This is a genomic window from Thiocapsa bogorovii (assembly GCF_021228795.1).
Taxonomy (GTDB): domain Bacteria; phylum Pseudomonadota; class Gammaproteobacteria; order Chromatiales; family Chromatiaceae; genus Thiocapsa; species Thiocapsa bogorovii.
The window spans coordinates 2983262-3040932 of sequence record NZ_CP089309.1; the positions used below are offsets into that span (position 1 = coordinate 2983262).

The 57671-nt window shown below is 64.9% G+C and carries 45 protein-coding genes (2 of these 45 running past the window's edge); 28 read left to right on the forward strand and 17 right to left on the reverse strand.

What is annotated here, in order from left to right; translation table 11 throughout:
* Positions 1 to 5145 carry the 5' portion of a RecQ family ATP-dependent DNA helicase gene (locus tag LT988_RS13540; RefSeq protein ID WP_232406096.1) on the reverse strand. 321 nt of this gene lie to the left of the window's left edge, so 5145 of the gene's 5466 nt are visible here — the first part of the coding sequence; its start codon is at positions 5143 to 5145; its stop codon lies beyond the left edge, outside the window.
* A 163-nt stretch (positions 5146 to 5308) separates the two neighbouring features.
* Between LT988_RS13540 and LT988_RS13545 the strand changes: the two genes are divergently transcribed.
* From LT988_RS13545 to LT988_RS13565, 5 genes are read left to right on the forward strand one after another with little or no spacing between them, the layout of a single operon-like run.
* Positions 5309 to 6484 carry a Glu/Leu/Phe/Val family dehydrogenase gene (locus LT988_RS13545; protein WP_232406097.1) on the forward strand — a complete coding sequence of 392 codons (1176 nt, stop codon included), beginning with the start codon at positions 5309 to 5311 and terminating at the stop codon, positions 6482 to 6484.
* A 17-nt stretch (positions 6485 to 6501) separates the two neighbouring features.
* On the forward strand, positions 6502 to 7428 hold the full coding sequence (locus LT988_RS13550; protein WP_269752044.1) for a 2-oxoacid:acceptor oxidoreductase family protein: 927 nt from the start codon (positions 6502 to 6504) through the stop codon (positions 7426 to 7428).
* Complete coding sequence (locus LT988_RS13555) at positions 7425 to 8669, forward strand: transketolase C-terminal domain-containing protein (RefSeq protein WP_232406099.1); 1245 nt, start codon at positions 7425 to 7427, stop codon at positions 8667 to 8669. The genes LT988_RS13550 and LT988_RS13555 overlap by 4 nt, the downstream gene beginning before the upstream one ends.
* Positions 8666 to 9583 carry a thiamine pyrophosphate-dependent enzyme gene (locus tag LT988_RS13560; protein ID WP_232406100.1) on the forward strand — a complete coding sequence of 306 codons (918 nt, stop codon included), beginning with the start codon at positions 8666 to 8668 and terminating at the stop codon, positions 9581 to 9583. Before LT988_RS13555 ends, LT988_RS13560 begins: the two co-directional genes overlap by 4 nt.
* Entirely contained in the window at positions 9580 to 12282 is a 2703-nt protein-coding gene (locus tag LT988_RS13565; protein WP_232406101.1) for a bifunctional acetate--CoA ligase family protein/GNAT family N-acetyltransferase, read from the forward strand. Before LT988_RS13560 ends, LT988_RS13565 begins: the two co-directional genes overlap by 4 nt.
* 103 nt (positions 12283 to 12385) lie before the next feature.
* Here LT988_RS13565 and LT988_RS13570 read toward each other — a convergent pair whose 3' ends face one another.
* Positions 12386 to 13543, reverse strand: coding sequence for a GGDEF domain-containing protein (locus LT988_RS13570; RefSeq protein WP_232406102.1), 1158 nt, complete (start codon positions 13541 to 13543; stop codon positions 12386 to 12388).
* A gap of 318 nt (positions 13544 to 13861) precedes the next feature.
* Between LT988_RS13570 and LT988_RS13575 the strand changes: the two genes are divergently transcribed.
* Complete coding sequence (locus tag LT988_RS13575) at positions 13862 to 14785, forward strand: hypothetical protein (RefSeq protein WP_232406103.1); 924 nt, start codon at positions 13862 to 13864, stop codon at positions 14783 to 14785.
* Here LT988_RS13575 and LT988_RS13580 read toward each other — a convergent pair.
* The 5 genes from LT988_RS13580 to LT988_RS13600 form a co-directional block, all read right to left on the reverse strand.
* Entirely contained in the window at positions 14685 to 15329 is a 645-nt protein-coding gene (locus LT988_RS13580; RefSeq protein WP_232406104.1) for a LutC/YkgG family protein, read from the reverse strand. The two genes, LT988_RS13575 and LT988_RS13580, sit on opposite strands and share 101 nt — an antisense overlap.
* Complete coding sequence (locus tag LT988_RS13585) at positions 15326 to 16735, reverse strand: LutB/LldF family L-lactate oxidation iron-sulfur protein (protein ID WP_232406105.1); 1410 nt, start codon at positions 16733 to 16735, stop codon at positions 15326 to 15328. The genes LT988_RS13580 and LT988_RS13585 overlap by 4 nt, the downstream gene beginning before the upstream one ends.
* A 184-nt stretch (positions 16736 to 16919) precedes the next feature.
* On the reverse strand, positions 16920 to 17357 hold the full coding sequence (locus LT988_RS13590; protein WP_232406106.1) for a type II toxin-antitoxin system VapC family toxin: 438 nt from the start codon (positions 17355 to 17357) through the stop codon (positions 16920 to 16922).
* On the reverse strand, positions 17344 to 17604 hold the full coding sequence (locus LT988_RS13595; RefSeq protein WP_232406107.1) for an AbrB/MazE/SpoVT family DNA-binding domain-containing protein: 261 nt from the start codon (positions 17602 to 17604) through the stop codon (positions 17344 to 17346). Before LT988_RS13595 ends, LT988_RS13590 begins: the two co-directional genes overlap by 14 nt.
* 158 nt (positions 17605 to 17762) lie before the next feature.
* Positions 17763 to 18539, reverse strand: coding sequence for a (Fe-S)-binding protein (locus tag LT988_RS13600; RefSeq protein ID WP_232406108.1), 777 nt, complete (start codon positions 18537 to 18539; stop codon positions 17763 to 17765).
* 170 nt (positions 18540 to 18709) lie between these two features.
* Between LT988_RS13600 and LT988_RS13605 the strand changes: the two genes are divergently transcribed.
* The 4 genes from LT988_RS13605 (at position 18710) to LT988_RS13620 (ending at position 24314) form a co-directional block, all read left to right on the forward strand.
* Positions 18710 to 19747 (forward strand): type IV pilus twitching motility protein PilT, encoded by a 1038-nt coding sequence (locus LT988_RS13605; RefSeq protein WP_232406109.1) that lies wholly within the window; start codon positions 18710 to 18712, stop codon positions 19745 to 19747.
* Positions 19748 to 19903: 156 nt separating this feature from the next.
* On the forward strand, positions 19904 to 21061 hold the full coding sequence (locus tag LT988_RS13610) for a PilT/PilU family type 4a pilus ATPase (protein WP_232406110.1): 1158 nt from the start codon (positions 19904 to 19906) through the stop codon (positions 21059 to 21061).
* A 63-nt stretch (positions 21062 to 21124) separates the two neighbouring features.
* Complete coding sequence (locus LT988_RS13615) at positions 21125 to 22030, forward strand: LOG family protein (protein ID WP_232406111.1); 906 nt, start codon at positions 21125 to 21127, stop codon at positions 22028 to 22030.
* A 13-nt stretch (positions 22031 to 22043) separates the two neighbouring features.
* Positions 22044 to 24314, forward strand: coding sequence for a TonB-dependent receptor family protein (locus tag LT988_RS13620; RefSeq protein ID WP_232406112.1), 2271 nt, complete (start codon positions 22044 to 22046; stop codon positions 24312 to 24314).
* Between the two features lie 24 nt (positions 24315 to 24338).
* On the opposite strand, the gene LT988_RS13625 is transcribed toward LT988_RS13620, so the two are convergent.
* The 3 genes from LT988_RS13625 to LT988_RS13635 all read right to left on the reverse strand — a co-directional run bounded on the left by LT988_RS13625 (position 24339) and on the right by LT988_RS13635 (position 27081).
* Positions 24339 to 25091, reverse strand: coding sequence for a Fic family protein (locus LT988_RS13625; protein WP_232406113.1), 753 nt, complete (start codon positions 25089 to 25091; stop codon positions 24339 to 24341).
* Positions 25092 to 25109: 18 nt separating this feature from the next.
* Positions 25110 to 25958: a polyphosphate kinase 2 gene (ppk2, locus tag LT988_RS13630; protein ID WP_232406114.1), complete on the reverse strand. Its 849-nt coding sequence runs from the start codon at positions 25956 to 25958 to the stop codon at positions 25110 to 25112.
* 313 nt (positions 25959 to 26271) lie between these two features.
* Complete coding sequence (locus LT988_RS13635) at positions 26272 to 27081, reverse strand: 20S proteasome subunit A/B (protein WP_232406115.1); 810 nt, start codon at positions 27079 to 27081, stop codon at positions 26272 to 26274.
* Positions 27082 to 27331: 250 nt separating this feature from the next.
* On the opposite strand from LT988_RS13635, the gene LT988_RS13640 reads away from it, so the two are divergent.
* From LT988_RS13640 to gltS, 5 genes are all read left to right on the forward strand, one after another.
* A complete protein-coding gene (locus LT988_RS13640; protein ID WP_232406116.1) occupies positions 27332 to 28756 on the forward strand; it encodes a dihydrolipoyl dehydrogenase in 1425 nt (474 codons plus the stop codon).
* Positions 28757 to 29027: 271 nt separating this feature from the next.
* A complete protein-coding gene (locus LT988_RS13645) occupies positions 29028 to 31181 on the forward strand; it encodes an adenylate/guanylate cyclase domain-containing protein (protein ID WP_232406117.1) in 2154 nt (717 codons plus the stop codon).
* Positions 31178 to 31723 carry a hypothetical protein gene (locus tag LT988_RS13650; RefSeq protein ID WP_232406118.1) on the forward strand — a complete coding sequence of 182 codons (546 nt, stop codon included), beginning with the start codon at positions 31178 to 31180 and terminating at the stop codon, positions 31721 to 31723. The genes LT988_RS13645 and LT988_RS13650 overlap by 4 nt, the downstream gene beginning before the upstream one ends.
* Before the next feature lie 9 nt (positions 31724 to 31732).
* Positions 31733 to 32269, forward strand: coding sequence for a hypothetical protein (locus tag LT988_RS13655; protein WP_232406119.1), 537 nt, complete (start codon positions 31733 to 31735; stop codon positions 32267 to 32269).
* 266 nt (positions 32270 to 32535) lie between these two features.
* The gene (gene gltS / locus LT988_RS13660) at positions 32536 to 33768 is read left to right on the forward strand and encodes a sodium/glutamate symporter (protein ID WP_232406120.1); all 1233 of its coding nucleotides are present in this window, start codon (positions 32536 to 32538) and stop codon (positions 33766 to 33768) included.
* Positions 33769 to 33838: 70 nt separating this feature from the next.
* Here gltS and LT988_RS13665 read toward each other — a convergent pair whose 3' ends face one another.
* Together LT988_RS13665 and LT988_RS13670 are read right to left on the reverse strand one after the other, a co-directional pair.
* A complete protein-coding gene (locus tag LT988_RS13665; protein WP_232406121.1) occupies positions 33839 to 34201 on the reverse strand; it encodes a hypothetical protein in 363 nt (120 codons plus the stop codon).
* 173 nt (positions 34202 to 34374) lie between these two features.
* The gene (locus LT988_RS13670) at positions 34375 to 36213 is read right to left on the reverse strand and encodes an SLC13 family permease (RefSeq protein ID WP_232406122.1); all 1839 of its coding nucleotides are present in this window, start codon (positions 36211 to 36213) and stop codon (positions 34375 to 34377) included.
* A 187-nt stretch (positions 36214 to 36400) separates the two neighbouring features.
* On the opposite strand from LT988_RS13670, the gene LT988_RS13675 reads away from it, so the two are divergent.
* Positions 36401 to 37015 carry a Uma2 family endonuclease gene (locus LT988_RS13675; RefSeq protein WP_232406123.1) on the forward strand — a complete coding sequence of 205 codons (615 nt, stop codon included), beginning with the start codon at positions 36401 to 36403 and terminating at the stop codon, positions 37013 to 37015.
* A gap of 46 nt (positions 37016 to 37061) precedes the next feature.
* Here LT988_RS13675 and LT988_RS13680 read toward each other — a convergent pair whose 3' ends face one another.
* Entirely contained in the window at positions 37062 to 37964 is a 903-nt protein-coding gene (locus LT988_RS13680) for a DUF6268 family outer membrane beta-barrel protein (RefSeq protein WP_232406124.1), read from the reverse strand.
* 359 nt (positions 37965 to 38323) lie between these two features.
* On the opposite strand from LT988_RS13680, the gene LT988_RS13685 reads away from it, so the two are divergent.
* The 6 genes from LT988_RS13685 to LT988_RS13705 all read left to right on the forward strand — a co-directional run bounded on the left by LT988_RS13685 (position 38324) and on the right by LT988_RS13705 (position 45865).
* Positions 38324 to 38551: a phospholipase A gene (locus tag LT988_RS13685; RefSeq protein WP_232406125.1), complete on the forward strand. Its 228-nt coding sequence runs from the start codon at positions 38324 to 38326 to the stop codon at positions 38549 to 38551.
* Positions 38552 to 38603: 52 nt separating this feature from the next.
* The gene (locus tag LT988_RS25575; RefSeq protein ID WP_408648078.1) at positions 38604 to 38798 is read left to right on the forward strand and encodes a mannitol dehydrogenase family protein; all 195 of its coding nucleotides are present in this window, start codon (positions 38604 to 38606) and stop codon (positions 38796 to 38798) included.
* A gap of 133 nt (positions 38799 to 38931) precedes the next feature.
* Positions 38932 to 40266, forward strand: a complete 1335-nt coding sequence (locus tag LT988_RS13690) for a carbohydrate porin (protein WP_232406126.1) — start codon at positions 38932 to 38934, stop codon at positions 40264 to 40266.
* A 184-nt stretch (positions 40267 to 40450) separates the two neighbouring features.
* Complete coding sequence (gene ptsP, locus LT988_RS13695) at positions 40451 to 42994, forward strand: phosphoenolpyruvate--protein phosphotransferase (protein WP_232406127.1); 2544 nt, start codon at positions 40451 to 40453, stop codon at positions 42992 to 42994.
* Between the two features lie 16 nt (positions 42995 to 43010).
* Positions 43011 to 45116 carry a PTS transporter subunit EIIC gene (locus LT988_RS13700; protein ID WP_232406128.1) on the forward strand — a complete coding sequence of 702 codons (2106 nt, stop codon included), beginning with the start codon at positions 43011 to 43013 and terminating at the stop codon, positions 45114 to 45116.
* A gap of 164 nt (positions 45117 to 45280) precedes the next feature.
* The gene (locus LT988_RS13705; protein ID WP_232406129.1) at positions 45281 to 45865 is read left to right on the forward strand and encodes a Uma2 family endonuclease; all 585 of its coding nucleotides are present in this window, start codon (positions 45281 to 45283) and stop codon (positions 45863 to 45865) included.
* A 104-nt stretch (positions 45866 to 45969) separates the two neighbouring features.
* Here the strand turns inward: LT988_RS13705 and LT988_RS13710 are convergent, their stop codons facing one another.
* From LT988_RS13710 to trxA, 3 genes are all read right to left on the reverse strand, one after another.
* A complete protein-coding gene (locus LT988_RS13710; RefSeq protein ID WP_232406130.1) occupies positions 45970 to 47046 on the reverse strand; it encodes a hypothetical protein in 1077 nt (358 codons plus the stop codon).
* A 193-nt stretch (positions 47047 to 47239) separates the two neighbouring features.
* Positions 47240 to 48496, reverse strand: coding sequence for a transcription termination factor Rho (rho, locus tag LT988_RS13715; protein ID WP_232406131.1), 1257 nt, complete (start codon positions 48494 to 48496; stop codon positions 47240 to 47242).
* A gap of 220 nt (positions 48497 to 48716) precedes the next feature.
* Positions 48717 to 49043, reverse strand: coding sequence for a thioredoxin TrxA (trxA, locus tag LT988_RS13720; protein ID WP_007192251.1), 327 nt, complete (start codon positions 49041 to 49043; stop codon positions 48717 to 48719).
* A gap of 231 nt (positions 49044 to 49274) precedes the next feature.
* On the opposite strand from trxA, the gene LT988_RS13725 reads away from it, so the two are divergent.
* Entirely contained in the window at positions 49275 to 50855 is a 1581-nt protein-coding gene (locus LT988_RS13725; RefSeq protein WP_232406132.1) for a DEAD/DEAH box helicase, read from the forward strand.
* Positions 50856 to 51014: 159 nt separating this feature from the next.
* Here the strand turns inward: LT988_RS13725 and yrfG are convergent, their stop codons facing one another.
* Positions 51015 to 51680 carry a GMP/IMP nucleotidase gene (gene yrfG, locus LT988_RS13730; protein WP_232406133.1) on the reverse strand — a complete coding sequence of 222 codons (666 nt, stop codon included), beginning with the start codon at positions 51678 to 51680 and terminating at the stop codon, positions 51015 to 51017.
* Between the two features lie 69 nt (positions 51681 to 51749).
* On the opposite strand from yrfG, the gene nudE reads away from it, so the two are divergent.
* The 5 genes from nudE to LT988_RS13755 all read left to right on the forward strand — a co-directional run.
* Positions 51750 to 52295 carry an ADP compounds hydrolase NudE gene (gene nudE, locus LT988_RS13735; RefSeq protein ID WP_232406134.1) on the forward strand — a complete coding sequence of 182 codons (546 nt, stop codon included), beginning with the start codon at positions 51750 to 51752 and terminating at the stop codon, positions 52293 to 52295.
* Positions 52296 to 52528: 233 nt separating this feature from the next.
* Positions 52529 to 53575 (forward strand): thioredoxin family protein, encoded by a 1047-nt coding sequence (locus LT988_RS13740; RefSeq protein WP_232406135.1) that lies wholly within the window; start codon positions 52529 to 52531, stop codon positions 53573 to 53575.
* A gap of 341 nt (positions 53576 to 53916) precedes the next feature.
* The gene (gene pta, locus LT988_RS13745) at positions 53917 to 56055 is read left to right on the forward strand and encodes a phosphate acetyltransferase (RefSeq protein WP_232406136.1); all 2139 of its coding nucleotides are present in this window, start codon (positions 53917 to 53919) and stop codon (positions 56053 to 56055) included.
* Positions 56056 to 56068: 13 nt separating this feature from the next.
* Positions 56069 to 57289, forward strand: a complete 1221-nt coding sequence (locus tag LT988_RS13750; protein WP_232406137.1) for an acetate/propionate family kinase — start codon at positions 56069 to 56071, stop codon at positions 57287 to 57289.
* A 258-nt stretch (positions 57290 to 57547) separates the two neighbouring features.
* On the forward strand, positions 57548 to 57671 hold the beginning of the coding sequence (locus LT988_RS13755; protein WP_232406138.1) for an OmpA family protein. 1730 nt of this gene lie beyond the right edge of the window; the window shows 124 of its 1854 coding nt (coding positions 1-124); the start codon lies at positions 57548 to 57550; the stop codon falls past the right edge of the window.

The following is a 57671-nucleotide window of genomic DNA, read 5'->3' on the forward strand; positions in this document are numbered from 1 at the left end:
GTCCGCCGGTGACAGGCGCGTGTAGCGACGCCCGATGACCTCCGCGGGCGGGGGATCCACGAAAGGCTCGACCTTGACCAGCCAATCGCCCTCGATCTCGGCCAGGTACGGGTGGCGGCTGCCGGCGATCGCCATCAGCGTCAGGGTCTCCTTTGCCCGTGTCATGCCGACATAGAAGAGGCGGCGCTCCTCCTCGTTGTGCGGATCCGGATCCCATGCGCCGTCGGCGACGAGGACATGAGGAAACTCGAGCCCCTTTGCGCCGTGCAGCGTGGTCAGCAGCAGACCCTCGCCGAGCCGGCGCTCGCGGCGCTGCTCGGCGAGGGTCTCGTAGCAAAACTCGGCGATCTCGACGGCGGGAACCTCGGTCGTACCCGCCTCGGCCTGCCAATCCCCGATCAGGCGTTGCAGGACGGAGCGCCAAGGGCTCGGGCGCTCCGGGAGCCAGTCCGAGAGTGCCCGGGCGCTCAGGGGCTCGCGTGCATGGCGTGCCAGATTGCTCAGGAAGGTGTCGATCTCGCGGACCCGGTGCAGGGGCGGTAGGTCGCCGGGCCAGTCGACCGGGATGTCTCTGTGCTCGCAGAGCGCACGGACCGGCTCCAAGATGGAATGGCGACGAGCGAGGACGGCGAAGTCCGACCAGTCGTGACCGCCGAGGCGCCGAAGCTCCTCGATGCGTGCGACCAGCGCGGCGGCCTGGCGCGCCGGATCGGCCACTTGGAGCACCAGCACACGTCCCTTTGCATGGCCGTCGAGGTCCTGCCAACGCCCGCCGGCGGCCCGCGTGGCGCGACCCCGATCGACCCGGATCGGATGGTCGCGCTTCATCCGTTCGCGGTTGTGCACGATCAATGCGTTCGCGGCGGCGACGATGTGGCCGGTCGAGCGGTAATTCTCGACCAGATGATGCAGCTCGGCGGCGTAGTCCTCTTTGAAACGGCGGATGCAGTCGAGGTTCGCGCCGCGGAAGGCGTAGATGCTCTGATCGTCGTCCCCGACGGCGATCAGGGTCAGTTTCTCCTCGTCTTGGTTCCGTCCGGCGATGGCCGCCACCAGCCGGTACTGATCCGTGTCGATGTCCTGATATTCGTCGACCAGGATGTGCCGATAACCGGCGAGGAGGCGTTCGCGCGCCGTGTCGGGCCCGATGCCGGGCAGGTCCACGCGGCCCTCGAGTAGGTCCACGGCCTCGGCGATGAGACCGTCGAAGTCGGGCGCGGCATCGGTGGCCGCCGCGAGACGCTCGGCGTAGGAGCGCCCCGTCAGGCGCATCGCAAAGCCGTGGTAGGTCTGTACCGTGACGCCGCGGGCGTCGTCCCCGACCAGCTGCGCGAGCCGGCGGCGCAGCTCCAGCGCCGCGCCGCGGTTGAAGCAGAGGACCAGGATGCGATGCGCCGGCACCCGCAGCACCCGCAGCAGATAGGCGCACCGGTGGACGATGACGCGGGTCTTGCCCGAGCCGGGTCCGGCCAGCACCAGACGGTTGCCGTCCTCGGGGGCGGCGACGATCTCGATCTGCTCGGGGTTGCCCAGATCATCGACGATCCGACAGAAGGACTCGGCGGTCGTCGCCCGCAGGAGCTGCTCGCGGCGGTCGGCGAGCCAGCGCTTGACGAAGGCCTCCTTGCCGAGCGTGAAATAGCCGGTGACCAGGCTCAGGGCCTGGCGGATCTTCTCCGCGCCCAGCCTGGCGTATTCGTTCATGACATGGATCTGGAACACCCGCTCGCGATAATGCTGAGCCAGCGGCTGATATTGGGCCTCGCTGTAGCGTCGTCCCTTGGCCTGCGGGAGCAGGCGCAGTGTCATGGCCGAGCGGAATACCGCGAATCCGCCTTGCAGGATGATGACGCCGTGCTCGTGTAGGAACAGCAGGCCGCGCTCTGCGGCCGCGAGCGGGTCGCGCAGCTCGGCGGACAAGGCCAGATCGCCGTGCAGCGCGCGGGTGAGCTCGTCGGTGCCGAAGGCCACCAGCAGCTCGCCGGAGGCGGGAGCGTCGTCCGGGAGCTTGGCCAGCAGGGTCTTGAGGATTCGGTCGGCCACGGCGCGACGGCGCTCGGCGGTGCGGTACAGGGTCCGCCAATCGCGATGCAGGCGCAGGCGGTAATGGTCACGGTCGGTCTGGTGCAGATCCAGGCTGCCGCGGGCGCCGGCCAGGCCGCGACCGTCCAGGGTCAGGCCCTTGAGCAGGTTGCGCAGGGTCTCGGGGTTGCTGTCGTGGCCCTGATCGAGGAGATGCTGGTTGAGACGCCGTAGCGAGAGCGGCAGCCAGACGCCGGTCTGCGCGTCAGGGTCCTGCTCGCGCAAGGCATCCAGCATCGCGCGCTCCAGACGTGCCACACGCGTGAGGACCAAGGCCGAATGGTTCTTGACCTTGTGGCTGACGAAGGCGGTGAGCTGAGGACCGTCGCGCAGGAGGCCGGCGCCTGCCATGTCGTGAAGCGTCCGCAGAACGCGCTGCGACGGGGTGTCGCCACGATCCCAGGACGGGACCGGCGCCGAGACTGAATCTGGCGCACCGGCCTGACCGTCCGCGGCGCGGACGAAGGCCGGCAGGCGAGCCAGCTCATCGGCGGTGAAGGCCTCGTCCGGCTCGGTGTTGAGCATCGCCTCCAGGATCGCCAGCCAGCGCCGACCCTGGGCGGCCGAGAGGCCCAGTCCGCGGATCTTCCGCTCGGCATCCTCCAGGCTCGCCACCGCGGGGCGGCCTTGGAAGACGAAGGTGCGGTTCTCGTTGCGTTCGACCAGGCCGGCACGTTCCAGCCAGGCGATGGCGATGCGTACCCGGGTGTCGGCGTCGCTCGTCTCGGGATCGAAGCCCAGCCGGAGATCCTCGTCGCGCAACAGCTCGCCGCTGGTGACCACTACGATGCCGTCGCGGTCGCGCTTGGCCCGGCGCACACCGCGCAGGATCTCGGCGATGTCGCGGCGCGACAGCTCGGAGAAGGATTCCATGCGAAACTGCCGCTCGATGTCCTGTTCGTCGTAGAGCAGAACACAGGCCGCGGGTTTGCGATCGCGCCCGGCGCGCCCGGCCTCTTGGATGTAGCTCTCGAGCGAGCCGGGGATGTCGGCGTGCACGACCAGGCGCACGTCCTCCTTGTCCACGCCCATCCCGAAGGCATTGGTGGCGCAGATCACCTGCAGCTCGCCGGTCACGAAGGCCTCCTGGATGCGCTTCTTCTCCGGCTTGTCGACGCCGGCGTGGAAGGCCTCGACCGCCCAGCCTTGGCGGCTCAGGCGCTCGGCCAGGGTCTCGGTCCCTTTGCGCGTCGAGGCGTAGACCACCGCCGCACCGCCGGTCGGGTCTGGATCCTCGCTGGATCTCGGCGCGCCGAGGTGCTCGGTCAGGATGGCGTGGATCCGGGCGTCCTTCTCGTGCTTACCGACGACCTGGACCACGAATTCGAGGTTGTCACGCTCGACGCCGCCCGCGTAATCGACCAGATCGAGACCCAGCTCCTCGCGAAAATAGGCCAGGATCTCGGTTTTCACGTCCCGCTTGGCCGTGGCCGTGAAGCAGGCCACGGGCGGGATCGGCACGTCTTGGCGCTCGGCCAGCGTGCGAATGAAACGCCCGGCATAGAGATAATCGGGGCGGAAGTCGTGGCCCCATTTCGACAGACAGTGGGCCTCGTCGAAGATCCAGCAGCCGATCTCGCGGCTGGCCAGCATGTCCGCCACCGATCGGTTGCGCAGCTGCTCCGGTGAGATGTAGAGCAAGGCAATATCGCCGAGGCGAACACGCTCCATCACGTCGCCGCGCTCCGGCGGGGTCAAGAGGCCGTAGATGGCCGCCGCACTGGTTGCGCCGGTCTTCGTTACCAGATTGTCGACTTGGTCCTTCATCAATGCCTGCAAGGGCGAGACGACGACGCTCAGCGTGCCGCGTCGATGCGCGCGTACCAGGGCCGGCAACTGAAAACACAGCGATTTGCCGCCGCCGGTCGGGAGGATCGCGAGCAGCGAGCGATCCGCGATGCCGTCCCGGACGACGCGCTCCTGCAGGCTCCCGCCGTCCTGCGCCTGCGGCTCGGCGCGGAAGGCGTCGAAGCCGAACCAGCGTTCGAGCTGCGCCCGCGGGTCGTGCACCTCGCGGCACCAGGGGCAGCCCGGGTCCTCGCAGGGGGTGTCCCGCAGGGCCTTGAGCAGCGTGACCGTCGCCGGGAAGCGATGCCGCACCCAGCGCGGAAGCACCGAGCTACCGCCGGCCACCTGAAGCCAGGCCGCGGCATAGGCGAGGACCGGGCGGCGGTCGGGATTCGCCAGATGATCCAGGATCAGGCACGGGGCGGCGCTCGAGCAGGCACGGTCCCGCCAGCGGGTCAGCAGGGTCTCGCGCACCTCGGTGACGCTCGGCAGGTCGCCCGAGAGCAACCGAAAGATTGCGGCCAGTCCGTCCCCGCCCGTGGCGTTGGCTTCCAGCAGGGTCGCGCCGCGGAAACAGAACTGGAAGACCCGGATCAGGTCGCGCTCGCCTTTTCCGCCCTCGCCCGCGGAGGTATTCGTGACGCTGGCCGGTAGGGTGGACGAGCGCGAGCGAAGTCCACCGAGGTCTTCACCGGCGCTGGCGTTGGTGGACTGCGCTGCGCTTGTCCACCCGGCGCTTGTCCGCGCTACAGCCTCGGCCGGCGACGTGCCCGAGTTGATGGGCGAGGTCTCGTCGGCAATCCCGATGGTGCAGCGCCGGGCCAGCTCTTCGAACTGTTCGCGTAAGACTTGCTCGGCCAGGCGGCAGTCCTGAACCGGGTCGGCGATGCTGTCGCGCACCAGCTTGTAGTCTTTGACCAGCCGGTGATAGGGGTGCGCCGGAAAGGCCAATGGGGACAGATAGAGTGTGTCGATGATGCGCCGTCCGAGCAGGTCCAGGCTCGGCGCTCGGGCCCGCAGTGTCGGCAGATCGTGTCCGAGCAGGTTGTGACCGATCACGAAGCTCGCATCGCCTGCGAACTGCACCAGGTCATCGAGTGCACGTGCCGGATCGAATCTCCCTTGGCGACGGAATTCGCGCCCCTGTCTGATCGCCCCGATCTTGTGGATGGCGCCGTCCGGCCCGGTCTCCAGGTCGAGCAGGAGCGAGCGCTCGATGAGCGAATCGATGCCGGATGTCGGTGGCGGCTCGGTTGTCGGGGCGTGATGGGGCACGGGTCTAGTGCGAGTCTGCTTCCATGAATCGTCCGCAGATTAACCCGAAACGCGTGCGACGTATCGGCCGAAAGACCGGAATCGGACCTCCAATCGCCGCGCCGTGCTTCAACGACCGACCTCGAGATGCACTCCCCCGATCGCCCCGCCTGGCCTATGCTTTGTGTATGAGCAGCAGGTGTTGCGTCGATTCTTCGGGGGTACCGTGGAAAACTGCTTCGTTTTTGCCGACACGCTCGGCCCCGCGAAAATCCTGCATGTCTACGAGCCGTCGATCGGGCTGCGCGGCATCCTGGTCGTGGACAACGTCGCTTGCGGTCCGTCGATCGGCGGGCTTCGGATGGCCGAGGACGTGAGCGTCGAGGAGTGCTTTCGACTTGCCCGCGCCATGACGCTGAAGAACGCGGCCGCCGGTTTACCGCACGGTGGCGGCAAGTCCGTACTGTTCGGCGATCCTCGGATGGAGAAGGCGCGCAAGGAGACGCTGATCCGTGCCTTCGCCAAGGCATTGCGTACCGAAGAGGACTATATCTTCGGCCCCGACATGGGCACGGACGAGGAATGCATGGCCTGGGTCAGGGACGAGATCGGCCGCTCGGTGGGTCTGCCAGAAGAGATCGGCGGCATCCCGCTCGACAAGATCGGCGTCACCGGCTGGGGCCTGCTCAAGGCCACCGAGGTCGCTCTGGAGCATGGCGGTTTTCCGCTGAAGGGCGCACGCGTCGTGGTCCAGGGCTTCGGCGCCGTCGGACGCAATGCGGCGCGCTTTCTGACCGATGCCGGCGCTGTCCTGGTCGGCGCTGCCGACTCGCAGGGCGCGATCCATGACCCCGAAGGCATCGAGGTCTCGGCATTGATCCAGCTGAAGGAGGAGGGCCGCAGCGTCTCCGACCATCCGCGGGGAGAACGACTCGATCGCGACGCGGTGATCGGTCTGCCCTGCGATGTCTGGATCCCGGCGGCGCGCCCGGACGTGGTGGACGCCTCGAACGTGGACCGGCTCCGGGCGCGGCTGGTGGTGCAGGGGGCCAATATCCCCTTCACCGCGGAGGCCGAGCGGGCGCTCCATGCGCGCAACGTCTTGGTGGTCCCCGACTTCATCGCCAACGCCGGCGGGGTGATCTGCGCGGCCATGGAGCTGCGCGGTGCGACCGAAACCGCGGCACTCCAGGCGATCGAGGAGAAGGTCCGGCGCAACACCCGCATCGTGCTCGAGACGGCGAGGGCGCGGGCGATCACGCCGCGCCAAGCCGCGGTGGAGCTGGCCGAGGCGCGGGTGCGAAAGGCAATGGGGTTGCGCCGCTACTCGCTCTTCTCCTGCGCGCCGGGATACCTCTGATCGGCGAGGGGCGAGCCATGGTCCGCATCCGATTTCACGGTCGAGGCGGTCAAGGGATGAAGACCGCGAGCCGCATCCTGGGCAGCGCCTGCTTCCTCTCCGGGTACCAGGTGCAGGATGCGCCACGCTACGGTGCAGAGCGACGGGGTGCTCCCATCTTCGCCTATGTCCGGGTGGACGACCGGCCGATTCGCGAGCGTGGCATCATCGTCTGTCCGGATTTGGCGGTGGTCGCCGACCCCTCGCTGATCTCGGTTCCGGCTGCGGGGGTCCTGGCCGGACTGGATGCCCACAGCGTCCTGCTCGTGAACAGCCCCGAGGCGCCCGAGGTCTGGCGGGACCGCTTGGGACTGGCAGCGACCCCGATCTGTTTTCAGCCCGCCGATATCCTTGCCGGCTCGCTCGCGGATCGTGCTGATCTGCCCGTCATCGGCGCGGCCTGCGCCGCGGCGGCTGCACGTGTATTGGGCTTCGTGTCGCTCGAGCGCTTGGAGCAGGCGATCCGGGACGAGTTGGCCGGATTGGGTACGTCCGTCCTGGAGCGCAACCTGGCGCAGGCGCGGGCCGCCTTCGAGCAGCTCGCCTCCCGGTCCGGCTGCGTCACGCCCGCACCAGCGGCGGATGCCGACCTCGCGCCGGACTGGGTCGATCTGCCCTTCGAGGACGCGCGCATCAGCGCCCCGGTCATCCACGCCGCACTCACCAGCGAGGCGGTCCCGACGGGGCTCTGGCGGACGCTGCGTCCGGTCATCGACGAGGGCCGCTGCAACGGGTGCTGGTGGGTCTGCTCGGCCTTCTGTCCGGACGGAGCCATCCGGGTCGAGGACGGCAGGCCGAAGATCGACTACGACCACTGCAAGGGTTGCCTCGTGTGCGTGGCCCAGTGCCCGCCGCATGCCATCGACACGATCCCCGAGGCAGACATCGGGAGTGCGCAGCCATGACCGGAATGCTCTTGACCGGCAACGCGGCCGTCGCCCGGGGCGCACGCCTCGCGCGGGTCGACTATGTGCCTGCCTTCCCCATCACGCCCCAGACGGAGATCATCGAGGCCCTCGCGGGTTGGATCGAGAGCGGTGACATGCTCGGCCGATGGGTCACCCTCGAGTCCGAGCATGCCATGCTGACCGCTGCGGGCGCGGCGGCTGCGACCGGCGTTCGGGTCTTCACGGCCACCTCCAGCCAAGGGCTCCTCTATGCGATGGAGATGCTCTACACGGTTGCCGGCTGGCGTGCCCCATTTGTTCTCGCGAACGTCTCACGCGGGCTCGCCACACCGATCACGCTGGAGCCGGACCACAACGACATCCTCGCTGCGCGCGATTGCGGCTTCCTGCAGATCCATTGTGCGACCTGTCAGGAGGTCCTGGACAACCTGCCGATCGCCTATCGGGTCGCCGAGGATCCGCGGGTCAGACTGCCGGTGATCGTCAATCTGGACGGCTTTTATCTCTCCTTCACTCGAGAGCCCGTCGTGCTGCCGGAGCCGCAGGAGGTCGACGCCTTCCTGCCGCCCTTCGAGGCCCGCGACATCCGGTTCCGCGCCAGTCAGCCGGAGAGCCAGGCGGTGGCGGTGCTGGGCGGCGGTCCTTACTCCTACTTCCGATACGAGACCCACCTGGCCGCCCGAAACGGCCTGCAGGTCTACGCGGAGGCGGGCGCCGAATGGGGCGAACGATTCGGTCGTGTCTACGATGTGCTGGATCTCTATCGCAGCGAGGACGCAGAGATCTGCTTTGTCATGATCGGCTCGTTCGCAACCAAGGCGATGGCCGCCGTGGACGCCCTGCGTGCGGCCGGGCGACGGGTCGGACTGGTTCGACCGCGCCTGCTGCGACCCTTCCCGGCAGAGGCGCTGCGGCAGGCCCTGGTCGGAAAACGCGGGGTTGCGGTCGTCGATCAAAACCTGTCGTTCGGTTTCGGCGGGGTGCTCCACGGCGAGCTGTGCTCGGCGCTGTATGGGCTTGCCGATGCACCGATTCTGCTGAGCTTCATCGGTGGTTTGGGCGGTCGGGACATCGCGCAGTCCGAGCTCTTCGAGATGGCGCGTCTCGCCGCCGCCGCGGACCGGGGCGAGGCGCCGCCGCCGCGCCTTCTCTACACCCAGGAGGAGCTGCGCGAGGTGCGCAAGCTCCAGACCCTTGCGCATGCAGAGCGCAACCGTCTGGAGGATCCAGGATCATGAGCGAAACCCGCTTTCACAGTGTCAAAGACCTGCCTTCCGCCCGCCTGCTCGGCACCGGCACGCCCATGTGCGCCGGCTGCGGCGGGCTCCAAGCCCTGCACCAGATCTACAATCTGCTCGGAGGACGATCGGTCTTCGTCAACGCCGCCGGCTGCATGACGCTGCTCTCCGTTTATCCCTTCACGCCGTTTCGGGGATCCTGGCTCTACACCGCCATGGCCTCGGCGCCGGCCGGGGCGCAGGGTGTGCGCGATGCGCTCGACATCCTGATCGCACAGGGTCGCATGCCGCCCGAGGAGGATCTTCAGGTCGTGGCGCTGACCGGCGACGGCTCCGCCTACGGCATGGGCCTGTCGGCCACCTCCGGGGCGATCGAGCGCGAACTGGACTTTCTCTACATCGTCTACGACAACGAGGGCTACGGGAACACCGGTCAGCAGACCTCGCCGGCCACACCTCACGGCGCTCGCACCGCCACATGCCGAGGCCCCGGCGGCTTCGCCGGCGAGAAGAAGGACCTCTTCGCGATCTGGTGCGCCCACAAACCCGCCTACGCGGCCACGCTCGTCGGGGCGGAGCCGCTGGACCTGGCGCGCAAGGTCGAAACCGCCCTCTCCATCAAGGGACCGCGACTGCTGCTTGCCCTCGCGCCTTGCCCGACCGGGTGGGACTTCGATCCGCGCCACACCGTCGAGATCGGCAAGCTCGCGGTCAAGACCGGCCTCTGGCCGCTCAAGGAGTATCGCGAGGGCCGGGTCGTGCACACGAAGCCGCCGATGCGACGTGTACCTGTGGAGCGCTATCTGGAAACCCAGGGACGCTTCCGTCATCTCTTCGAGCCGACACGCCGCGACGATCGGATCGCCGAGATTCAGGCTCGCGTGGATGCCTATTGGGAGGCCGTTGCGCCATGACCGCAAGGCATCTGGATGCCCTCTTCAATCCCCGCTCGATCGCCTTGGTCGGGGCCAGCGACACACCGGGGTCGATCGGGGCCGTGCTCGCCGCGAATCTGCTCGACGGGGCCTTCAAGCAACCCGTGATGCCGGTCAACCCACGACACGCCAGGATCGCGGGAAGGCGCTGCTTTTCCGACCTGGAACATCTCCCGCACACCGCCGACCTCGGCGTGGTCTGCACCCCGCCCGACGCGGTGCCGGAGATCGTCGCGGCCTTGGGTCGACAGGGTGCGCGGGCGGCGGTCATCGTGACGGCCGGGTTCGGCGAGGTCCGCGAGGCCCGCGGCAGTGCGCTCCAGCAGGCGCTGACCGAGGCCGCGCGTCCTTACGGGCTGCGCATCCTGGGCCCGAACTGTGTCGGTCTCCTGGTCCCGCCCATCGGGCTGAACGCGAGCTTCGCGCACCGCTCCGCGCGGCCCGGCAACATCGCCTTCGTCGCCCAATCCGGCGCCGTCATCACCTCCGTCATCGACTGGGCGGACGCCCGCGGGATCGGCTTCTCCTGTCTGGTCTCGCTGGGCGACATGGCGGATCTCGACTTCGGCGATCTGCTGGATGCCTTGGCCGGAGACCCGGGCACCCGCGCCATCCTGCTCTACATCGAATCGGTCGGCGATGCACGCAGCTTCATGTCCGCCGCGCGTGCCGCGGCGCGGATCAAGCCGGTGGTGGCGGTCAAGGCCGGGCGGCACGCGGAGGGCGCACGGGCCGTCACCTCCCACACCGGGGCGCTCGCCGGCAGCGACGCGGTTTACCAGGCCGCCTTTGAGCGGGCCGGCATCCTGCGGGTCTTCACCTTGGCCGAGCTGTTCGACGCGGTGGAGATCCTGGCCTTGGCCCGGCCGGCACCGGGCGATCGGCTGGCCATCTTGACCAACGGGGGCGGCGTCGGCGTGCTCGCAACCGACGCCCTGATCGACGAGGGCGGACGGCTCGCGACCCTCTCGGAGGCGACCCTCGCCGCGCTCGACCGCTTCCTTCCGCCGACCTGGTCTCACGGTAATCCGGTGGACATCATCGGAGACGCGGACGGGACACGCTATCGCGAGACGCTTGCGGTGCTGCGCAGGGATCCGGGCGCGGATGCGATCCTCGCGATGCACTGTCCCACCGCGGTCGTCTCGGCGCGCGAGGCGGCCGAAGCGGTGGCCGAATCCCCGTCCGAGTCAGGCGGTCCGCTCCTTCTGACGAGCTGGGTCGGCGACGGGGCCATGAGCGAGGCGCGCAGGCTCTTCGCGGATCGGCACATCCCGACCTACCCGACCCCGGAGCAGGCGGTCCGCTCCTTCATGTACCTGGTCCGCTACCGCCGCAGCCAAGCGCTCTTGACCGAGACCCCGCCGTCGCTCCCCGACATTTTCTTGCCCGATACCGCCGCGGTCGCCGCTCTGGTCGCCGCGGCCTTAGCCGAGGGGCGGAGCGGGCTGACCGAACCCGAGGCGAAACGGGTGCTCGCCGCCTACGGCGTCGCCGTGGTGACGACGCGCTCGGCCGGATCACCCGAGGAGGCGGCGCGGATTGCCGCCGAGCTGGGCGGGCCGGTGGTGCTCAAGATCCTATCGCCGGACATCGGCCACAAGAGCGACGTCGGCGGCGTCGTGCTCGACCTGATCGGCCCAGGCGCCGTGCTCGAGGCCGCGCGTGGCATGTCGGCGCGAATCCGCGAGAGCCATCCGCAAGCCCGCATCCAGGGCTTTGCGGTGCAGCCCATGGTGCGACGTCCCGGCGCCCACGAGCTGATCGTCGGAGCCGCCGAGGACGCCCAGTTCGGCCCCATGATCCTGGTCGGTCAGGGCGGGACCGCGGTCGAGGTACTCGCGGACCGCGCGATCGGATTGCCGCCGCTGAACCTGCGGCTCGCCCGAGAGCTGGTCTCGCGCACCCGCATCTGCAGGGTGCTGAAGGGCGTGCGCGGTCAGCCGCCTGCCGACCTGGACGCCTTGGCCCTCACGTTGGTGCGGGTCTCCCAGCTCGTCATCGACATCCCCGAGATCCGGGAGCTGGACATCAATCCACTCTTGATCGACCCCTTCGGTGTCGTCGCCCTCGACGCCCGGATCACGCTGGCCACGTCTGCCGGTCCAGCGGCGCGGCGCCTCGCCATCCGCCCCTATCCGAAAGAGCTGGAAGAAGAGATCCGGCTTCCCGACGGGCGCCGCCTGCTCCTCAGACCGATCCGCCCCGAGGATCAACCGGCCCTTCACGCTGCCTTCGCCAAGCTCAGACCGGAGGAGGTGCGACTGCGCTTCTTCGCGCACCTGCGAGAGCTCGATCCTGCTGCCGCCGCGCGTCTGACCCAGATCGACTACGAGCGCGAGATGGCCCTGGTCCTCAGCGAACCCCGCGATGCCGGGACGCAGGAGATCTACGGCGTTGTGCGCTTGATCGCAGACGCGGACGGCGGACGCGCCGAGTTCGCGATCATCGTCGGCCGACCCATGACCGGACGTGGCCTGGGCAAGACGATGATGCGTCGGATCCTGGACTACGCCCGAACGCGCGGCATCTGCGAGGTCTGCGGCGACGTACTCCGCGACAACCGCGTCATGCTCGGCCTCTGTAGCGCGTTGGGATTCGAGCAGTGGCGTGACCCCGACGACCCGAGTACGGTGAAGGTGTGTCGCGTGTTGGAGCAGCCATCTCCCGGCCCGTGAGCCTTCGGATGATCGATGGTGCGCGATTCAACCTGAGAAGGCGTGGGGGAACCTCGAACGGTTCCGCAAGGCGCTGCACAATGCCGAAGGGGTGGGGCTGGATTCAAGGCGCGACGGTCGCGACCTGATTTCGCCCTTTGCGTTTTGCCTCGTAGAGCGCCGCATCCGAAGCACGTATCAGATCCGCCGGAGACGCGACGGACGCATGATCCGACGATGCGACACCCAAGCTGACGGTCACGCGCTCGGCGATCGGCGAGGACTCATGCGGCAGGTTTAGGTCCCAGACGGCCTTGCGGATCCGCTCTGCGACCTTTTCCGCGCCGAGCACGGTCGTTTGCGGGAGAACAAAGGCGAACTCCTCTCCGCCGATTCGCGCGGCGGCGTCACCCGGTCGCTGCAGGGCGGACGCCATCGCCTGTGCGACGCCGACCAGGCAACGGTCTCCCGCCGGGTGTCCGTAACGGTCGTTGTAGGCTTTGAAATAGTCGACGTCGGCTGAAATGACGGCAAGGGTACCGCGGTTGCGATCGGCTCGTTTCCATTCGCTCCCGAGCTGCTCTTCGAAACAGCGCCGATTGCCGATCCGCGTGAGCTCGTCGAGACGCAACATCTCCTGAAGAGCCGAGCCCTCCGCAAGCGACGACGCGAGCCTCAGGCGCATGTCTGTAGCCTCGCGAAACAATCGCTGTACCCGGGCGTACGAAGACAGCATGGCGATGCCGAACACCAGGATCATCAGCCCCATGATCACATGCACACGGTCGCCGAGAACGAGCATACTGAAGGTGATGGGCAGCACGATCGGGATCGCAAAACAGGGGTATGCACGATTCAGTGGCGAGAGCAGCGGGACACCCCCCGCGACCATTCCGCCGAGTACGAAGGCAAGAAACACCTGATGCGTGAAGGATGTCGGATGAAACAGGGCGATCCCGGCTCCTCCCCAAACGATCCCCGCCGCGCACGCCCCCGCCACGAAATTTCGCCTCCAGACCGCGTCCTCGACGCGCCCCCGACGCTGCGGGTTCGAAAATGCGCGCAGGTTCAGGAACCGAAACGCGGTTACCGAAACAAGACAGGCCAGCCAGATGAGTAAAGTCGTCTTCCGAATGCCTCCCCAAAGAACGCCGGTGAGGATGAGAGCGTTGATCAGGCTCACCACCAAGGCGATCGGGAGCTGTCGATAGGCTTGTTCGATCAGCGCGGAGAGAATTGCGGACTCTCTCGGGCCGGCGAGGTCACGGCGTGCAGGTTCCAAATGAGAACCTCCTACGGCAGGATTCGGTGGTTTGAGACGCCTCTCGGCCGCCGTGCTTTCTCTTATGTCGAGCCGCCGTCGCCTTCTCCGGCGGCCCGAGGCATCAGACCGGCCACCCAAACCTTCAGATGCTCAGCGCCAGGTCGCGCGAACGTCGGAATTGCGAACAAGGTATCACCGGTGGCGGCAGTGACCAGCAGCGTGCCGGAAATGCGGTTCCTCCACCTTTTGGCGTAGAGTCTACTGCGTTTTCTAAGGTCTCGCTGATTTGAGCTGACACCCGAAGCATCGTCGTCGTGTCGGCGCTATCATCAAGCCATGAGCACATTGCGCGCGTCCATGGCCGAGCACGGTTTCGAGTCCAACGACGACTACGACTTTCAGGTGCGTTGTCTCCTGAAAGGGGCGCCGAATCGGATTCGTACCTTAAGCATCCAAGGCGACGGCGAGCGCCGGAAGACGGCCTTTGCGACCGCGCTCGCCCATGCCCTCGATACCCCGCACATCCTCTATCACGACTTCTCGGACGAAGAGCCCCCCAGACCGGAGGTGATCTTGCCGCCGGGTACCGACGAGTACGGACGCAAGGCGTCTCCGGTCGACCCGCTCGACGACATCGTGAGCCAGGCCTGTGCGCTGAGCGAGGCCGAGTCCACCGTGTTGATCCTCGACCAGTTGCAGGCAGCCGATTTCCGCGAGCACATCCGGGTACACCGCTTGATTCGCGACCGGCGCTGGCTGGTGCGCGACGCGCCCTACTACGCCAACCCGCGCAACCTGCTCTTGTTCCTGATCAGCGAGGCGCCGCTCTACCACTCGCTGCAACGCGAAAGCTTCCGGGTTTGGGTCGGTCGGGTGTCCGAGCGTCGGGTGACCTTGAGTCCCGAGGAGTTGGGGCTCGGTGTCGACGCGGCGCCCTTGCTTGATGCCCTTAACGACCTCTTTTGCGCCGTTGACGCTTCACCGACACGCAGCGAAGTCGCTCGGCTACTCGAGGATCTCATCTCAGAAACTCAGGTCCGTTCCGCTTTGCCATGCGTTGTGTGGCTTCCTTTTGTTATCGGCGATCGCAGGTGTCGGCTATCTGCATCTGACATCGGATGCTCGATCGGTCGAGGGGTCAAGCGGCTGCGGGACATCATCAATCCACCAGCACCACATGCAACCGTCGCGGCCCATGCGCGCCGAGCTGGATGGTCTGCTCGATGTCGGCCGTGCGCGAGGGGCCCGAGACGAGGTTGACGGCCCGCGGCATGCCGTCAGTGCGCTCGCGCAACGCTGCCCAAGCGTCCTCGAAGTGCCGGAGGATCCGCGTGGTCTCCAGAATGACGACCTGGTTGTCCGGGACGAAGTTGTGGGTGGTCGGGCTATCGGGCGACGCGAGCAGCATCAGGGTCCCGGTCTCGGCGATCCCCGCGAAGGCGGGGCTCACCGACAGGGTCTCTTCAATACCGGCGCGGTCGTGATGGATGATCCAGTCCGCGGGCCAGACGAGGTCACTCAACCCTGCGCCGACAGCGGCGCGTGCCGCGATATCATGTGCCGAGCGGAATGTCTCCACAGCGTCCGGGACCTGCGCTCGGCCGGTCACGCGAGCGACTGTGCCCGAGCGGCTTTCGAGCTTGCGGATGAAGCGAGCGGTCAGATCTTCATCGAAGAGAGGGCGGAGATGCCGGACCGGTGTGGCGATAAGCGCATCCAGGGTTGCGCGCGTGGGCGAGGCGAGTGGTCCGCGCCCCCGTGCGCGACGCACGGCATCCAGAATGTCCTCTCGAGCGCTGCTCATGACTGCCCTCGCTCGGTTTGCCAGCGTTCCAGGAAGGTTCGGCCCGGCGGGGCGGGGAGGTCGCGGCCTTCCGTCCATCCGCGGGCTCCCGGCAGGCTGAGGATGCGACCTGCACGACCGCCGATCCGGGCGAGCAGACGCGCCGCCAGCCGCTCCAACACATGGTAGAGCTTCGGTCGCGTCGCCAAGAGACGCCAGGCGGCGAGTGCGTGGCGTTGGCGACGGGGCGTGATCGCCTGCTTGAATTGTTCGTGGCGCAGCCGGCGCAGGAGATCGGGCAACGGGATCTTGACCGGGCACACCGAGGCGCATCGGCCGTTCAGTGTACAGGCGTTGGGCAGGTCGTAGGCGGCGTCCAGGCCCTTGATCAGCGGGGTCAGCACCGAGCCCATCGGGCCAGGATAAACCCAGCCGTAGGCATGACCGCCGATGGCGCCGTAGACCGGGCAGTGATTCATGCAGGCGCCGCAACGGATACACCGCAGCATCTCCCGAAAGGGTCCGGCGAGCATGCGGGAGCGGCCGTTGTCGACCAGAACGACATGGTACTCCTCCGGCCCGTCGAGATCCTCCGCCCGTTTCGGGCCGGTGGAGATCGTCGTATAGGTCTCGGTCTCCTGCCCGGTAGCGCTGCGCGCGAGCAGACGCAGGAAGAGCGTGGCGTCGTCGAGTGTGGGGACGACGCGCTCGATGCCGGCGGTGACGATGTGCACTCGCGCCAGCGTCTGGGTGAGATCGCCGTTGCCCTCGTTGGTGACGATCAGACTGGAGCCGGTCTCGGCGATCAAAAAATTACCGCCGGTGATGCCGACATCGGCCTGAAAATAGCGCTCGCGCAGCGCCAGGCGGGCCGCATCGACCAGATCCGCGATCTCGGTCAGACGCGGTCCGCCATGGGCCTTCTCGAACAGATCCGAGACCTGCTCGCGGGTCTTGTGCACGGCCGGGGCGATGATGTGCGAGGGCGCCTCGCCCGCGAGCTGGATGATGTACTCGCCCAGATCGGTCTCGACCACGGCGAGGCCGGCATCGATCAGGGCCGTGTTGAGACCGATCTCCTCCGACACCATCGATTTGCCCTTGGTGACGGTGCGCGCATCCACGCGTTTGCAGATGTCGAGGATGATCCGGCGGGCCTCGGCATCGTCGCGTGCCCAGTGGACCTGTCCGCCGGCCGCGACGACGGCCGCCTCGTAACGCTCCAGGTAGTGATCGAGATGGTCGAGGACGTGGTCCTTGAGCGTCGTGGCCGCCTCGCGCAGGACCTCGAACTCGGACAGCTCGGCGACCTGGACCGCGCGTTTGGCGACGAAGCCATCTCGTGCCTTATCCAGCGCCTGCTGGAGGCTGGCGTCGTGGAGCGCTGCGACCGCACGCGGCTGAAATTCGTGTGAGCGAATGTCCAATGACCGTGCCCTCGAAGGCTATCGTTGAATAGATGTCGGATCAGTGCAGGTTCATCCGACGGATGAGTCGTCGTTTCGTCCTCGCTCCTCCTACCCATTTGGTCATCGCATCGGTCAAGCAGTCCGGCTTCGACTGATCCATGCCGACGCATCTCTGCCTATTAGTCTTCAGGTCGCGGCTGGATCAAAGCGGGTGACCGGGTTTGCCGACTGGCACGACAACGGCCGGGGTCGTGCCGAGACGCTGCGCACGCCGGGCAAACCGACGCTCGTCGAAGGTATAGAGCGCTTCACAGTGGCTGCAACCGGACAGATGCAAGGAATCGGCGAAGTCTATGCTCCGCTTGAGCAGAGAGAGGGCATTGGCGACTCGCTCTGACTCCTCGACGTTGACGTTCGCCAAGCCCAACAGATGCTCCATGACTTGGACGACCTTCACGGCGTCAAACCGATAGAAGGCGCGGAGCACCCATTCCAGCTCCAGAATCACGGTGAGCGGGACGAACAGGCTGGAGTGACTGGTCAGAATCTCGTAGGCGATGGGTCGCTGTTTGGCGGCTTCCGGATCACCGGGATCATCCACATAGAAGCGGGCCAGGATATTGGTATCAAGGGCAATCATCGCCGATCTCGCGCATGGATTCAGCGATATCGAAGTCGGTCAGGCGCCGCGTCCCCGGCTGATCGCATTGCAGTAATCCATAGCCGTCTTCGGGGCGCGTCCGCTGGATCGTACGAAGGGGCCTGATACGGATACTGTCGCCCTCCAGTTCGAAGTCGAGCTTCGTCCCCGGCTCGATTCCAAGCCGATGCCGGATCGCCGCCGGGATGACGACTTGCCCCTTGTCCGAGACGGTGACTGTCGACATTGCTATGGCCTCTTGTCTTACACGGTAAGAGCTGCAGTCTAACGAATCGGCGGCGGTCCGCAAGTCCAGCGATCCAGTGTGGCACCGAACGCATCCGGTCGACGGGATCGATGTCGAATCGCGGCATCGGGAATGTCCTCCCACCGCGCTGCAAAGGCTCAACTCCGCCCATCGCCGATGCCCGGACCCTCCGCCATCCCGGCCAGCACCTCTGCCGTATGAAAGACCCGGATCGGCGAGCCGTTCCGGCTCAGTCGCCCGGCGATATTCATGAGACACCCGAGATCACCGCCGATCAGGGTATCGGCGCCGGTCTCGCGGATGTTCCGGATCTTATCGTCGACCATCTTGACTGAAATCTCCGGATACTTGACGCAGAAGGTCCCGCCGAAACCGCAGCAGACCTCGCTGTCGGTCATTTCGTGCAGGGTGAGTCCTTCGACACCGGCGAGCAGCTGCCTGGGTTGGCCCTTGATGCCGAGCCCGCGCAGACCGGAGCAGGAGTCGTGGTAGGTCACGATACCGTCGAGCCTGGCTTGGACGCTTGTGATGCCGAGGACGTCGACGAGGAACGACGTCAGCTCCCAACTCTTTGCCGCAACAGCCGTGGCGCGGTCTCGCCACTCATGATCTTCGGCAAGAAGGACGGGGTAGTCGTGCCGGATGGTCGCCATGCAGGAGCCCGAGGGACCGACGACATAATCGTAGTCCTCGAAGGTGGCGATCACCTGCTTGGCGAGTGCTCGTGCGGAGCCGTTGTCGCCCGAGTTGTAGCCCGGTTGTCCGCAACAGGTTTGGCCTTGCGGCACGCAGAGGATGCAGCCTGCGTCCTCGAGAAGTTTCGCAGCGGCAAAGCCGATCGTCGGCCGGAAGAGGTTCATGAGGCAGGTTGCGAACAGGCCGATACGCAGGGGGGGCTTCGGGGTATCGCTCATCGGACGGGGCTCCGGTAGGTCTTGGACGTGATCCGTAGTCGAAATCGATCCGGTACTCTAAACCGTATGAAGGCGAAACGCGCCGCCGATGGATCGGTCGAGACCAAGGCCGGCTCTTCGGGCTATGCTAGACCATGTGATGACGGACGCGGTTTAATCGGGAGTGATTTGTGGATATCGCCGAGCTACTGGCTTTCAGCGTCAAGAACAACGCCTCGGACCTGCACCTTTCGGCTGGCTTGCCGCCGATGATCCGTGTCGACGGCGACATGCGCCGCATCAATGTCCCACCGCTCGAGCATCGCTCGGTGCACTCGCTTGTCTACGACATCATGAACGACAAGCAGCGCAAGGACTACGAGGAGTTCCTGGAAACGGACTTCTCGTTCGAAATCCCGGGTCTGGCCCGCTTCCGCGTCAACGCCTTCAACCAGAAGCGCGGCGCCGGTGCGGTTTTTCGGACCATCCCCTCGAAGGTCTTGTCGCTCGAAGAGCTGAACGCGCCCGAGAGCTTCAAAGACATCGTCAATGTCCCGCGCGGCCTCATCCTGGTGACCGGGCCGACCGGCTCGGGAAAGTCCACGACCCTTGCGGCGATGGTCGACTATCTCAACGAGACCGAGTACGCGCACATCCTCACCATCGAGGACCCGATCGAGTTCGTGCATACCAGCAAGAAATGTCTCGTCAATCAGCGCGAGGTTCACCGCGACACGCTCGGCTTCAGCGAGGCGTTGCGCTCCGCGTTGCGTCAGGATCCGGACATCATCCTGGTCGGCGAGATGCGTGATCTGGAAACCATTCGGCTGGCGATGACCGCGGCCGAAACCGGACATCTGGTCTTCGGGACGCTGCACACCACTTCGGCGGCCAAGACCATCGACCGCATCATCGACGTCTTCCCAGCGGCGGAGAAGGAGATGATCCGCGCGATGCTTTCGGAGTCTCTGCGCTCGGTCATCGCGCAGACGCTGTTGAAGCGCGTCGGCGGCGGGCGGGTTGCCGCGCACGAGATTATGATCGGCACCCCGGCCATCCGTAACCTGATCCGCGAGGCCAAGGTGGCCCAGATGTATTCGGCGATCCAGACCGGACAGGCGCACGGCATGCAGACGCTGGATCAGAACCTCAAGGAACTGGTCCAACAGGGCCTGGTGTCACGCAAAGACGCCCGGATGAAGGCCCAGAACAAGGACGGTTTTACCTGATCCGCCCCGGCGAACCTGGCCGGGCCGAGCGCTGGTCGGTGGCGCCGCCCTGCACGCCGCCGATTTCGCGGGATACCGATCGTTTGTGAATCGAAGGTCCGGCCGAGCCTGGATGGCTGCCGTCCGGGAGCGACTTTCTGAACAGCGAGGTCTCGTATGGACCTGAATCGTGCAATCGAGCAACTGCTGAGCATGGTGGTCGAGCGCAAGGCGTCCGACCTCTTCATCACCGCGGGCTGGCCGCCCAGCGTCAAGATCGACGGGGCTATCTATCCCGCGACAAAGCATCCCTTGTCGGCCGAGCAAGCGCACGACATGGTGCTCGGTCTCATGAACGATCGCCAGCGCGAGGAGTTTCAGGCGACCAAGGAATGTCAGTTCGCGATCGATCGGCCTCATCTCGGTCGCTTTCGCGTCAGTGCATTCGTCCAGCGCGAGGCAACCGGGATGGTCCTGCGCCGGATCGAGACCGACATTCCGACGATCGAGGCACTCAAGCTCCCCTCGATCCTGCGCGAGCTGGCATTGACCAAGCGCGGCATGGTGATCTTTGTCGGCGGCACCGGGACGGGTAAATCGACCTCGCTCGCCGCGCTGGTGGGATATCGCAACCGGCACAGCTCGGGTCACATCATCACGGTCGAGGATCCGATCGAGTTCGTCCACGAGCATCACGGCTGCATCATCACCCAGCGCGAGGTGGGCGTGGATACCGAGTCCTACGAGGTCGCGCTCAAGAACACACTGCGTCAGGCCCCGGATGTCATCCTGATCGGCGAGATCCGCACCCGCGCGACGATGGAATACGCCATCGCCTTCGCCGAGACCGGCCATCTCGTTTTGGCGACCCTGCACGCCAACAACGCCAACCAAGCACTGGACCGCATCATCAGCTTCTTTCCGGACGACTCGCGCAACCAGCTTCTGCTCGATCTCTCGCTGAATCTCAAGGCCGTCGTGGCGCAACAGCTCGCCCCGCGCAAGAGCGGTCAGGGCCGTCGGGCCGTCGTAGAGATCCTGTTGAACACGCCGTTGGCCTCCGATCTCATCCGCAAGGGCGAGGTGCACAAACTCAAAGAGCTGATGAAGAAGTCCAACGAGCAGGGCATGATCACCTTCGATCAGGCCCTCTTCAATCTCTACCGAGAGGGCGAGATCAGCTACGAGGATGCGCTGCGTTATGCAGACTCGGCCAACGAGGTGCGGCTCGTCATCAAGCTCCAAGGCGGTGCCGCGCAGCGCGAGGCGACCGATCGTATGATCGACGGGGTTTCTCTCGTGCACGACAACGAGTACCGCGGGCGGCGACCCTAATCCGAGCATTCCAGGGGTCTCCGCCCCGGTATCCGCAATCGACTCCGAGACATTACCCTAAACATGTCCAAACGAACCGAACGCGATCACGCCTCCTTGCCGACCGCCCGCGAAGATGCCGTGCGGGCGGCCGGGACCAGCTCGACGCCGCAGACGCGTTCTGCGGCCTACCGTCTCGCTTATACCGATGTCGATTTTTTGATGCGCGACGAGGCGCGGCCGCTGCGGCTCCAGCTCGAGCTGCTCAAGCCCGAGCTGGAGCTCCAGGATCAGCGGGTCGAGTCGACCATCGTGGTCTTCGGCAGCGCCCGGATTGCGGATCCCGAGACGGCTGCACAGAACCTGGTGGACGCCGAGCGCGCGCGGGCCGCCGCGCCGGCGGATCCCCGGGCACAAGCCGCGGTCGAGCGTTGCCGGCGGGCGCTCGATCGCTCGCACTACTATGCCGAGGCGAGGCGATTCGCGCGGATCGTCTCCGAGCAGACGCAGGACGCGAAATCACGTTGTTTCGTGATCGTCACGGGTGGCGGCCCCGGGATCATGGAAGCTGCCAATCGCGGTGCCGCCGACGTCGATGCGGTCTCGATCGGGCTCAGCATCACGCTCCCGCACGAGGAGGCCCCGAATCTCTACATCACCCCGGAGCTGTCGTTCCAGTTTCACTACTTCGCCCTGCGCAAGATGCATTTTTTGCTGCGCGCGAGGGCACTGGTGGTCTTCCCCGGCGGCTTCGGCACCTTCGACGAGCTCTTCGAGACGCTCTGCTTGATTCAGACGAAGAAGATTCGACCCATGCCGGTGATGCTCTTCGGGCGGGCGTTCTGGGAGCGCGTCATCGACTTCGAGGCGTTGGTCGATGAAGGGGTGATCGGTCGCGACGACCTCGCCCTCTTCAGTTTCGTCGAGACCGCGGAGGATGCCTGGTCACGGATCTGTGCGCATTACGACGGGTTGGTCTGCGAATTCTGATCGGGATCCCCCAGTGACCCGCGCCGCCGGCCCGAGCATCGGTCGCGCCGTGCGCGAGACCGGGCCGACTCTCGGCGGCCTCGCGGTCGTGGTCGCGGCTCTCCAATGGGGGAATGCAGTCGCGCAGGGGCTCCCGACGGTGGAGCCCGATGCGGAGGCCATCGAGCTAGCCCCTTTGGTCGTGACCGCGACACGCTCGGGCGAGAGCACCTTCGACCTGCCGGTCGCCATCGATGTTCTGGACAAGGCGATCATCCAGGATCAAAAGCCGATGGTGCTGATCTCCGAGGATCTGCCGCGCGTCCCCGGAACGGTCGTGACCAACCGCGGGACCTACGCGCAGGAAGAGCAGATCATGATCCGCGGCTTCGGCGGGCGCGCCCAGTTCGGGACACGCGGGGTCAAGCTGATCGCAGACGGCATCCCCGCGAGCACACCCGACGGACAAGGCGGACCCGGGCTCTTCGATCTGGGCTCGGCGCGGTCCATCGAGGTGATGCGCGGCGGTTTCTCCGCCCTCTACGGCAACCACTCCGGCGGCGTCGTGCAGGTCTTCACCGAGGACGGCCCGCCCGAGCCGACCCTGTCGGTCCGTCTGATGGGCGGCAGCGACTCCACCTGGATCGCCGGGACCAAGCTCGGCGGCCAGACGGGGCGTCTCAACTATGTCGTCGATCTCTCCCGCGCGCGGACCGACGGCTACCGCGACTGGAGTCGAGCCACCAAGGAGCAGGCCAACAGCAAGCTCGGGATCGCGCTCGACGGCGGCGGTACCCTCAGCCTGATCGTCAACGCCTTGAATCTGCCGGAGGCCCGAGATCCGCTCGGTCTGACGGCGGAGGAGGTCAAGCGCGATCGCCGCCAGGCGTCACCGGCCGCGCTGAGCTTTCAGACCCGCCGTACGCTCGACAACCTCCAGGGCGGGGTCGTCCTGGATCAGCCGCTGAGCGATGCGGACGACCTTCGCGTCATGGCCTACACCGGGACCCGCAGCAACGAGCAGTACCTCGCCATTCCGCTCGTCAACCAGAATGCCATCACGGCCTCGGGTGGCGTGAGCGCATTCGATCGGCGTTTCGCTGGCGGAAATCTCCTCTGGACCCATGCAACAACACTCGCCGACGGCCCCCTGACCCTCATCCTCGGCGGGGAATACGACCGGTCGGCGGAAGCGCGCAAGGGTTATCTCAACGACTTGGGCGAGCGCGCCGCACTGAAGCGGGACGAAGACAATACCGTGGACAGTTGGGGCACCTTCTTTCAGGGCACCTGGGGTTTTGCGCCCGGCTGGAGTCTGGATCTGGGCTTGCGCTACACCGAGGTCCGTTTCGACTCCGACGACGGCTTCATCTGCACCCCCGATCGGGTGACCGCCCCCGGCACACGGCCGGGCACCTGCAGCGGCTCGACCGTCCCGATCACGGCCACCAACCTTAACCCCGACGACAGCGGCAGCCGGACCTACGGCGCTTGGACGCCCGCTCTCGGGCTCCTTTACAACCTGACGCCCTCCATCAATCTCTACGCAAACCTGGGCAAAACCTTCGAGACGCCGACCTTCACCGAACTGGCCTACCGTCCCGACGGCGGCGCGGGTCTGAATCTGGATCTGGATCCCGCCGTGAGCCGACATTACGAGATCGGCGCCAAGGTTTTGCTCGGGGCGGACGCCCGCTTGAACCTCGCACTCTTTCAGATCGACACCGACGACGAGTTGACCGTGGCAACCAACGGCGGCGGACGTGCAACCTTTCGGAATGCACCCGGGTCGCGTCGCCGAGGTGTGGAGCTGCTGCTGGAGTCAAGCCTCGGCCGAGGTTTTGCCGGCTATCTGGCGGCGACCTACCTGGACAGCGCATTCACCGAGAGCTTCCCAGCTTGCGCAGGCATTCCCTGCCGCACCGTTGCGCCGACCCTCAATGTCACGACCGTCGAGGCCGGTAACCGCATTCCGGGCGTTCCCGCGTTCACGGTCTTCGGTGAGCTTTCCTACGCCTACGAGCCCCTGGGGTTCGAGGCGGCAATCAATCTTTACGGTCAGGATAAGGTCTACGTGAACGACCGCAACAGCGAGACGGCACCCGCTTATTGGCTCGCCAACCTCCGCGGCGGCTTTACGCAGGACGTCGGCGGACTCCGGCTCTCGCAGTTCCTACGCATCGACAATCTGCTGGACGAGCCCTACATCTCAGCGGTGAGCGTCAACGCCTCAAACGGTCGGTTCTATGCGCCGGGCCCCGGCACCAATTACCTAATCGGCATCACCGCGAGCTACAGCTTCTGATTCATTGCGCAGCGAAGCCGCGCATCACGGCGCCCCGAGCCTCTCCAAGAGGGTCTGCATGGCGTGCAGGACGTGCCCGGCGATCAGGGTGATGAAGTCGGCTTTGTCGGCCTCCAGATTGACCGTTTCCAAGGCATCGTAGTAGGCGCGGCGGCTGTCGGTGTCGCCGGGGATATTGGCGATGCAGTAGCCGTCGGCGAGCAGGCCCAGGTTCATGACTAGTCGCGCCGTGCGGCCATTGCCGTCGAGAAATGGATGTATCGTCACCAGCCGCTCGTGGGCCTCGGCGGCGCGCACGACAGGATGAAGGTGCAAGGATTCGTCGGTAAGCCACCGCCCGTAGTCCTCCATCAGCTTGGGCACGGCCCAAGGTTGCGGCGGCAGATGGCGGCTGCCGGAGATCATCACCGGCAGGTTGCGGTAACGCCCGGCGTTGTCGCGGTCGATGCCTCGCAGCACCAGCGCATGAAGGTTGCGCACCTCGGCCTCGTCCAGCGCCGCGCCCCGGGCCGCCAGCTCGCGGATATAGAGGACGGCCTCGTAGTGGTTGATCGCCTCGAGATGTTCGCGCAGGGGTTTGCCGCCGATCGTGAGGCCCTTGTGGACCACCAGATCGGTCTCTCGCAGGGTGAGTGTGTTGCCCTCGATGCGGTTGCTTTCGTAGGTGTACTCGATGTCCAACGCCTGCTGCAGTTGTGCGCTGGTCAGTGGCCGAGCGGCATCGAGTCGGGTCTTCAGACCGTCGATCCGCGCGAGTAGGGTCTCGAGCTCAGCCATCTTCATGGTCTCGGGGTACTACCAATGCTCGGGGATCCACCGACGACCGATCATCGCCACCTGGTCGTCGTAGGCGTCGTCCATGTCGCGATCCGGCAGCTTCACCTTGGTCTTGGGGAGCGGGTCGTACGGGAATTGGCTCAGCAGGTGGCGGATCACGTTGAGGCGTGCCCGCTTCTTGTCGTCGGAGCGTACGATCGACCAAGGGGCCGCATCGGTGTCGGTGGCGCTCAGCATGAGGTCGCGTGCGCGTGAGTAGTCGTACCAGCGCTTGCGGGACTCCAAGTCCATCGGCGAGAGCTTCCACTGACGCACGGGGTCTTCGATGCGGGCGCGGAAACGACGCTCCTGCTCGGCGTCGCTGACCTCGAGCCAGTATTTGATGAGCGTGACGCCTTGTTCGACCAGGTTGTTCTCGAACCAGGGCGCCGCCGTCAGGAAGTGACGGCGCTCGTCCTCGGTGCAGAAGCCCATGACGATCTCGACCCCGGCGCGGTTGTACCAGCTGCGGTCGAAGATCACGACCTCGCCGGCGGCCGGGAAATGTTGCAGATAACGCTGCATGTAGAGCTGTGTCTTCTCGCGGTCGGAGGGCGCCGGGAGGGCGACGACCTGGAAGACGCGGGGACTCAGGCGCTCGGTGATCGCGCGAATGGTGCCGCCCTTGCCGGCGGCATCGCGTCCCTCGAAGACGATGACCACGCGTTGTCCGGTGCGCTTGATCCATGCCTGCAGGGCGCTGAGCTCGATCTGCAGCGCGCCGAGCTCGCGCTCGTAGGCCTTGCGAGACATCTTCTTGCGGGGGGCGGCCGTTTCGGGGGCTGTCTCCTTATGCTTCGATTTCTTCTTTCGGTCATGTTTCGGCATGCGCTCGCCTCCTCGTTGTGATCGGCCTCGCTCGGAAGCCGGGCCAGCGCCGGCGCAGGGCTCGGTGGACTTCGCTCCGGCTCGTCCACCCCACCGGTCGGCAGCACCGGGGCGGGTTGGGTGGTTTCCAGGCCACGGTCGCCGGAAACGGTCACGGGGCGACCGAAGTCGTTCCTACGGTCGTCCCAACGTCCATTCCTAAAGCGTTGTCGGTTCGGCCCGGAAATGACCTTAAACCGCGCCGGCTCCAGCGGTCGTCAAGTCTGCCGGGACCGATCCCATCCAAAAACTCGCATATCGCGCCGGGCGCGGTTTAACTCTGCATCTGATGCGGACTCTCGGCCTCGGCGCCGCTCAATGTGTCCGGTTGCTCCCAGGGAAAGTGAGGTAGGCCGAAGAAGGCATGGCGCTGACTCTCGATCCACTCTCGGGTCATCGTCTCCAGCTCCGCGGACTGTTCCTCGAGTCGGAGGCGGTGCGACGGCGCCAAGGCGTCTTTCGGGCAGATCGCGACCTCGAACGGCGGTCCGACGGTGAGGTTGGAGCGCGCCGTCCCCGCAAGCGAGACCAGACACGCGCGTGCCCCGTCGTTGAGGGAGAGGTCTGGCGTGACGATCTGATCCAGGATCGGTTTGCCGTATTTACTCTCGCCGATCTGCAGGAAGGGCGTCTCGGGCGTGGCAGCGATACTGTTTCCCTGCGGGTAGATCATGAAAAGTCCGTGGGGTTGTCCGGCGATCTGTCCGCCCAGGATGAAGGTGGCTTCCACGCTCGCGCCGATCTGCCGCAGCGCGGGACCATGCTCGTTTTGAACCGCCAGGTTGACCTGTCCGATATAGTTCGCTGCCTCGAAAAGGTAGTCCACACTCGCGAGCGTGACCGGGGTGGATAGATCGTTTTGACTCGGATTTGCTGCTTGATCGAGGTCGCGGCGGATTCTGTTCAGCACCTCTTGGGTCGTCGCCAAGTTGCCGGCTGCGAGCAGGACGAACATGCGATCGGGTGCCGGCTGGAAGAGGTGCAGCTTGCTGTACGAGGAGATGTAATCCACGCCCGCGTTGGTGCGGGAATCGGATGCCATGACAAGGCCCTGGTCGAGGCAGAGTCCAACGCAGTAGGTCATTCGGGTGAATCTCCGAGGAGTGGAAGAGTCGGTGTAGAGCGGGTCGGCCCGGGGTGACGCGGATCGACAAAGCGCGCCGGTCCACCCGAGCGGAACCCCGAGTAGGCGGGCAGCATCAAGCTTGAGCCGAGCGGCGTCAAGAACCTCCCGCCTGCCCGCCGCGTTCCTGCGGCATTGTCATGGTGACCTGCGAACATGGACAATGAGCGAGCTCGTCGGGTCATCCGGCAAACCATCCGGGGAGAATCAGGTGAAAGAACGCAACGTCGACGTCGCCATCATCGGCTCCGGCAGCGCCGGACTGAACGCCATGGGGCAGGTCCGCCGGGCGGGCAAGAGCTTCGTCCTGATCAACGGGGGCGAGCCGGGGACGACCTGTGCACGTGTCGGCTGCATGCCCTCCAAGGCCATGATCCAGATCGCCGAGGATTATCATCGGCGCACGCATCTGGGTCGATTCGGCATAGACGGCCACGAGGGCATGATGCTGGACATCCCCGAGGCGCTCGAACATGTCCAGGATCTGCGCGACACCTTCGTGGATCGTGTCCTCGGCAGCAGCACCGACGACATGCCGGAGGATCTCTTCGTTCAGGACTACGCCCGCTTCGTCGAGCCGACCTTGATCGAGGTCGCCGGTCAGCGGATCCGCGCCCGGGCGGTCGTCATCGCGACCGGCTCGCGACCCTTGGTGCCCGAGCCCTGGAAGGCATTCGGCGATCGCGTCATCACCACCGACGAGATCTTCGAGCTCGAGGACCTGCCCGCCGCCATGGCCGTGATCGGACTCGGGACCATCGGTCTGGAGATCGGCCAGAGCTTGGCCCGCATGGGCGTGAAGATCACCGGGTTCGATGCGGTCGATCACATTGCCGGGGCTCAAGACCCGGAGGTCAATCAGTCGGCCATCGAGCTGCTCGGCAAAGAGTTTCCTATCCATCTGGGCGCGGCCGCCGAGATCGTCGGGGAAGACAATCGGTTGCGCGTCACCGCGGGTGATCAGAGCGTCCTGGTCGATAAGGTCCTCTGCAGTATCGGGCGCGTGCCCAATGTCGAGGGTCTCGGGCTCGAGAACTTCGGTGTTGCGCTCGACGCTCGCGGCATCCCGTCCTTTGATCCGAGCAGCATGCAGGTCGGCGACCTGCCGGTCTTCATCGCGGGGGACGTCTCGGGATACCGGCCCATCCTCCACGAGGCCGCCGACGAGGGCAAGATCGCGGGCTACAACGCGGCCCGTATCGACACCGCCCCCGTGCCCGAACGTTTCCGCCGCAAGGTCCCGCTCTTCATCAACTTCTGCGACCCCAACATCTGCGCCGTCGGGATGCGCTGGAACGCGCTGGACCCCGAGACCACCGCGGTCGGACAGATCAAGTTCGCCCCGGTCGGGCGTGCCCTCATCATGGGCAAGAACAAAGGGGTCATCCGTGTCTATGCGGACAAGGCGACCGGGCGCATCCTCGGCAGCGAGATGATCGGTCCCAAAGGCGAGAACCTCGCCCACCTGCTCTGTTGGGCAATCGAGCAGGGCTTGACCGTCGGCGAGCTGCTACGCATGCCGTTTTATCACCCCGTGATCGAAGAGGCCCTACAGGCCGCACTCTATGACCTGTATTCAAAGGTCGAGGCCAAGAACAGCGGAGGCATTACGGAGCTGGTGCGTTTGGCGGATTAAGACGGACCGGTTTTATCGGCGGGGTCTCGTCCGCTTCGAGTCGAGGGTCATGCCTGTATTCATGCCTGTATGAGGGACGGAACGCTAAACCGGAACCGGCCCGCGTTATCCTCATCGCAGTGGGCGAGCCGGCCTGCTGCCTCCCCGCAAACGCGGGCTTTCCGACACCCGCTTGTACGGATGTCGCACCCGATTGCAGCTACGCCGACAGATGCTAGGCTCAAGGTAGAGAGGATACGCGCACCGGTTGGCGCGTGCCTTGGGAGTAGCCATGTTTGTACCGAGCTACAGATCCGCCTTCGTACTTCTCTTCCTGGTCATGTTGACGCTGACGGTGGCGGGCGTCTCAATCAATGCGTACAGGCGGGCAACGCGCGTGTCCCTTGACCTCTCCGCAGACATCCTAACGGAAATGTCGGAGAAGGTGATCAATTGCACCGTCGGGCTGGTGGAGCTGAGTCGCGGCCTGTTGGAGAGCGACGCGGTGGCGGTGCACGAGGGCGGGGGACTGCTGGTACAGCGTGAGCTGCTCCTCGCGCTCTTTGCGAGGCAGCTCACCTTGGTACCGCAGATCCGGTCACTCTACGTCGCCGATGCGGACGGCAATCTCCTGCAGATGTTTCGGATGCCGTATCCGGCGTCGCGCGTCATCGAGCGTGTACTGCCGGATGGCCGGCGGCTCCCGAGTCCGCGCGAGCGGATCATCTACCGCACCGCCGACTTCCGTCCCATCGCCAGGCTCATGGGCAGCAGTCGCGAGGATCCCCGCGAACAGTCCTGGTACCGCCATGCGACGGATTCTCGGCTACACATCTCCGAACTGCACCGGTTTGCGGCGGACAACAGTCCCGGCGTCACCATGGTACAAGCGGTGCAGACCGCCGACGGCACCCTGCATGCAGCGCTCGGCGCGGATGTGACGGTGGCGGGCATCTCGGAGATCCTCGCGGCGCAGCGCCTGCCGGCGGGCGGAGTCGTGGTACTGGTGGATGCCGAGCGTCGTCTGGTGGCTTTCCCGCCCTGGCTCGAGCTCGCCGAGAGTGCAAAAGACGATCTCCCGCGAATCGATCATCTGAACGCCCGCTGGCTGGTGGATGCTTACTCGGGCTCCATCGCGAGCTCGGCGCGGGAGCCCGACAACGGGGCCTTCGAACATACCCTGACGGAGACCGACGGGCGCCGGTACATCACCCACCGGGCGCCCGTGCCGGAGCGGCTTGGCACGGACTGGACGCTGTTCGTCGTCGTACCGGAGGCGTCGCTGCTGAGCGCCGCCGGTCGGGTCTTCGCCGAATCCGCGGTGATCGCCGTCATTGTGCTGGTGGCCGCGGACTTTGCCGTGTCGGTACTGGCCGTGCGAATGTTCGCGCCGCTCGAGCAGTTGGTGCACAACACCGAGCGCATCAGTGCGCTGCGCTTCGACGAGGTGGTGCGGGTGCCGTCCCGGTTCCGGGAGATCCGCACCATGGATGCCGCGATCTGGCGTATGACCCAGGGGTTACAGTCGCTCACCAAGTTTGTGCCGTCGGCGATCGCGCGGCGCCTGGTGCAGTCCGGCACTCCGGCGCACCCGGAAGCGGAGGTGCGGGAGTTGGCGGTGCTCTTCACCGGTATCTCCAGTCTCGTCACCCTCCGCGGAAGGATGCCGCCGGAGCGCATCACGGCGCTCCTCGGCGCGCAGCTGGACGCCTTTACCGAGGCCATCTCACATCGTCAGGGTACTGTCGGCAGTTACCTCGGCGAGAGCATCCTCGCCTTCTGGGGCGCGCCCGTCGCGGTGGACGACAGTGCCGTGCGCGCCTGCGATGCGGCGCTGGCTTGCATGGAGGCGGAAACCGAGCTGCTCGCCGACTGGGATCCGAGCGACATGCCCGTGCCGCGAAATCTGTTCTCGGTGCACCTGGGGCTCTGCATCGTGGGTGCCATCGGGTCCAAGGCGCACATGAGTTACACCGCCGTGGGCGACAGCATTGCCCACGGCTGGGATCTGCGTCGGCTTAACCGTCGTTATGGTACGCGTATCATCGTGAGCGGTACCGCCAGGGCTCAGGCCGGAGACCGCTTCTGGTTCCGCCGACTGGACCGGTTGCCGGCCGGACATCCACTCGCCGGCGATGCGGAGCTGGAACTGTTCGAGCTCGTGGACCGGCGCGAGCATCCCCTCACGACCGCGCGGGCCGCCTACATTGACGCCTACGAGGCGGCGCTGACCGCGCTGCAAGCGGAGCAATGGGACACGGCGGAAAACAGCTTTCGCCCGCTCGCCGCTCAGGCGCCTATGGATGTGGCGGTGGCACTGATGCTCGAGCGCTGCCGCTTACACGACGCTTGGTGGTGTCCGGGTGCGGTTCGGCAAATCCCGGCTGCACCTGAACCTGCACCAGCCCCAACCGGACCGTCGCCGTCCGAACGGAGGTCGGCGTGAATCCCGACACCGACCACCAGCTCGATCGGACCATGGCACGCTTCGTGGCGTTCATCGGGCAGATGAACACCCGCCAGACGGACCTGGAGCAGCGAGTGACCAACCTCTACCTGCTGTCGTTGGTGGCCTTCGTGTTGGTTGTCTCGACGCTGTCCTTTCTCACCATCATCCTCTCGCAGCAGGTTCCGGGTATCACGGCGGCGATCGAGGATATGAACGCACGCTTCGCAGTCATCGCCGACGACATGGTGGCCATGGATCGGAATATTGCCAACATGCAGCGACACATGGAAATCATGCCGTCCCTGGTGTCACACCTGGACGACATCCACGGCAGCGTCGGCTTCATGTCCAACGACGTGGCCAGCATGGCGCTCAACATCGACACTATGGACGACACGGTGCTCGGCATGTCCGCAAGCCTCGGCGACATGCGCCTGTCTTTCGAGGTCATGGAGCAAAGCGTGGGTCGAATGGGGGCTGACATGCGGCACCTCTCACAGCCGATGCGCATGTTCAATTTCTTCAATCCGTTTCGGTAGGGATCCACCGTGAGCGACGCCGATATTGCCGAGCGTGATCGAATCGAGCGTCTGGAGGCGCTTCTGGAGCAACTCCAGCAGGATGCCGACGTCACGGCGCGGCCGAGCCGCCGCAACACGCGGCGGGTGAGGTGGTTGATTCGCGTGTTGGGCCTGCTCATGGCCGCGCTAGCGCTGTCGAACCTCTACTTCGTGAACACCTTGACGCAGGATGTGCGGCAGGTGATCGCGCAGATGGAGATCATGACGAGCTATTTCGTGCGCGTGTCCGAGCGGATGCACAGCATGCGCGGTGCAGTGGCTGCCATGGAGGCGGATGTGCGGCTCATGCCCGTGGTGGACGCCCAGGTGACCGCCATCGGCGAGAATGTAGGCGCCATGGGCAACAGCGTCGATGACATGGAGCGAAGCACGGCCGGCCTGAACCAGCGGGTGGCCAGTATGCGGGGGGCTATGGATGATATGGCCCGGCGCTTCCGCGGGCTCAATGCACGTGTCGGGGCCATGGGGGTAGATGTACGTGAAATGGCCAAGCCCGTGCCGTGATCCCGGCAAGAGCAGTTGACCGCTTCGTGCACCGCAAGCCGAACCTCTCTCAATGGATCGAATGCGGCCGAGCAGGTATCCTCCCGCTGCGTTCGAGCGAGTTTGCACCCACGGACTTGCGTGCCGCTGGCGAAGTCGCACGCCGACACGCCCGGGTCGACGCGTACCGCCGGATTCAGCCTCCCAAGCACCTGTAAGCATTCGTGTATAGACACGATGCCGCGCGGACGTGCGTGCACTTCATTCAACAACAAAGAGGCACGAGTATGGAGCTTTTGGACGGTATCATCCGGATCGATTCATTCCTTGCCGTGACGATCGGTATTATCGTGCTGTTCGTCGGCAAGCTGCTGAACGGCAAGATCGGTTTTCTGCGGGAGTTCAGTATCCCCGAGCCGGTCACCGGCGGCCTGCTCTTCTCGGTCCTCTTCGGGCTGCTCTACTTTGCCTCGGGGCACGCGATCGAGTTCGAGCTGCGTGCGCGCGATATCCTGCTGGTCTACTTTTTCACCACCATCGGCATCAACGCGAGCGCGCGCGATTTGCTGGCCGGCGGCCGCCCGCTCTTGATCCTGCTGACGATCACGATCGCCTTCATGTTCGCGCAGAACCTCACCGGGATCGGGGTGGCCTCGCTCTTCGATCTGCCGGCGGCGGTCGGCGTGGTTGGGGGCAGCATGTCCTTGATCGGCGGACACGGCACGACCATCGCTTGGGCACCTTCGATCGCCGAGAACTTCGGGATCTCCAATGCGATGGAGATCGGCATCGCCAGCGCGACCTTCGGCCTGATCCTCGCCAGCATCATGGGCGGACCGATCGCGAAGTTCCTGATCACGCGTCACAAGCTCAAGCCGGTGCCGCATGTCGTCGAAGAGGTTCAGGACGTCGGGCTAACCGAGAAACAGCGCAAGGAAGGCGTCGATCACATGGACTTTCTGGGCGCCGTGCTCGCCATCCATATCTGCATCATCATCGGCTATGCGCTCAACGAGGCGATCGCGGAGGCCGGCCTCATGCTGCCGCTCTTCGTGACCTGCCTCTTCGCAGGCATCCTGATCACGAATCTAGTGCCTAAGAACTTCTCCAAATGGAGCGGGGTCACCTGGCCGACCCGTACGCCGGCGGTCGCGCTGATCGCGGACATCTCGCTCGGCGCCTTCCTGGCCATGTCTCTCATGAGCATGCAGCTCTGGACCCTGATTGATCTGGCGGGACCCATCTTCACCATCCTGGCGGCTCAGTTCGTCTTGGCGGTGACGGTTACCATCTTTGTGCTGTTCCCCTTGATGGGCAAGAACTACGATGCGGCGGTCGTCTCGGCCGGGTTCGGCGGTGTGACGCTCGGATCCACGCCGACGGCCATGGCCAACATGGCGGCGGTCACCCAACGTTTCGGCCCGTCGCACCGGGCCTTCATCATCGTGCCGTTGGTCTCGGCCTTCTTCATCGACCTGACCAATGCGATGGTGATCCCGTTTTTCCTGAGGACCTTTTAGGGTTGGGTCGATTCAAGCAGCCCCCGGGGATCGAACGATCCTCGGGGAGCTGTTCGTCTCTGTTCGCAACCTACATGTCTTGAGGGATGTAGACGTACGCGGTCGGGACGTCGGCGCCGACGACCTTGATCGCGTTGCTTCCGAACAAGCTGCCGAGCGAGACCGTTTGACCGGCCGGGAAGTCGCCGATCTTGACCTGGTTCCCGGTGACCTCGTAGGTGCCCGTGCCGGGCGGCATCACGAACGAGACTTGGCAGGGGTTTGATTGACAGGTGCCCGTCTCTCCCGGCTTGAGTGTGATCTGCATGGCGCCGGTCACGTGCTCGCCGCTCGAGGCGCAAGCGACGAGCAGCATGGACATGCCGGCAAGCAGTATGCGGCCGACAACAGGGACTCCGAAACCGTCAAGATGTTCGGATCGATCGATTTTCATGGCTTCTCTCCTCGTTCCGCGTGAACTGAAATGCGAGTGTCCCTCCTGGCTTCGTCGGAGGCACGGTTAAAGAATGGGGTCTTTTAAACATTAAACCGCGCCAGTTCGGACGTTCCAAGAGCCCGGCGAGTGAGTTCCAATAGATACACGATACGTGCCGCTCTGGGCGCGGTTTAATAGAGCGGCAGCAGCCAAGGCACCAGAAGCACGCTCATGATCATGACCAACAGCGTCAAGGGCAAGCCGATGCGAATGAAATCCGCAAAGGTGTAGTTGCCCGCGGTCGCGACCAGGGTGTTGATGGGCGAGATGGGCGTCATGAAGGCGGACGATGCCGCGAGCGCGATGATCATCGCAAAGGGGTAGGGCGATGCACCCAGGGCTTCGGCGACCGCGAGCGCGACCGGGATCATCAGGACCGCGTTGGCCGTATTCACGATGAAGAGGCCCAGCAGCACTGTAATGGCGAACAAGACCCCGAGCACCGCATAGGGGCCGGCGCCCCCGATCCAGGCCACCAAGGCGTTCGCCGCGATGTCCACTCCCCCGGTACGGTCCAGGGCGAGGGCGAAGGGCATCATGCCCACGATCATCACGAGGCTCCTCAGCTGGATCGCGCGGTATGCCTTGTCCAGATCGATGCAGCGAAAAAGACCCATCAGGAGACAGCCGATCAGGGCGGCCTGGACGTTCGGGACGATTCCGGTCGCCATCAGGGCGACCACCACGACGAGTGTGAGAACCGCATAGGGTGCGCGCTTGGCCGCCGGCAGGTATTCGTCGAACTCCTTGGGAAGATTGAGCACGATCAGATCGTGCGTATCCTCCTGCAGGCGGCGGATCGTCTTCCAGGGTCCGACGAGCAGCAGCGTATCGCCCACCTTCAGGGTCTCCGCGCGCAGCCCGTGCGGTGCATGGGCCTCCGGGCCGCGCCGCATCCCGACCACGGTCAGCTCGGAGCGGACCATCCGCTCCGCCTCCGCGATCGTCTTGCCGGTAAAGCGCGACTCGTCCGCGATCATGCTCTCCACCATGCCGATGTCCTGAGACCGGTCGACGAAATAGCGGCCGGTCCGCGGCAGGAGCTCGACGCCGTAGCGCTTGCAGAACTCGGCCACGTCGATCCGTTTCTCCTCCAGATCGACGTCGACCAAGAGGATGTCGTGCGGCTGCAGCAAGGTCTGCGGCGTGCGCGGGAGCAATTGGCGCGAACGGCCGAGACCGCGCTCGACGAGGATGATCCGCACACCGATCTTCGCGGGCAGATCCAGCTCGCCCAGCGTTTTGCCGAGCAAGGGCGAGTCGGGACGCACCCGCACGCGATATTCGCGATCGGCGAGCCGGTAGCGCTCGACCCACTGCATGAGTTTCGGGCGCGTCCGGGCCGTCGGCGTCTCCGGCGTTTTCGGGCGCAGCCATCGCTGCGTGACCAGCATGTAGAGCGTCGCCATCAGCAGGATCGGCAATCCAAACGGCGTGAATGAGAAAAAATTGAACCCCTCCGCGCCGGTGCGGACGAGCTCGTAGTTGATCACCAGATTGGGCGAGGTGGCGACCAAGGTCATCATGCCGCTGATGAGCGCGGCATAGGCCATCGGCATCATCAGCTGGCTCGCCGGGATGCGGCGCCGGCTCGCGATCCGCAGCACCACTGGGATAAAGATGGCTACCACACCGGTCGAGCTCATGACCGAGCCGAGCAGACCGACCGACAGCATCAGCAGCACCAGAAGCCGCCAGGCACTGTTGCCGCCGCGATGGGCCAGCCAATCGCCGATGCCGCGTGCCACCCCGGTCCGAGCCAGCGCTTCGCCGATCACGAACATGGCCGCGATCAGGACGATGTTGGGATTGCTGAAACCGGCGAGCGCCTCCTGGACCGTGATCACGCCGGTAAAGGGCAAAGCGATCATCATGATGAGGGCGACGGCATCCACCCGCGGCTTGTTGAGCGCGAACATCAGGATCGCGGCGCCCAGCATGAGAAGGACGATCAGAAGGTCTTGCGACATGCTGTTTCCTCCGTGGCGCTGCGACCCGTGACCGGCCCGCCGCGTTGGCCCTCGGGTTCGGAGCCCCGCGCTCCGACCCGAAACGGGTTTATCCTATCGGAAACAGCCAGGGATCTCGCACGCACTGCCGTGCGACCATCGACGGCGACGTGCGCGGCCTGTACCGATCGACACCGGAGACCACCCCATGTCCATGCAAAGCCGGTATCAGCAACCCGAACCGCAACCGACCCAGGACGGCATCGTCCATTTCTCCGACGTGAGCTGGGACGACTACGAGCGCTTGCTCGTGATGCGCGGCGATCATTCCGCGCCGCGGATCGCCTACCTGGAAGGAGAGGTCGAGATCATGAGCCCATCGCAGACCCACGAAAGCATCAAGTCCGTCATCGGCCGCCTGGTCGAGACCTATTGCCTGGAGCGCGACATCGTCTTCTCGACCTACGGCTCGTGGACACTCAAGGACAAGGCCCGCAACCGCGGTGCCGAGCCGGATGAGTGCTATGTCTTCGGGGCAGCGCCGGCCGAGCGCCCGCATCTCGCCATCGAGGTCGTTTGGACCCACGGCCGAATCGACAAGCTCGAGATCTACCGCCAGCTCGGCGTCGCCGAGGTGTGGTACTGGCGCCAGGGTCTCATCCAGCCCTACTGTCTCCGCGGCGAGCGTTACGAGCCGGTGAACGCGAGCCAGGTCCTGCCCGGCTTGGATCTTGCGCTCCTGATGCGCTTCATCGACGAGCCAACCACCTCACAGGCGATTCGGGGCTATCGCGATGCGCTGCGGGGCGATGAAAGGGTCTGACGGCAGGTCGGGGCTCTGAGCATGCAAAATAGGGTGGAACGGGGTACTAGAAGCGCCCGATCAAAGAAACCCCCAGCATCAACGCCGTATCCTGATCCTCTTCGTATAGCCGTTTCCCCTTCTCGTCCTCGACCCGCAAGGTTGTCCCGGTCGATGCACCGGCGTAGAGCTTGAAGCTCAGGTTCTCGGTCAGGTCGCGCCCGAGCTGGACGAAGACGGGGATGAACTTGTGCTCGCCGACGCCGTCTGGGAAGGGGCCGTTGGAGTCGAGCCGAAAGCGATAGGATCGGTAGGCCGCGCCCACGCCCGCGGTCCAGCCCGAATCGAGCGTATAGGACAGCTCCAACCCTGCGGGACCGGCAGGTCCGGCGGGGAAGGGGTTCGTGAGGCGCCAGCGATCGTTGATCCGCCAGTCGATGATCAGGAAGGGGAAGGCGCTTGTGTCCTCGATCTTCTCGAAGACGCCGACACCCAGCCCGAGGGTCAGGTCGGGTCGCACGGCTCGCGATACCGTGGCCGTGGCCCCGTATTCGAGCGTGTCCGAGAAGTTGGCGCCGGATTCGCCCGAGGACTCGATCGTCGGTGTCAGACCCAAGCGCCATCCGCCCTCGGTCCTGAAACCGTAGGATAGGGAGATGCCGGCTCGGTAGAGCCTGTCCCAGGGCTGCTCGCCGCCGAATCCGAGTGGTTTGTCGAAGTTCCAGTCCTCGTAGTCGAGTCGCAGCCGCGCGCCGAGAGACGAGCGCTCGTCGATTCTCCAGCTTGTGCCGAGCGATGTGAGGATCGCGGCATACCCGGCATCGCCGCCGGAGTCCAGATTGCTGTCGAATTGCCCAAGCGGGGTGACGGAGAAGCTGACGCCCGGCGGCGATTGCGCCGAACAGACCCCGGCAAATCCGGTCGACAGCAAGGCGGCACGGGCGACACGGACGAGGCGAGGCGCTGGCATCGGAGACACTCCTAATAATGATCAGTTAGACGATGGACGGGTGGCCGAAACGCCGTGACGATAGCATCCCGAGATCGAGCAGGACCAGCATCGGCGCCAGCCGATCCGACCGGGGTTGCGTTCCCGTTGCTCTTCGAGGACGATTTCGGGCGATTCACGAAACGGCCAAATGGGCGTCCGGCGCCGGATCGATCGCCCTCGCGGCTGCGAGGGTTTTCGCTGGTTTCTCGAGCGTTGCCCGGATTGCGTGCGGTCGAGACACCCGAGTCGTCGATGAACGACGCGGGTTTCCGGGCCGAGACTCCGGACCGGAAGCCGACCACGATGGGGCTCGGGATGATTCGGAAGAGGACCGAATCATGCTGTTGCAGCAGCTCAACCGGCGCGATCACAGCTTCACCCTCATGAGTCGCGGCAATCCGAGCACCGATACGGGTGCCGCGCAGTTGACCTGGATGTCGCCGCGAGTCCTCGGGCCCTCGCGTGTCTATGTGCTCGCCTTCACCGGATACGGCGACAGCCTGATCGACTGCAACTGGAAGCAGAATACGATCGGGATCGGTATGGCGCCGAACGGCATCCTCTGAAGGGTCCGACGCGCGGCTGGACGTCACGCGCCGAATGGTCTTCTCACCGACGATGTCGGGTCACTCACGTTCTCCACCTCCTCTATGTCGACCCTTCGTGCCCGATGTCACGCCCTACGAAACAATGAAGATCCGAATGCTCAACGGCGGGCACGCGACGATCGCGTATCCGGCGGGCCTCATGGCGATCTATTCGGACGGAGTCGAATCGGTCCTGACAGGTTATTTGGAGTCGCCGGCTCAATAACCGCATGAACGACACATGACGAATCCGGAGTTGTACCGAAAAGATTCGATTTTATCGCGGAACTCTTGATCGGAATCCGACAGGATTTTCCGAACCGCGCGTCTACGAGCGTACCACCAGCGGAGCGAGACCAATGACCGACCGAATTGAGGGCCGAATGATTCAGCATGAAGACAAGTGGATTGGGTCGCGTATCCCTGCGGCGGCTCTCATTCTGACCTTGACGGCGCCTGTGGTCATGGCGTCGGACTATCCGTCGAGCGACTACTTTCTCGCCGACTGGGAGACGCGGGATACCTGGAAGGGACATGGAGTCAGTTTCGGGCTCAGCTACACCTCCGAGCCTATGTTCAACATCGCGGGAGGGGAGAAGCTCGGCGGGACCTACACCGACAACATCGGCCTGGAATTCGGCTTCGATCTCGATCGCCTCCTCGGCATCCCGGCGACCAACCTTGTAATCAAGGGGTCAAAACGTGATGGAAGCTCCGTCTCCGAGCGCTTCATCGCGCCCTCGGAGGGGGGCAACCAGTTCACGGTGCAGGAGATCTTCGGCGGGCAGAACGTCAAGCTCGCCAACGTCCAGTTCAACACGGTCTTGTTGGACGAGCGACTGAATATTGCAGTCGGGCGAATGATCGCCAACGACGACTTCCTGCGCTCGCCGCTCTACTGTCAGTTCATCAACAACGCCTTCTGCGGGAGCCCGAAGCCGGTCTTCCTGCAAAACCCCTTTACCTTCACCGCCTACCCGCTCGCGACCTGGGGCACACGGATTCGCTACGACACCCCGTCGCGCGTCTGGACCGTCCAGGCGGCCGTCTATGACGGCGACCCCGAGGGCAAGGAAGGGGATCCGGAGAGCCGCAATCACAACCAACACGGCACCAGCTGGGGTTGGGGAAACAACGGGGTGACGATGGCCGGCGAGATCCATTACCACGTCAACCGCGACTCCGACTCTGCCCTGCCGGGCACCTACAAGGTCGGCGGCTACTACATGACCGGCAGGTTCCAGGACCTCGAGAGCACCGACAATTCCACCGTGACCGGCAGCGCCATGGGTTGGGTCCTGGGCGATCAGATGCTCTACCGTGAGCGACCGGGATCGGAACGCGGACTCTGGGGCTTCGGTGCGCTGGTTTTCAGCTTCACGAACGACACCAATCCCATGCCCTGGTACTTCAACACCGGCCTCGTTTACCAGGGGCTATTCGAGAGCCGGCCCCGGGACACCACCGGGTTCGCCATCACCAGCGGCTGGTTCGGCAACGAGGTCAACGTCGCGCGCCGTGCGCAAGGCCTGGCTGAGAAGGATTACGAGGCGGTCATCGAGCTCAATCACCAGTTCGTCCTCGGCAGAGGCGTCAGCTTCCAGCCGGATATCCAGTACATCATTCGTCCGGCAGGGACGGGTGACATCGACAACGCCCTCGCCATCGGCGCGCGAGTGGTCATCAATTTCTGATCGCCAACTGACGCGTTGCCCGTTGTGCGGGTGACGCGCCCACTTTTTCATCGGGTGACGAGGCTTGCCTCGGGCCAACTCGGCTACACTGGGTCACAGGCCAAGGACTCGACAGCAACAAGCGTCACGGAACAACAGCGAGCGCAATTCGCCCGATCGGCACGGGCATGAGGGGGACACCGCATTGGCTTCACTGATCCTGAAGGCGCCGCTGGACGGCGTCGTCGTGCCCTTGGAACAGGTTCCGGACCCGGTCTTCTCGCAGAAGATGGTCGGCGACGGCGTCTCGATCGACCCGACCAATCAAGTGCTGACCGCGCCTTGCGAGGGTCGTGTGACACAGTTGCACCGGGCTCATCATGCGGTGACGCTCACCACGGCGGACGGCATCGAGGTGATGATGCACATCGGCCTCGACACCGTGAATCTGAAGGGTGAAGGCTTCACAGCAAAGGTCTCGGAGGGCGACCCGGTCTCGACCGGGGATCCGCTGATCGCCTTCGACGCGGATTATCTGGCGACCCACGCCAAGAGCCTGCTGACCCAGATCCTCGTGACCAACATGGAGCGCGTGGTGTCGTCGGTGCCGGCGAGCGGCTCGGTCAGGGCCGGCAACGACACCCTTCTGACCATCGAAACCAGCGCCGATAAAGGCGCCGAGGCCGAGGCCGCCGGCCGTACCGTCAGCTCCCGGGCGATCCTGATCCCCAACGCCACCGGCCTGCACGCGCGTCCGGCAGCGGTGCTGGCGAACCTGGCCAAGCGCTTCAAGTCACGCGTGCTGTTGACCCGCGGCGACGACCAGGCCAATGCGAAGAGCGTGGTCTCCATCATGGGGTTGGAGATCGCGCAGAACGACAAGGTGGTGATCGTCGCCACAGGGCCGGATGCGGACGCGGCCATCGACGCCATCGCGCCGCAGCTCGCGGCCGGACTCGGCGACGAGGGCGCGGCGCCCGCTCCGGCGCCGGCAACCACCGAGCCGGACCCGCGCAATGCCCCGGCGCCGCGGCCGCGCTCGGATGATCCCAAGGTGCTGCTCGGCGTCGCCGCGTCGCCGGGGCTCGGCGTCGGCCGGATCTTCCAGTTGCGCCGCGACGAGATCAAGGTCCCCGAAACGGCTGAAGGCGAGCCCCGTGTCGAGCGACGTCACCTGGAGGATGCCGTCGAGCGTGCCAAGAACGAGCTGGAATCTCTGCAGACGGAGCTGCGCGCCAAGGTGGACCCGGCCAAGGCCGCCATCTTCGCGGCCCATCAGGAATTGCTCGAAGACCCGGACTTGATGGACATCGCCGAGAGCGCCATCGCCAAGGGCAAGTCCGCGGCCTTCGCCTGGAAGAGTGCCTTTACCACCCACGCCGATCGACTCTCGCAGCTCAAGAACGAGATCATGGCCGGGCGCGCCATGGATCTGCGTGATGTCGGCCGCCGCGTGCTCGGCATCCTGACCAATCATCCCACGGAAGAACTCGAGATTCCGGCCGACAGCATCCTCATCGCCGAGGAGATGTCGCCCTCGGACACCGCCAAGCTCGACCCGACGCGAGTGCTCGGTTTCGCCACCGTCGGCGGCGGCGCGACCTCCCATGTCGCCATCCTGGCCCGCTCGCTGGACATCCCGGCGGTGGCCGGGATCGAGCCGCGTGCGCTGGATCTGGCCAACGGCACCCGGGTGATCCTGGACGGCGGCACGGGCCGGATGCGCATCGATCCCGACTCGGCCGAGGTCGACCGCATCCTGACCTTGAAGCACAAACTGGCCGAGAAGAAAAAGGCGGACCTGGCCGCGGCCCATGAGCCGGCAATGACGACCGACGGTCATCGCGTGGAAGTGGTCGCGAACATCGGCGGTCTCGACGACGCCAAGCGGTCCGTGGCCCTCGGCGGCGAAGGCGTCGGCCTGCTGCGCTCCGAGTTCCTGTACCTGGAGCGCCAGACCGCACCCACCGAAGACGAGCAGACGCACATCTACGCCGACATCGCCACGGCGTTGGACGGTCGGCCGATGATCATCCGAACGCTCGATGTCGGCGGCGACAAGCCCCTGCCCTATCTGCCGATGCCGCGGGAGGAGAACCCCTTTCTCGGCATCCGCGGCGTGCGCATCGGGCTGGAGAAACCCGAGCTGCTGCGCACCCAGGTGCGCGCCATCCTGCGCGCGGCCAAAGGTCACAAGCTGCGCATGATGTTCCCGATGATCGCGACCATCGACGAGATTCGCTCGGTGAAAGGCCTGGTGATGGAAGAGCGCGCCAAGATTGCGGACGCCGAGCGGGCGGAGAACGCGGTCGAGCTCGGCATCATGGTGGAGGTCCCGTCGGCCGCGGTGATGGCCCGGCAGTTCGCCCGCGAGGTCGACTTCTTCTCCATCGGCACGAACGACCTGACCCAGTACACCCTGGCGATGGACCGCGGCCATCCGAAGCTCGGTGCCAAGGCGGACGCGATGAACCCGGCCGTGCTGTGGCTGATCAAGCAGACCGTCGACGGCGCCCATGCCGAGGGCAAGTGGGTCGGCGTCTGCGGCGGCATCGCCAGCGACCCGCAAGCGGTTGCCATCCTGGTCGGTATCGGCGTCGACGAGCTGTCAGTCAGCGTCCCCGCGATCCCGGCGGTGAAGGCGGAGGTGCGCACGCGCTCGCTCGCCGATTGTCGGGACCTGGCCGAAAAGGCCTTGGCTTGCGACACCGCCGCGGAAGTCCGCGCGCTGATACCCACCGCGTATTGACCGGGAGCATGCCGCAATGAATTTGAAAGCAACCTGGGACGGCGCCTTTTCCAATCTGCAAAAGATCGGCAAGGCCCTGATGTTGCCGGTCTCGGTCCTGCCGGTGGCGGGCATCCTGCTCGGCGTCGGCAGCTCCATCGCCGGCGCCGAGGATCTCGCCCCCTGGCTGATCAAGCTCGGCGAGATCATGGCCGCCTCCGGCGGCGCGGTGTTCACCATCCTTCCTCTGATCTTCGCCATCGGCGTCGTGCTCGGCTTCACCAAGAATGACGGCGTCGCCGCCATGGCCGCCACCGTCGGCTATTTCGTGCTGATCGCCGCGCTCGGCGTCATCGGACTGATGTTCATCGACTGGGTGGCGCCGGCCGAACCCTTGGGGCTCAAGGACGGAAACAGCGCCTATGTCGAATATGACGCCGCCCGCGAACGCTTCATCTGTTTGGACGCTCAGGGACGCACCTTAAGCAAGGTCAGACTCGACGAGATGACGCCCGACGGCAGTGATATGCGCAGCATCAGCTGCGGCGACGGCGATGCGGCGGTGACGGTGCCCTTCTCGATCCAAGAGGTGGAGGAAGGCGGCGGCGCGCTGGCGCTGTATCAGGACAGCACCGGCAACGCTGTGCCCTTTCCGGTCGCCAAGAGCCGCGCCGAGATCAAGGAGATCTTCGGCATCGAGTCCATCGACACCGGCGTGTTCGGCGGGATCCTGATCGGTCTCATCGCCGCCTGGCTGTTCAACAAGTATTACCGCATCCAGCTACCGGCCTATCTGGGCTTCTTCGCCGGCAAGCGCTTCGTGCCCATCGTCGTGTCCTTCGCGGCCATCGGTCTAGCCGCCATTCTGGCGGTGATCTGGCCGCCCATCGGCGGCGCCATCCGCACCTTCGGCGACTGGGCCGCCTACGGCAACCCAGCTGCGGCAGTGACCATCTACGGCGTCGTCGAGCGCATGTTGCTGCCCTTCGGCCTGCATCACATCTGGAACGTGCCCTTTTTCTTCGAGGTCGGCACCTACATCGACCCGGAAACCGGAGAGGCGGTCCACGGCGTGCTCAGCCGTTACTTTGCCGGCGACTACGAGGCGGCCATCCTCGGCGGCGGCTTCGTCTTCAAGATGTTCGGACTCCCCGCAGCGGCGCTCGCGATCTATCACACGGCAAAACCCGAGAACAAGGCGCGCGTCGCCGGCATCATGGGCTCGGCAGCGTTGACCTCGTTCCTGACGGGGATTACCGAGCCGTTGGAATTCGCGTTCCTGTTCCTGGCGCCCTTGCTGTACGCGGCCCATGCCGTCCTGGTCGGTAGCGCCTATCTGGTGACCTATCTGCTCGACGCTCGGCTCGGCTACAGCTTCAGCCACGGCTTTATCGACTTTGCGCTCTATTGGGTCAACAACATCAAGCCCTGGATCATCCTGATCCTGGGGCCGATCTTCGCGGTGGTCTACTACGTGGTCTTCCGCACGCTGATCCTGAAGCTCGACCTGAAGACACCGGGACGGGAGGAGGCGGTTGCGGAAGCCGAGAACTTCAAGGACATCATCGCCGACGACTATGCGAAAGAGCTGGTGCTGGCCTTCGGCGGCAAGAGCAACATCGCCGGGCTGGACGCGTGCATCACGCGTCTGCGCGTGGAGGTCGTCGACATCGGCAAGGCCAATCCGGACAAGCTCAAGGCTATGGGCGCCGCCGGCGTGCTGGTGGTGGGCAACAACCTACAGGCCATCTTCGGTCCCAAGTCCGACAACCTGAAGACCGACATGGAAGAATACCTGGCCCATGCCGGTCCCGAGGCCGAGCTGCCCGAGGGCGCCGCGGCCCCCAAGGTCAGCTACAAGGCCGACGACCTCAGGCCCCGTGCCCGTGATCCGCTGGCGCCGGAGAAGGCCCGCGCCATCCTCGCGGCACTCGGCGGTGCCGCGAATGTCCGCCAAACCGAGTCGGCGGCCGAGACACGCCTGCGCGTCGCCGTCGGCGACGGCACACGGCTCGACGAGACGGCCCTCGCGGCCGCTGGCGTGAAAGGCATCCTGCGCCTGCCCGACAATGTGCTGCATCTGATCGTCGGGCTCAATGCCGATCAGTACGCGGCGGAGATCAAGGCGGCGATGGCGGGCTAGGTGAACTCAAGATAGGGAGAGTCGGCAACGGATTGCCCAAGCCAGGGATGTCGGATCCTGACCTGCCTACCGGTCGGTTTTGGGCTGGCCCGGGGATGATCCTCGAAACCGCCGGCCCGGGTGCGTTCGACTATACTGGCGCGAAAGGGCCCGAGCGCGTCGATATGTCCATACAACCAAAGACCATCTATAGCTTCGACGACTATCTGGTCGCCGAGCGCGAATGCCGCGACCAGCGCCACGAGTATCTCGATGGCGAGGTCTTTGCGATGACGGGCGCGAGTTGGGAGCATAACGTCATCACCGCCAACCTCGTCGGCGAGTTGCATGCCAGGCTCAAGGCGCATCCATGCCGAGTGTTGTCCAACGACTTGCGTATCTACGCTGTAGTCGCGAATGCCGTCACCTACCCGGACGCCGCAGTGATCTGCGGAGCGCCGGAGTTCTACGACCAACGGCGAGACACGGTCACCAATCCCACCCTACTGATCGAGGTCTTGTCCCGATCCACGGAAGGCTACGATCGCGGTGGCAAGTTCACCTGCTATCGAACCTTGCCGAGCCTGCGGCAGTATGTGCTCGCTGCCCAGAACCGGCAGGCCGTCGATGTCCTCACCCGCGAGACCGATCAGCGCTGGGTCTTGACCCTGTACGACACCGTCGACCAGGTCGTCGTCCTGGATGCCATCGACTGCGCGGTCCCGATGCGCGAGATCTACGCCGGGATAGAGCTCGGTCACGATGACTGATTCGCGGTCCCGGTACTCGTGCTGCAACTGATGGTAGAGCAAGGTCTCAGCTCTGGCACTCCTGGCTGACGACCGACGGTGACCGATCGAGGTCGGTGGAGAGGTTATCGCGTCTCTCGGCGAATCGGCTCCCACGCGCCGGCAGGCAAGGGCCGCGGCAACGGTGTGATCTTCATGCTCGGTGCCTCGTGTCGCGCGATCAGCACCAGGATCAGGAGCGCGGGCATCACGAATGAGAGGAGACGCAGCGGCGAACCCTCCGGAGCGCCGAACATCAAGATTCCCGGGCCGATGACCACGAGGCCGGCGACCGTCATGAGTCCGAGCGTGCGTCTCGCCAGAGCAAACCAACGCTGCCGCAACCAGGTCCGGTGAAAGTCGGCGGGCGGTGAGCCGAGTGTCGCGACGAGATGCTCCAGGGTCCGAGCGAGCTTGGCCTCGACATCCGGCGTGCGAGCCGGCTCGGCAGCGGGGATGCGCAGATGGGCGCGCCAACCCGTGTCGAAGGGACGTAAAGACCGCCACGCCCAGCCCAAGACCGCCAGCAGATCCTCCGGTGGGCGTATCGTCCGCTGCGGGGCCGGAAGGAGCCGGATCTCGGCAGGCATCCCATGCCCGACCCTGGCGTCGAGCTCGAGCCCGATCCCGTCGAGGTCTGTCGAGGCACTGAGGAAGACAAGACGACTGGTGCCATCGGCGCTTCCGTCGGCGCCCGGTTCGGTCTCGATGCGATAGCTGCAGGCCACGCGCACGCCGCCGAGTGAGGGGAAGTGACGCCTCGGATCCACCGCATCCACCTGCTCGATCAGCGCCTCCGGATCCGGCCCATCGCTGCGTAACGTCGCGACTCGCCCCGCCGCGTCGATCAGCGTCCGGATCAAACCGTAATGCCGTCGACCGTGACTCTCGAGGACGAGCGTCTCGGTCAGTCCGCCCGGGACATCGGGCGTGTCCGGATACCCCGTCGGCTTAAAGAGGATACGGCGCGCCAGTCGATCGCTCCCCGCAAGATCGACATGCCGCCCGCGCCGCGTGAAGGGCTCCGCAAGGGCCAGGATCTCATGATGCGTGAGCGGGATTTTCGGCTGCCGACGCGCATCTTCGGTGCGTCCGACCTTAGGGGGCTTGTTCCGCTTGACCGGCGGCGGCCAGAGCGGTCGCATCGGTTTCGGCGCGTACATGCTAAACCGCGTCCTGAGTGAACCTTGAGGCCGAGTCTGGAATTGCCGTCGGTTGGAAACCGGAAGATCCGGGTCGGACGCGGTTCAGAAACAAAGAAAAAAATGACTTAAACCGCGTCAACTGCGTTGCTCGTTGGCGCGCGCAAGGCCGGCGGACTGACTCGGAGCGATGCATGTTGCACCAAGACGCGGTTTAACCCTTCATGGAGGAGAAGAATTCGTCGTTGGTTTTGGTTGCCTTGAGCTTGTCGTGCAGGAATTCCATCGCGGCGAGTTCGTCCATCGGGTGCAGGATCTTACGCAGGATCCACATCTTCTGCAGTTCGGCGGGGTTCATCAGCAGCTCTTCGCGGCGCGTGCCGGAGCGATTGATGTTGATGGCGGGGAAGATGCGGCGCTCGGCGATACGGCGATCCATGTGGATCTCCATGTTGCCGGTGCCCTTGAACTCCTCGTAGATGACGTCGTCCATGCGCGAGCCGGTGTCCACGAGCGCGGTGGCCAAGATCGTCAGGCTGCCGCCTTCCTCGACGTTGCGCGCGGCACCGAAGAAGCGTTTGGGTCGCTGCAGTGCGTTGGCGTCGACACCGCCGGTCAGGACCTTACCGGAAGAGGGGACGACCGTGTTGTAGGCACGGGCAAGACGGGTGATGGAGTCGAGCAGGATGACGACATCGCGCTTGTGCTCGACGAGACGCTTGGCCTTTTCGATGACCATCTCGGCGACTTGGACGTGACGCGTGGCGGGCTCGTCGAAGGTCGATGAGATGACCTCGCCGCGGACCGAGCGGGCCATCTCGGTGACCTCTTCCGGGCGTTCGTCGATGAGCAGCACGATCAGGTAACAATCCGGGTGATTGTGGCCGATCGATTGGGCGATGTTCTGCAACATCATGGTCTTGCCGGCCTTGGGCGGGGAGACGATGAGTCCGCGCTGGCCCTTGCCGATGGGGGCCACCAGGTCGATGGTGCGCGCCGTGATGTCCTCGGTGCTCCCGTTGCCGATCTCGAGGGTAAGCCGCTTGTTGGCAAACAGCGGCGTGAAATTCTCGAAGAGGATCTTCGACTTGGCGTTCTCCGGCCGGTCGAAGTTGATGTCGTTGACCTTGAACAGCGCGAAATAGCGCTCGCCGTCCTTGGGCGGACGTATCTTCCCCGATATCGTGTCGCCGGTACGCAGAGCGAAACGCCGGATTTGGCTGGGGGACACATAGATGTCGTCTGGCCCGGCGAGATAGGAGGCGTCTGCGGATCGCAGGAACCCGAAGCCGTCGGTCAGGATCTCGAGCACCCCGTCGCCGTAGATGTCCTCGCCCCGTTTCGCCTGCGCCTTGAGGATGGCGAAGATCAGGTCCTGTTTGCGCGACCGCCCGACGCCTTCGATCTCCATGGACTGGGCGAGTGCGACCAGTTCGGGTACGGGCGCTTTCTTCAATTCGGTTAGGTTCATCACATTTTTTGTCGTCGGCGGAGGTGAGGGGGTGTTCGGCAACGCCCCGGGGCAGGGCCCGTGTTGCGGGGGAACGCGGTTGGGGGTGGTCGCTTTACGGGGACGGGGCGCCTTGGCGGCGGCCCCTCGGGAGTGTCGATCGGTGGCCATGGGTGCCGGTGTCGGTTCCGGTCCGCGGGGGCGGCCGGCAGATTGAACCGGATGCCGTTACCGGTCTTCCTTAAAGGTTACTGTCGATGAAGGCCGTCAGTTGGGACTTGGACACCGCCCCGACCTTGGTGGCTTCGACCTCGCCCTGACGGAACAGCATCAGGGTCGGGATACCGCGAATCCCGTAGCGCGGCGGTGTGTTGGGGTTCTCGTCGATGTTGAGCTTCGCGACCTTGATGCGGCCGGCGTATTCCCCTGCGATCTCGTCGAGCACGGGCGCGATCATCTTGCAGGGCCCACACCAGTCGGCCCAGTAGTCCACGAGCACGGGTTCGAGGGATTTCAAAACCTCGTCTTCGAATGAATCATCGGTCACATGGACGATGCTATCGCTCACTGAAGTGATCTCCCATAGGGTGTTTGCGGCACGGGCGGTTGTTTCTGTTTACGTTCGGCGGATGACGGCGGAGCGGGGTCGCTGGGGCGCGGCGCGAACGGGTCGTGGAGCGGGCGGGCGAATTGGCGTTGGAATGTGCCCTTGAGTAAGATGCTATTTGATCCAAAGCGAAGAGATTTTGCAAGCCTTGCCCAATTCGCGAGGCCCGTAGCTCCAGGGACTCCCCACGTCATGACCGACAAACACCTCACTCAGACCCGCTTCGACAGCTTCGCGCTCGATCAACGGATCCTTGATGGACTCGACGACGCGGGCTTCACCCGCTGTACGCCGATCCAGGAACAAACCCTGCCGCTCGCGTTGTCGGGCCGGGACGTTGCCGGTCAAGCCCAAACCGGCACCGGGAAGACTGCGGCCTTTCTGATCGTGCTCATGCAACGCCTGCTGACCAATCCCGAGCCTGCCCCGGCAAAGATCGCACGTCCGCGTGCGCTGATCCTCGCCCCGACCCGTGAGCTCGCGGTCCAGATCCATCGGGATACGGAGCTTCTCGCCAAGCATACAGGCCTGCGCATCGCGGTGGTCTACGGCGGAGCGGGTTATCAGGAGCAACGCGACCGGGTTGCCGGTGGCGTCGACATCCTCATCGGTACACCTGGGCGCCTGATCGACTATTTCAAGCAAAAGGTGTTCGATTTGCAGGCGATCGAGGCGGTCGTTCTCGACGAGGCCGACCGAATGTTCGACCTCGGCTTCATCAAGGACATCCGCTTTCTGCTCCGACGGATGCCGCCGCCCGAGGAGCGTCAGGGCCTCCTCTTCTCGGCGACGCTCTCCTATCGCGTCACCGAGCTCGCCTACGAGCACATGAATCACCCGCAGCTGGTGAAGATCGAGACCGAGACCATCACCGCCGATCGCGTGCGCCAATGCTGCTACATGACCTCCAACGAGGAGAAGATCGCCTTGCTCCTGGGCCTGGTCCGCGGCTGGGACGATGCGCGCATCATGGTCTTCGTCAACACCAAGCGCGAGGCCGATCGTGTCTGGGGTTTCCTTCAGGGCAACGGCATCAATACCGCGGTGCTCTCCGGAGACGTGCCTCAGAAGAAACGCCTGAAGCTCCTGAAGGACTTCACCGATGGCAAGCTCCCCGTGCTGGTCGGCACGGACGTGGCCGCGCGCGGGCTACACATCCCGGACGTCACCCATGTCGTGAACTACGACCTGCCAGAGGATCCGGAGGACTATGTCCACCGCATCGGGCGGACCGCGCGGGCCGGTGCCGCGGGCGATGCAATCGGCTTCGTCTGCGAGACCTATGCCTTTTGCCTGCCGGATATCGAGGCGTTCATCGGCGCGAAGATCCCGGTCGAGCCGGTCGATCCGGTACTGCTCGCCGAGGTGAATCCGCGCAGTCGGATGCGCCCGGACCGAGAGGATCGGTGCGAGGGGCGGTCGACGCGCTCGCCCCGTGGCGCCGGTGGCGGTAGCGGGCGCGGCGAGCGTCGTCCGCGCGCAGGCGGGCAACGTCGTTCGCCATCACAATCGCCGACGCAGTCGCTGTCGCGTGAGATCACACCCGAGACACCTTTAGCCGTAACCGGTCAAGCGCCCGAGGTCGCTGCGCTTACGGATCCGTCGGCGATCACCGGCGTGCCGGTAACCGATCGCCGGGAGGCGGGTGCGCAGCGCTCGGAGACCTCGACCGGTGAGCCGAAGAAGCGACGTCGGCGTCGGCGGTCCAAGAAACCGAGCGCCGACGGCACGAATCCACCGACGCCTGCTCCGGCGCCCGAGCCGGTCGATTGAGCGGCGAACCCACGCTCTGTAACCGGTCGGAGACGAGTTGAGCGCCGAATCCACTCGTTGTCGTGATCGAGAACGACGACGACAGCCGTGGCAGAGGTATTCTCTCGTCGAGTCGTTTTTCTGGTCTTTGGAACCGCTCCTCTGCGGCCCCTGCGTCGATCAGTCCGAATGCAGACTCGGAAGCAGATCGCCGAAGTGAGCGATCGCCGGGAAGTCTGCAACCTCTCGTCGAGGACCCCTCGAGTCGGGCTCGACAACGGCCATCAACCAGCGAAACCCGAAGTCTCGCGCCGCCCGCAGGACGCTTGTGCTGTCGTCGATGAAGAGGGTGCGCTCCACGTCGAATGGCTCGATCGCCTGAACCAGAGACCAAAAACCCGGCGTCTCCTTGGCGACCTTCAGGTCATGCGAGCAGATGACGCGGTTGAAGTGTCCGCCGAGACGGGTTCGGGTGAGCTTGAGTGCGAGCGCCTTCTGATGCGCATTGGTGACCAAGACGCGCCGCTTGCCGCGTTGCTCAAGTGCCTCCAAGAAGTCGAGCACATGCGGATGGATCGCGATCAGATGCTCGACCTCCTGCTTGAGCAGGGCGATATCCAGGCCCAGCACGCGGCTCCAGTGGTCGACGCAATACCACTCGAGGGTGCCCTCGACGTCGCGATAGCGGGCGAGCAGCTGGGCCTTGGCGACCTCGGGCGCGAGCCCGCGGGCTTGGGCATAGCGCTTGGGGACATGCTCGAGCCAAAAATGATTGTCGAAGTGCAGGTCGAGCAAGGTGCCGTCCATGTCCAGGAAGACGGTGTCGATACGCTGCCAATCGATCATGCTGTACCCCTTGTCGCCTCGTGTTTTCAGCGTCGCTTCGCGGCGACTTGACCCATCGGAGTCTCGTTCATGCTTCGCAAACCGAAAGTACTGGATCGGCGGATCGTCGCCCAGAGCCGCTTGTTCCGGGTAGAAGAGGTCGATCTGGAGTTTGCGAACGGCGCGCGCCGCACCTTCGAGCGCGTGCCCGGCGGCACGGATTCGGTCATGATCGTCCCCATGCTCGACCCCGAGACGGTGCTCCTGATCCGCGAATACGGTGCCGGCAGCGACCGTTACGAGCTCGGCCTGCCCAAGGGCGTCGTGGAAACCGGCGAGGACCCCTTGGTCGCCGCGGATCGCGAGATCCAAGAGGAGATCGGGTACGGCGCGCGTGATCTGCAAATCATCAAACGCGTCTCGCTTGTGCCCGGCTATATCGAGCATCATAGCCTCATCGTGCTGGCGCGCGATCTCTATCCCAATCGTCTCCCCGGCGACGAGCCGGAGCCGATCGAAGTGATCCCCTGGCGGCTCGACGCGATCGACGCGCTGCTGGCTCGGGATGATTTCGACGAGGCCCGGTCGGTGGCGGCCCTGTTTATCGCCTTGCGTGTCTTGGATCGCGAGCCTTGACCGAGCCCGATCCTAACCCGGTCATCCGGATGTGCCCCGGACGGCGTTGACGACTCATCCGCGCCAGCTCCGACAACTGTCGGTGCCGGCGCAGGTCAAGGTACTCATAAATCATAAATATTCAAATTTAAACCGCATCCCCAAGAAGTTCGGGAAAATCCTCGAGCCCGACACAAGATGAAAGTGGCGAATTTCACTCTGGACGCGGTTTAAGCCCCCAACGGAGGTTACGCATGTTTCGTTTTTCCGCCGTCTCGGCGATCGTCTTGACACTGGGTCTGCTTACGGGCGCCCCGACGGGCATTGACGGCGCGAAGGCCCAAGACATGCCGCCGCCGGATGATTCGGCCTACAGCTTCGACGACTTTCCGCGCGAGGATCTGCTTGAGCATCCGGATTGGTTTAAGAGGGGTTTCCTCGATCTTCCGAGCGACCTCGAAGAGGCGATTGCCGCGGGCAAACAGGGGTTGATCGTCTATTTCGGTCAGAAACACTGTGCCTACTGCCACAAGCTTTTGAACGACAACTTCGGTCTTTCCGACATCCTCGAGTACACCCAACGGCATTTCGATCTGGTTCCGATCGACGTTTGGGGCGTGGAGGATGTGACGACGATCGACGGCGAGGTGATGACCGAGCGCGAGCTCTCGGTTCGCGAGGACACCAATTTCACACCCTCTCTGCTCTTCTACGATGCCGAGGGTAAGCTCGCCCTGCGCTTGCGCGGCTACTATCCGCCCTATCAGTTCCGAGCCGCGCTCGAATATGTCGCCGACGGGCACTACACCCGCGAGACCTTTCGTGACTATCTCGCCCGTGGCGAGAACCGGATGGTGTTCGAGCCGGAGGACCTGAACGACCAACCCTTCTTCGCGAAGCCCCCGTACAACCTGGATCGACGCTTCCCGAGCGAGCGCCCGCTCGCCGTCTTCTTCGAGCAGGGCGACTGTCATGCCTGCGACGTGCTGCACGGCCAAGCCCTGAAGGAGCCGGCGATCACACGGTATTTCGGCAACTTCGACAGCGTCCAGCTCGACATGTGGTCCGATACGCCCGTCGTCACGCCGTCGGGCGAGCGCACCACGGCGCGCGACTGGGCGGCCGAGCTCGGGCTCTTTTATGCACCCTCGATCCTTTTCTTCGACGAGCACGGCAAGGAGTTGCTGCGGGTTGATTCGGTCGTGCGTTTCTATCGGCTGCGCAACGTTCTGAACTACATCAGCAGCAAGGCGTATCTCACCGAGAGCTTCGGGGAGTGGCGCCTGTCCGAGGCGCTTTGAACCGCGGTTGAGCCGCGTCCGGCGTGACATGGACCGCGCGGGGTGTGCCTCGGTCTCGTGGATACAGACAGGTGTCCGAGACGACGCAGTTTAAGATATTAAGGATTTTAATGAGTTAAGCTGCGTCAGGGATAAGGCCGCTGGCATACTCGACGGTGCGGACCTGACCAGCACATCGACATGCCGCGCGGACGCAGCTCAATACGAGGTCGCGGCCGAGAGCCGTTATCTGGTATTTTTGCGCAGTGCAGCATTCGGGGCGTTCGTCGTGCCGAAGCATCCAAGTCGTTCGATCGGGTCGCTCGACCCCGTCCAGCCTGTTTCGCGCAAGAGGAAGATCCATGCAAAGCGTCTACATCGCCGGTGCCGGTTCCGGCAGCGGTAAGTCCGTCGTTGTTCTGGGCTTCATGGAGATGCTCTACGCCGTCAATCGGAAGGTGGGGTTCTTTCGCCCGATCGTCTCCAAGGGTGTCGAGCGAGACAACCTGACCACCCTCATCCGCAGTCGATACGACCTGCCCTTCTCCCCGGAGATGCTCTACGGCTGTACGGCTGAGACCGCCAGCCATCTGGTTGCGGCCGGTCAGTATGACGAGCTGCTGAAGATGATCCTGAACAAGTTCAAGATGCTCGAAGAGCGTTGCGATCTCGTCGTCTGCGCCGGGACCGACTTCGACGGTCTGGTTCCGTCCCTCGAGTTCGACTTCAACGCCGACCTGGCCAACAACCTCGGCTGCAACGTCGTGGTCGTGGTGAAGGGCTTCGGGCGCAGCCCCGAGGAGGCGCTCGAGGCGCTCTACATGGCCCACGAGTCGATGCGCAATCGCGGCGGAGACTTCCTCGCGAGCGTCATCAACGGGGTTGATCCGGAGCATGTGGAAACGGTCAAGGCCCGAGCCCGCAAGCTGTTGCCGGAGCGCGAGAACGTCTATGTGCTGCCGCGCCATGCGGCACTCGGGATGCCTACGGTGGGCGAGATCCGTCAGGCCCTGGACTGCGAGTGTCTCTGCGGCGACGGCGATGCCATGAATCAGGTCGTCTCCAACTACAAGATCGCGGCGATGGAGGTCCCGGATTTCCTCAGCTATATCGAGGACGGCTGTCTCATCATCACCGCCGGCGATCGATCCGACATCATCCTCGCGAGTCTTGCGGCCGACGTCTCCTCGTCCTTCCCGCGCGTGGCCGGACTGCTCCTGACGGGCGGGCTGCAGCCGGCCGAGAATGTCCAGCGTCTGCTCGAGGGGCTGCGCCGGACCAAGGTCTCGATCCTGCGCGTGTCGACCGACACCTTCACCACCGCCATGCGGGTCAACGGGATCGAGGCGACCATCCTCCCGGGCGACGAGCGCAAGATCGCGGCAGGCCTCGGCCTGTTCGAAGGCCATGTCGACATCGAAGAGCTGCGGGGCCGGATCGCGGTGCGACATTCGGACCGCACCACGCCGCTCATGTTCGAGTACGAGCTCGTGCGTCGCGCGAAGACGCGGCGTCAGCGCATCGTGCTGCCGGAAGGCACCGACGAGCGGATCCTGCGGGCAGCGGAGATCCTCACCCTGCGCCAGGTGGTGGATCTCACCCTGCTCGGCGACCCGGAGAAGATCCGCCGCCGGATCGGCGAGCTCGGACTCAAGCTGGACGAGATCCCGATCATCGATCCCATCACCGCGACGGATCGCGAGCGCTACGCGCAAATCTATTTCGAGCTGCGCAAGCACAAGTGCATCTCCGAGCAGATGGCACGCGACGCCTTGGAGGATGTGAGCTATTTCGGCACCATGATGGTCTATGCAGGCGACGCCGACGGGATGGTCTCGGGTGCCGTGCATACCACCCAGCACACGATCCGACCGGCGTTCGAGATCATCAAGACCAAGCCGGGGGTGAAGCTTGTTTCCAGCGTGTTTTTCATGTGTCTCGCCGACCGGGTCCTGGTCTACGGCGACTGCGCCGTCAACCCGAACCCGACCTCGGAAGACCTCGCCGACATTGCCATCACCTCGGCCGCGACGGCATCCGCGTTCGGGATCGAGCCGCGTGTGGCCATGCTGTCCTACTCCAGCGGCAGCTCGGGCAAGGGCGCAGACGTGGAGCGGGTGCGCGAGGCGGTGCGGATCGCGCGCGAGCGTCGACCGGATCTCAAGCTGGAAGGTCCGATCCAATACGATGCGGCGGTCGACATCGGCGTCGCGCGCTCGAAGATGCCCGAGAGCGAGGTCGCCGGTCGCGCCACCGTCTTCGTCTTCCCGGACCTCAACACCGGCAACAACACCTACAAGGCGGTGCAGCGCAGCGCCAACGCCGTGGCGATCGGCCCGGTGCTCCAGGGCTTGAATAAGCCGGTCAACGATCTGAGCCGAGGTTGCACCGTGACCGACATCGTCAACACGGTCACGATCACCGCCATCCAGGCGCAGAACGATCACGCACTCGCCTCGGCGCAAGCCGACGCCGATATCGCCCATGTCACTCGGGACTGATCAGGAGACTCAGGTGAAGGTACTCGTCCTCAATTCAGGCAGCTCTTCGATCAAATATCAGCTCTTCCGCAGTGAGGATTGGGTGGCGCTCGCCTCGGGTGCGGTCTCGCGCATCGGCGAGCCGGAGGGCGAGATCAAGGAGGAGTGGTTGGATGCGTCCGGGATCCGGCAATCGGGGCGTGCCCGAGTGCCGATTCCGACCCACCAAGACGGCATCGATCGCATCGTCAAGGCACTGCACGAAACCAGGGTTCTGGGGGATGTCTCCGAGCTCGCCGTGATCGGTCATCGCGTCGTCCACGGCGGCGAGCATTTCAAGCGCCCGACCATCGTCGACGATGCCGTCGCCGAGGCGATCCAAGGCGTGGTGCCCTTGGCGCCGCTGCACAATCCGGCCCATCTCGCCGGTATCGAGGTCGCCCGGCGACTCTTCCCGACGGTGCCTTCGGTGGCGGTCTTCGATACCGCATTTCATCAGACGATGCCGCGAACCGCCTATCGCTACGCGCTTCCCGAGTGGCTCTATCGGGAGCACAGGATCCGTCGCTACGGCTTCCATGGAACCTCGCACTACTATGTCGCCAAGCGCGCCGCAGCCGTGCTGGGTCGTCCTCTGGAGACCTGCAACCTGATCACGCTGCATCTGGGCAACGGGTGCAGCGCGACCGCGATCCGCGACGGCAAGAGCGTGGACACCTCCATGGGGCTCACGCCGCTGGAAGGTTTGGTGATGGGCACACGTTGCGGTGACATCGATCCGGCGATCCACTTCTATGTCGCCAAGCAGATCGGCCTGGATACCGACGCGATCGAAGACCTCCTGAATCGGCAAAGCGGACTGTTGGGGATCTGCGGCGTGAACGACATGCGCGAGATCGACCGTCTGGCCGAGGAAGGCAACGACGCGGCGGAGCTTGCCATCGGTATCACGGCCCATCGCATCAAAAAGTACATCGGCGCCTATTACGCCGAGCTCGGCCGTGTCGACGCCGTCGTCTTCACCGGCGGCATCGGCGAGAATGCCGCCGAGATCCGCTGTCGCGCCTGCGAGGGCCTGGAGAACCTCGGAATCAAGATGGACGACACCCTCAACTATGCGCTCGAAGAGCACGGCGAGCGCTGCATCAGTACGCCCGAGAGTAGCGTCCAGGTGCTGGTGATTCCCACCAACGAAGAGCTGGAGATCGCTCAGCAGGCGCTTGCTGCCGCCTCTGAAGCGCCGAGCGCCGGATGAGCCGCTAGAGGCTTGCCGTCTCGGGTCGGTCGTCGGCCTACAGCACCGTGGTCAAGCTCGGAGTGCGGGAGTGGCGCCGTCATCCCGAAAGGATGGTGGGTAACCCCAAGGCCTCTCTTGACGCCGGAACCGCTGATCTCCGCAGATTTCAGGACCATCGGCCGGCGGCTGGCGACCTGCGCGCCTTTCCCGGATAATCGTGCGGGCGCTAAACCCCGCGCTGATACCCGATAACAACGACCGCCTTAGGAGATGACGATGCCCGATTCCAATTCCTCGTTGGTGCGTCCGCTTGTCTGGGTGCTGCTGGCGGCGCTGATCGGCGTCTATCTGCTCTACGATTGGTATTCGGGTCATCTTTCGGAACAGCTTGTCGAAAAGG

Bases quoted from the DNA above. Each gene is read 5' to 3' on its own strand.
- LT988_RS13550 (WP_269752044.1), top strand. From the start codon at position 6,502: ATGGTCCGCATCCGATTTCACGGTCGAGGCGGTCAAGGGATGAAGACC.
- LT988_RS13555 (WP_232406099.1), top strand. From the start codon at position 7,425: ATGACCGGAATGCTCTTGACCGGCAACGCGGCCGTCGCCCGGGGCGCA.
- LT988_RS13560 (WP_232406100.1), top strand. From the start codon at position 8,666: ATGAGCGAAACCCGCTTTCACAGTGTCAAAGACCTGCCTTCCGCCCGC.
- LT988_RS13565 (WP_232406101.1), top strand. From the start codon at position 9,580: ATGACCGCAAGGCATCTGGATGCCCTCTTCAATCCCCGCTCGATCGCC.
- LT988_RS13575 (WP_232406103.1), top strand. From the start codon at position 13,862: ATGAGCACATTGCGCGCGTCCATGGCCGAGCACGGTTTCGAGTCCAAC.
- LT988_RS13580 (WP_232406104.1), bottom strand. From the start codon at position 15,329: ATGAGCAGCGCTCGAGAGGACATTCTGGATGCCGTGCGTCGCGCACGG.
- LT988_RS13590 (WP_232406106.1), bottom strand. From the start codon at position 17,357: ATGATTGCCCTTGATACCAATATCCTGGCCCGCTTCTATGTGGATGAT.
- LT988_RS13595 (WP_232406107.1), bottom strand. From the start codon at position 17,604: ATGTCGACAGTCACCGTCTCGGACAAGGGGCAAGTCGTCATCCCGGCG.
- LT988_RS13600 (WP_232406108.1), bottom strand. From the start codon at position 18,539: ATGAGCGATACCCCGAAGCCCCCCCTGCGTATCGGCCTGTTCGCAACC.
- LT988_RS13610 (WP_232406110.1), top strand. From the start codon at position 19,904: ATGGACCTGAATCGTGCAATCGAGCAACTGCTGAGCATGGTGGTCGAG.
- LT988_RS13615 (WP_232406111.1), top strand. From the start codon at position 21,125: ATGTCCAAACGAACCGAACGCGATCACGCCTCCTTGCCGACCGCCCGC.
- LT988_RS13625 (WP_232406113.1), bottom strand. From the start codon at position 25,091: ATGGCTGAGCTCGAGACCCTACTCGCGCGGATCGACGGTCTGAAGACC.
- ppk2 (WP_232406114.1), bottom strand. From the start codon at position 25,958: ATGCCGAAACATGACCGAAAGAAGAAATCGAAGCATAAGGAGACAGCC.
- LT988_RS13635 (WP_232406115.1), bottom strand. From the start codon at position 27,081: ATGACCTACTGCGTTGGACTCTGCCTCGACCAGGGCCTTGTCATGGCA.
- LT988_RS13645 (WP_232406117.1), top strand. From the start codon at position 29,028: ATGTTTGTACCGAGCTACAGATCCGCCTTCGTACTTCTCTTCCTGGTC.
- gltS (WP_232406120.1), top strand. From the start codon at position 32,536: ATGGAGCTTTTGGACGGTATCATCCGGATCGATTCATTCCTTGCCGTG.
- LT988_RS13665 (WP_232406121.1), bottom strand. From the start codon at position 34,201: ATGAAAATCGATCGATCCGAACATCTTGACGGTTTCGGAGTCCCTGTT.
- LT988_RS13670 (WP_232406122.1), bottom strand. From the start codon at position 36,213: ATGTCGCAAGACCTTCTGATCGTCCTTCTCATGCTGGGCGCCGCGATC.
- LT988_RS13675 (WP_232406123.1), top strand. From the start codon at position 36,401: ATGTCCATGCAAAGCCGGTATCAGCAACCCGAACCGCAACCGACCCAG.
- LT988_RS13680 (WP_232406124.1), bottom strand. From the start codon at position 37,964: ATGCCAGCGCCTCGCCTCGTCCGTGTCGCCCGTGCCGCCTTGCTGTCG.
- LT988_RS13685 (WP_232406125.1), top strand. From the start codon at position 38,324: ATGCTGTTGCAGCAGCTCAACCGGCGCGATCACAGCTTCACCCTCATG.
- LT988_RS25575 (WP_408648078.1), top strand. From the start codon at position 38,604: ATGTCGGGTCACTCACGTTCTCCACCTCCTCTATGTCGACCCTTCGTG.
- LT988_RS13690 (WP_232406126.1), top strand. From the start codon at position 38,932: ATGACCGACCGAATTGAGGGCCGAATGATTCAGCATGAAGACAAGTGG.
- LT988_RS13700 (WP_232406128.1), top strand. From the start codon at position 43,011: ATGAATTTGAAAGCAACCTGGGACGGCGCCTTTTCCAATCTGCAAAAG.
- LT988_RS13705 (WP_232406129.1), top strand. From the start codon at position 45,281: ATGTCCATACAACCAAAGACCATCTATAGCTTCGACGACTATCTGGTC.
- LT988_RS13710 (WP_232406130.1), bottom strand. From the start codon at position 47,046: ATGTACGCGCCGAAACCGATGCGACCGCTCTGGCCGCCGCCGGTCAAG.
- rho (WP_232406131.1), bottom strand. From the start codon at position 48,496: ATGAACCTAACCGAATTGAAGAAAGCGCCCGTACCCGAACTGGTCGCA.
- LT988_RS13725 (WP_232406132.1), top strand. From the start codon at position 49,275: ATGACCGACAAACACCTCACTCAGACCCGCTTCGACAGCTTCGCGCTC.
- yrfG (WP_232406133.1), bottom strand. From the start codon at position 51,680: ATGATCGATTGGCAGCGTATCGACACCGTCTTCCTGGACATGGACGGC.
- nudE (WP_232406134.1), top strand. From the start codon at position 51,750: ATGCTTCGCAAACCGAAAGTACTGGATCGGCGGATCGTCGCCCAGAGC.
- LT988_RS13740 (WP_232406135.1), top strand. From the start codon at position 52,529: ATGTTTCGTTTTTCCGCCGTCTCGGCGATCGTCTTGACACTGGGTCTG.
- pta (WP_232406136.1), top strand. From the start codon at position 53,917: ATGCAAAGCGTCTACATCGCCGGTGCCGGTTCCGGCAGCGGTAAGTCC.